Below are 56,610 nucleotides of genomic sequence, written 5' to 3'. Positions count from 1 at the left end.
CCACGGCCGGCCTCACGATCAGGCGCACTATAAGGCTGCGCATGAAAGCCCGATCTGGATGCTAATTCCGATCGGAATTCTTGCCGCGGGCTCGATCCTCGCAGGCTTTCCCTTCAAGGAACTATTCACCGGGCACGGGGTCGAAGAGTTCTTCCGGGAATCCGTGAAGATGCATCCGCACATCCTTGAGGAAATGCACCATATTCCAAAGGCAATCGCCTACCTGCCGACGGCGATGATGATTTTGGGGTTTGCGGTGGCGTGGCTGTTCTATATCCGTCGCCCCGACGTGCCGGTCCAACTGGCCCGTGAACACCCGATGCTCTACCAGTTTCTGCTCAATAAGTGGTACTTCGACGAGCTCTATGAGGTGATCTTCGTGCGTCCGGCGAAGTGGCTTGGTCGCTTTCTGTGGAAGAAGGGCGACGGCTTCGTCATTGACGGATTTGGCCCCGATGGTGTCTCGGCGGGGGTGCTTGATGTCACCCGCAATGTCGTCAGGCTACAGACCGGCTACCTTTATCACTATGCGTTCGCAATGCTGATGGGCGTCGCCGGCCTGATCACCTGGTTCATGTTCTCGGGAGGCCGGTAGGAATGACGACCTGGCCCATTCTGTCTGTCACGACCTTTCTGCCGGCGGTCGGCGCGGTTCTGATTTACGTGATGGCTCGTGGCAGCGACGAAGCCGCCAACCGCACCGCGCGCTGGATTGCGCTGTGGACGACGATCGTCACCCTCGCGGTGTCGCTGATCCTGGTTGCGCGCTTCGATCCAACCGATACGGGATTCCAGTTCGTCGAGCAGGCGACCTGGCTTGCCACCGGCATTCGCTACCACATGGGCGTCGATGGCATCTCGCTGCCGTTCGTCATTCTCACCACGGCGTTGATGCCGCTATGCATCATCGCAAGCTGGAAATCGATTACCCGTCGCGTGCCTGCCTACATGATGGCGTTTCTGCTTCTGGAAACGCTGATGACCGGCACGTTCTCGGCGCTCGACCTGCTGCTGTTCTACGTATTCTTTGAAGGCGGCCTCATCCCGATGTTCCTGATCATCGGGATCTGGGGCGGTCCGCGTCGGGTCTATGCCACCTTCAAGTTCTTCCTCTATACGCTGCTCGGCTCGGTTCTGATGCTACTGGCCATCATGGCGCTCTACTGGAATGCCGGAACGACTGACATTCCGACGCTGATGCGCACATCCGTTCCGTACAATCTGCAGATGTGGGCGTGGCTTGCCTTCTTTGCATCTTTCGCGGTCAAGATGCCGATGTGGCCCGTGCACACCTGGCTTCCGGATGCACATGTCGAAGCACCCACGGCGGGATCGGTGATCCTTGCAGCTATTTTGCTGAAGATGGGGGGCTACGGCTTCCTGCGCTTTTCGCTGCCGATGTTTCCGCTTGCGTCGCATGACTTCGCGCCGCTGGTCTTCGTTCTCTCCGCTGTCGCGATCGTCTACACCTCGTTGGTGGCCCTGATGCAGGAGGACATGAAGAAGCTGATTGCTTATTCGTCGGTAGCTCACATGGGATTCGTGACCATGGGAATTTTTGCCGGCACCATGCAAGGGGTTCACGGCGGCGTATTCCAGATGGTGTCGCACGGGATCGTGTCGGGCGCGCTGTTTCTCTGTGTCGGTGTGGTTTATGACCGAATGCACACGCGCGAGATCGCGTCCTATGGCGGGCTCGTCAACCGGATGCCACTTTATGCGATGGTGTTTCTCGTCTTCACGATGGCCAATGTCGGACTGCCCGGAACGTCCGGATTTGTCGGGGAATTCCTTGCGCTGATCGGCACCTTCAAGGTCAACATTCCCACAGCGGTCGCGGCAACGCTCGGCGTGATCCTGTCAGCAGCCTACGCTTTGTGGCTCTATCGCAAGATCGTGTTCGGGGCGCTGGTCAAACCGTCGCTTGCGACCATTAAGGATCTTACTTTCCGCGAGGGCCTGACGCTGGCGCCGCTTGTGGTGCTAACGATCCTGTTCGGCGTTTATCCGAAGCCGGTGCTCGATTTCTCGGCGGCTTCCGTACAAAATCTTGTCAACAATTACGCAAGCGCGACCGCCGCCATCAAGGCTGCGGCGCTGCCATGATCGCGGCAGGTCAGGGATGCCAGCTATGATGTTTGAGGCCGCTGGATATCAACTGCTTCCCGTATTGCCGGAAATTGTTCTGGCGGTCGGCGCGATGGTGTTGCTGTTGATAGGGGCATGGTGCGGCCAGCGTGCAGCCGGCCTCGTGACCGGTCTTGCGATCTGTTTTCTGATCGGGACCGGCGTGATTGAGTATCTGTTGCCGCACGGCAGGCTGATGACGTTCGGCGGCAGCTTCATCGTCGATGAGTTCGCTCGGTTTCTGAAGATACTTGCCTTGCTCGGCTCTGCGGCGACGCTCGTTCTGTCCCGGGAGTTTCTCGAGGACCAGTCCCGTCGGATGTTCGAGTTCGCAATTCTGGTGATGCTTTCGACGGTCGGCATGATGGTGCTGATTTCGGCGGCCGACCTGATCATGCTGTATCTCGGGCTCGAATTGATGAGCCTTGCGCTCTACGTGGTAGCGGCGAGCAACCGTGACAACGTCAAGTCAACCGAAGCGGGTTTGAAATACTTCGTCCTTGGCGCTCTGGCGTCCGGGATGTTGCTGTATGGCGCTTCGCTAATCTATGGATTCACGGGAACGGTCAGCTTTGCCGGCATTGCAGCCGCTGCGAAGACCGGTAGCATCGGCGTTGTGTTCGGCCTTGTCTTTCTGCTGGCTGGCCTTTGCTTCAAGGTGTCGGTGGTGCCATTCCATATGTGGACGCCCGATGTCTATGAAGGAGCGCCGACGCCGGTCACGGCATTCTTCGCCTCGGCGCCGAAGATCGCGGCGATGGCTGTGTTTACCCGCGTGGTGCTGACGGCATTCTCTGGGGTCGTCGCCGAGTGGCAGCAGATCGTGGTTTTCGTGGCGATCGCGTCCATGGCGCTGGGGTCGTTCGGCGCGATCGGACAACGCAACATCAAACGCCTGATGGCTTATTCGTCGATCGGCCACATGGGTTTTGCACTGGTCGGTCTTGCTGCCGGCACGGTCGAAGGCGCGCAGGGCGTCGTGCTGTATCTGGTCATCTATACCGTGATGACGTTCGGGGCCTTTACTGTCATTCTCGCCATGAGTCGTAACGGTCAGGCCCTGGAGCAGATCAGCGATTTCGCGGGGCTATCGCGAACCAATCCGCTGCTGGCTTTTTTCTTTGCAATGCTGCTGTTTTCGCTCGCCGGAATCCCGCCGTTGGCCGGTTTCTTTGCCAAATTCTATGTTTTCAGCGCGGCCATCAAGGCGGGACTGTTTGCCCTATCCGTGATCGGCGTCATCACCAGCGTCGTCGGTGCGTTCTACTATCTCAACGTGATCAAGATGATGTATTTCGACGAGCAGGCCGAGGCGACAGACGCGGTGCACATCGAATTGCGTTCGGTGGTGGCGGCGACGGCGCTTTTTAACATGCTGTTCTTCGTGTATCCGGGACCCTTGGTCAGCGCAGCCACGGCGGCTGCGAAATCATTGTTCTAATGGCATTCTCGCTCGGTCCACGAGCTGCATCGGCTGGTTACCGACTCGCGGTTTTTGACCGCATCGGCTCGACTAACACCGAAGCGCTGGTGCGTGCGCGAACGGGCGAGACCGGCCCGATCTGGCTGGTAACGGCGGAACAAACCGCGGGACGGGGTCGTCGGCAGCGTAGCTGGATCTCCCCTCGGGGCAATCTGGCCAGCAGCGTACTCGAGGTTATCGATACCTCGCCCGCCGTAGCAGCGACCTTGAGCTTTGCGGCAGGGTTGGCGCTCGAAGCTGCGCTTCAAGCAGTCAGCCTTGAAGCGCGCATGAGATCTCCAGTTTCGGAGAAGGTGACGTTTCATTTGAAATGGCCGAATGACGTGTTGGCAGGTGGGAGGAAACTCGCGGGGATCCTGCTGGAGGCCGAGGTGGTTGCACGTGACCGTCTGGCCGTTGTTGTCGGCATAGGCACTAATGTGGTTGCTGCGCCTGAGGGAATGCCGTATCCGGCCGTTGCGCTGAGGGACCTCGGCATCGACATCGGCGCGGAGGATTTATTTCGCGCGCTGACCGAGGCCTGGGCTGAATTTCGCGCGATCTGGGACATGGGTCGTGGCTTTGGCGAGATCAGGCGGCTGTGGCTCGATCGGGCGGCCGGCGTCGGCCAACAGGTCTCGGTCCAGTCTGGCCAGTCAATGGTATCCGGCCTGTTTGATACCATCGACAAAAACGGGTGTTTGATCGTTGCGACCTCCGACGGTACGCGAGTGGCCGTCTCCGCCGGCGATGTGTATTTCGGCACGGCAGCCTCGGTCGGAGCAACATGATAGCGCGGCCTGATGAGTTGATGTTCGCCCCGCTCGGCGGCGTGGGTGAGATCGGCATGAACCTGTCGATCTACGGGCTCGGCAATCGTCATCAGCGCAGCTGGCTGGCGGTCGATCTCGGTGTATCCTTCGGCGACGAGGAACATTTGCCGGGCATAGATCTCATCATGCCGGACATCCGGTTTCTCGAACAGGAACGAAAGAACCTTGTCGGCCTGGTGCTGACGCACGCCCATGAGGATCACTTCGGCGCAATCATCGATCTGTGGCCGCGTCTGAGATGCCCGATCTACGCGACCAAATTCAGCGCGGCTTTATTCGAGGCCAAATGCGCCGCTGAACGCAATTCGCCCGACATCCCTGTGACTATCGTACCTTCGGGAGGGCGTATCGGGATCGGTCCCTTTGGCGTGGAATTCATTCCGGTGGCGCACTCGATTCCGGAATCCCATGCCCTTGCGATCCATACGGAAGCTGGAATTGTTGTGCATACCGGCGATTGGAAGATCGATCCGACGCCCATCATCGGCCCGCCGACCGACGAACGGCGCTTTCGCGAACTTGGCGACGAAGGCGTGCTGGCGCTGATCGGCGATTCGACCAACGCGGTGCGGGATGGGCGTTCGCCGTCTGAAATCGAAGTCGCCAAAACCATCGCGGAATTGGTGAAGGCCGCCAAGGGCCGAGTTGCGGTGACAACGTTTGCGTCCAACGTCGGACGGCTGCGCGCGGTGGCCGATGCCGCGCGTGAGGCAGGACGCGAGGTCGTAGTGGTCGGCCGTGCAATGGCGCGCGTGGTGCAAGTCGCGCGCGAGACCGGGCATATGGACGGGGTGCAGGATTTCCGTAGCGCCGAAGTCTATGGCCACCTTCCTGCGGACAAAGTATTGGCGTTGTGCACGGGCAGTCAGGGCGAACCCAGGGCGGCACTTGCCCGCATCGCCCGGGACGATCATCCGGAGGTCACGCTGAACGGTGGCGACACCGTGATCTTTTCCTCACGCACCATTCCCGGCAATGAGAAAGCCGTCGGCGCTATCATCAACGGTCTTGTGGCGCAGGGCATCAAGGTCATTACTGATCGCACCCGACTTGTTCATGTCTCTGGCCATCCACGCTGCGACGAGCTGCGGGACATGATTTCCTGGGTTCGCCCACGTCTGCTGATCCCGGTGCACGGCGAGGCTTTGCATCTCTCCGAACATGCGCAGTTGGCGCGTGCTTCAGGCGTGCCGAAAGTTCTGATCTGCAAGAATGGCGATCTGGTCCGGCTTGGGCCAGGAGACCCAGGCATCATCGATGAATTGCCGTCAGGGCGGCTTTACAAGGATGGCTCCATCCTGGAGGATTCAAAGTCGCGCGCGGTCGTCGAGCGGCGGCGCATGGCATTTGCCGGCTGCGTGTTCGTGGCAATTGCTGTCACGGACAAAGGTGAACTGGTTGAGGATCCCGAAGTTGATCTCGTTGGCATACCGGAGAAGAATATGGCCGGCGAGATACTCGACGACATCGTTTTCGACACGGTGGTCTCGACGGTGAAAGAGTTGCCGCGGACACGGCGGCGCGATCCGGATGCGATGGCCGAGTCGGTGCGCCGCGCGGTACGGGCAGCAGTCGCGGAAGAGTGGGGCAAGAAGCCACTCTGCTATATTCACGTTCTGGTGATCTAGAGCCTTTCCGCTTCTGATGGAATCAGAAGCGAGGCTCCATGATTTTGATCTGACGCGTTTTCTTCACGCGAACCGGTATCCACTTTGCTCGAAAACGCTATAGTATAGTGGATTAACGTCTCCCCTTGACGGTGTTTCCCGGACATGGAGGTGGATGTGATGCAGGTGCGACGAAACTAAATCCAACCATTGCATTGCGGGATGACATGCTGGGTAGGCTCAATCATGTGGCTATTGCCGTCAGAGATGCCGAAAAGGCGGCAAAGATTTACGGCGTCGCCTTCGGCGCGGAAATTTCTGCCGCGCTGCCGTTGCCCGAGCATGGGGTGATCACAGTGTTCGCGGTGCTGCCAAATACGAAGATCGAGTTCATTCAGCCGCTCGGCGAGACGTCTCCGATTGCGAAGTTTGTGGAGCGTAATGCGGATGGCGGTATTCACCATGTCTGCTATGAGGTTCCTGACATCGTCGCGACTCGTGATATTCTCATAGCAGAGGGCGCGCGCGTTCTCGGCGACGGCGAGCCCAAGATTGGTGCGCATGGCAAGCCGGTGCTTTTCTTCCATCCGAAAGACTTTTCCGGCGCGCTTGTCGAGATCGAGCAATCCTGATGGTTTCCGCAATTTTCTCCGGTGTTGCGATCTATTTTGTCTTCTGGTGGATAACGCTGTTTCTGATGCTGCCGTTCGGTGTGCGAAGCCAGCATGAAGACGGCGAGCATGCTCCGGGCACCGATCCCGGAGCCCCTGTGCGGGCGTTGATGCTGCGCAAAGTGATTTGGACCACGATTATTTCACTGACGCTCTATGGTATCGCGGCCTGGTCGTATTATTCAGGCCTGCTGAATGTGGCGCGGTTGTCGCGACTGATGGGTTTTTCGGATTAGCTTTCGCGAAGCACTGTGCGCGCTGTCCCGGCGCCGCGTCGGATACTGGTGCATTCAAGAGAAAGGCCGGGCCAGCGTTAGAATACAAAACCGCTGATCGTTGTGGTCTTGTATTCGCTCGTACACCCCTCCGCCGACCTGTAGGATATCGGCTCGACACTCGACTCCGGCCGTGATAGCTCTCAACGCGAACGGCTGAGGGGATCATGCGACGGCGGCTGGGAAGGCTTCTTCCGATCGTCATGTTTGCGATGCTGGTGCAGATTTTCGCACCAATCGCCGCCTGCCGAGCGTTGAGCAACACGACGGGTGATCCGACTGCGGGCGCCATCTGTTCCCACGCCACTGACGGCAGCATTTCGCAAGACGGTCAGGCGGACCATCAAAAGGCAAGCGGCGCGTGCTGTACATTATGCTGTGTCGGCAGTAGCGCGACCCCGACTGCTGACCCGCAAGCCTCCATTGTCGAGGTCGAACGGAATGCCAATGCGGTCCGCTGGCGCGATCTGACCTTCGTCCTGCCGCCATCGGCGGTCGGCTCCAACGCGCAAGCGCGTGGCCCTCCCGTTATTTCCTGATCGGTGAGTTTTGAACGATTGCTGCGATCTTGCAGCGATCCGAATCCGTTCGAACGCTCCGGGCGAATGTCCGGTATCAGGTAAATTATCATGTTCAATTGCCTTGCCTCCGTCGGAGGCAGCGGGCTTCGCCGTGTGCTCGCGACGTCCGTTGCGATCATGTTGCCTTCCGCGGCTTTCGCGCAATCCGGAGTAACGCTGCCGGCGGTAACAGTCATGGCGGCCCAGCCCGACAAACCTCAGTTAAAGCCCGCCATGCGAAGCACGCCGCGGTCAAATCAGGCCGTTCGTCATGCACAGGCTCCTTCGCAGGCCGCTGCTCCGGCCGCCGTCCCCGGATCGTTGACGGTCCTTACCGCGCAGCAGGCGCTGCGGGAAATCCAACAGACGCCCGGCGGCGTCGCGCTAGTGATAGCCGATGCCTACAAGAACTCGACTGTCGCCAACACCATCAAGGACGTGCTGGAATACGTGCCCGGCGTGTTCGTCCAGCCGAAATGGGGCGACGACACCCGGCTGTCGATCCGAGGTTCGGGCTTGTCGCGTAACTTCCATCTACGTGGCGTGCAGCTCTATATGGACGGAATCCCGATCAACACGTCCGACGGCTATGGCGATTTCCAGGAAATCGATCCGACTGCCTATAAGTATGTCGAAGTCTTCAAGGGGGGCAATGCGCTGCGCTTCGGCGCTAACTCCCTCGGCGGCGCCATCAATTTTGTGACGCCGTCCGGCCGCGATCCCTTCATCAACGGCGTCAGCGTCGATGCCGGCGCTTTCGGCTTCCGGCGGTTGCAGGCCAAGGCCGGAGGCAACAACGGTCCGTGGGATGGCTTTATCACCGCCGCAACGCAGAGCAGCGATGGCTTTCGCGATCACAGCTTCGGCCAGGCGACGCGCCTCAGCGGCAACGTCGGTTATCAATTCTCGCCGGATTTCGAGACGCGGTTTTATCTCAACGCCAACAGTGTGCGGCAACGCACCCCCGGCAGCGTCAGCAAGTTTTCGGCGCTGACGTCACCTGAGACCGCCGCTGTCAACAACCTTACAGGCGACTGGCAGCGAAATATCGATTCCGTGCGTATAGGTAACAAGACCACCATGCGGTTCGATAATACGACGGTGGAGTTCGGTGCGTTCGGGATCGATCGCCATCTGATGCACCCGATCTTCCAATGGCTTGATTATCACTATCAGGACTATGGCGCGTTCGTGCGAGCGGTCGATGACCGCATGATCAATGGCTTCCGCAACCGGCTGGTGGCGGGCGTCAACGTGATCAATGGCAGGATCGACAATCAACAGTTCGCCAATCTCGCCGGCCAGAAGGGTGAGCTGCTGTGGTCGTCGATCGATCGCTCGAAGAACACTTCGGTCTATGCCGAGGATTCGTTCTATTTCCTGCCGAACGTCGCCGCGGTCGCGGGCACGCAGTTTCTTTACGCGACGCGCGACAGGCAAGACCGCCTCCTGAGCGACGGCGATCAATCGGGCCGGACGGAGTTCAGCCTGTGGAGCCCGAAAGGCGGGTTATTGTGGCAGATCGATCCGACCTGGCAGGCTTTTGCCAACATTTCGCGCAGCGCGGAGGTGCCGAGCTACGGCGAGAGTGCGATCGGTCCTGGGATTCCGACCATTCCTTTTACCAGCATTCGGCCGCAGCGCGCGACGACGTACGAGATCGGCACGCGCGCGGGGCGGCCTGACGCCACTTGGGAGCTGACGTACTACCGGGCGCAGATCGACAACGAACTGCTTTGTCTATTCAGCGCGTTCGGTAACTGCAACGTCACCAACGCTGATCGCACGATGCATCAGGGCATCGAGGCCGGCGCAGGCGCTGCGATCTTCCGCAATCTTTTCGTGCGCGGCGATCAGCCGGACCGGCTCTGGCTCAACATTGCCTATACCTTCAGCGATTTCCGTTTCAGCAATGATCCGGTGTTCGGCAATAATCTGCTGCCTGGAGCGCCGCGCCACTTCGTCCGAGGCGAGCTGCTCTACAAGCATCCGAACGGGTACTACATTGGTCCGAATATCGAATGGGTGCCGCAAGGCTATTATGTGGACAGCGCGAACACGCTGAGCACGGACGGCTATGCGATCTATGGACTGAAAACCGGCTTTGACGATGGCGGCAGGTATTCTGGCTACGTCGAGGCACGCAACATCGGCAACAAGGCCTACATCGCTTCCAGTTCGATCATCGATCGGGCCAACGCGAACTCACCATTGTTTGAACCTGGATTTGGGCGCGCGGTCTATGCTGGGTTCAAAGTGCGATGGTGAGTGCCTATACGCGCGCATATCGGCATCTTTTCGACCAGTGCTTATGATCGAACGGTCCTCTTGTGACAGAACCAAAAGGAGAATGTCATGAAATCATGTTTGGCGCTTCGCGGCATCATCGGCGCCGTGGCGGTCGCTGCGCTTGGCCTGGTGACGCCGGTCCACGCTGAATCCGCCAGCGTCGGCGATCTGGTGATTTCTCAGCCCTGGACTCGTGCCACGGCGGGCGGCGCCAAGGTCGGTACCGGATATCTCACCATCGAGAACAAAGGTGCGGTTGCCGATAAACTTGTCGGCGGTTCGACCGATGCAGCCGGCAAGCTCGAAGTTCATCAAATGAGCATGAGCAACGGCGTAATGAAAATGCATCAGGTCGAGGGTGGACTCCCCGTCGAGCCGGGCAAGACGGTCAAGCTGGAGCCGGGCGGCTATCACCTGATGTTGGTCGATCTCAAGCATCCCTTCAAAAAGGGTGAAAAGGTGCCGGTGACGCTCGAATTCGAAAAGGCCGGCAACGTCGCGGTCACGCTCGATGTGGAAGGCATCGGTGCGCGAGCGCCGGGCGTGCCGGCCGGTGGAGCGATGATGAAAAAGATGCCGGATCATTCACAGGATGGAGGCGAGAAGTGACGCGCGCGTTAGGATCGTGGATAGGTTCGGCCGTTGCGGTGGCTGCCGCAATCATCTCGTGTAACGCAGCGCTGGCGCATGTCACGGTCCAGCCGGCGGATGCACCCGCGGACAGCTATGCACATCTCACCTTTACCGTGCCGCACGGCTGCAACGGCAGCGCGACCACGGCGCTGCGGATCAAGCTGCCGGAAGGCATTCTGTCGGCGAAGCCGCAGATGAAGACGGGCTGGAATGTCGAAATCAAGAGCAAAAAGCTCGAAACGCCGGCGCAAGGACCACACGGAAATACCATCACAGATGTCGTGGATGAGGTCGCCTGGCGTGGGGGTCCGTTGCCGGACAGCCTCTATGATACGTTCGGTCTGGTCGTCCGACTCCCGGACCAGGCGGGGCAGAACCTTTATTTTTCCGCCGTGCAGGAGTGCGAACAGGGGGTCGAGCGCTGGATCGAAATCCCACAGGCCGGACAGGTCCTCGACGGACTGCACAAGCCTGCGCCGGTGGTTCGACTGAAAGCCAAACGCTGAGAATCGTCGTCGGTGAGACATTTCACGCAGGTGGTGTGGTGCTGGCTGTTGATGACAGTGCTGTTGTCGTCGGCGGCCTGGGCCCACGCCAGCCTGATAGCCAGTGATCCCGCTGACGGCGCTCTGTTGGCACGTTCGCCGGCGACCCTGACGCTGACGTTCAACGAGCCCGTCGAGCCGCTGACGATCCGGATCGTCGATGAGAGCGGAGCGGCTGAGAGCGTCACGCGGATTCGCCGCGACGGCGCGCAGCTTATCCTCACGCCGGCGAAGCTGGACAACGGCGCGCACGTCATCAGTTGGCGTGTGGTTTCGGCCGATGGTCATCCGGTGGGCGGCTCCACGACATTTTGGATTGGCCAGCGTGGCGCGAATGCACCGCAAGCGATGCGCTCGGACGACGCGCTGCTTCGTGGCGCGATCTGGCTGACGCGGGTAACCGTCTATCTCGGCTTGTTCGTCGGCGTTGGCGGCGCGTTCTTCGTCGCATGGATGCAAGCATCGTCCGCACCTGCCGTGCGCGTCATCGGTAACGTCATCGATCTGGTCGCATTGGGCAGTTTGGCAATTGGTGTAGGGCTGCGAGGGCTCGATGCCCTGGCGTTGCCGTTATCGTCGTTACCGGACCCGGAGGTGTGGATCGTAGGCGCTCACGGCTCGTTTGGGTTGTCGGCCGTGATCGCGGCCGCGGCCTTGCTGCTGGCCTCGCTATCGCATCGGGTCGGCGGGACCCGCGCCAGGGTGATGTCGCTCGGCGCTCTATTGGGTGTCGGATTGGCGCTGGCGACGACCGGTCATGCTGCCACGGCTTCGCCGCGATGGCTCACCGCGCCTGCGGTGTTTGTGCACGGCATTGCTCTGGCATTCTGGGTCGGGTCGCTGGCTCCGCTCGCGCTGGCGATGCGCGGGCCTCGCCAGGCCGCGATCGAGGCCCTGAAGCGGTTTTCGTGGGTCATCCCCTTCGCTGTCGCAGCGCTGCTGGCGAGCGGGCTGCTGCTCGCCGTCGTGCAACTCAAGCGGCCGGACGCGTTGTGGACGACGAGCTATGGCCGCGTTCTCGCGATCAAGCTCATGCTGATAGTACTGCTGCTGGCGATAGCGCTCTGGAATCGGCTGTTTCTTACTCCGCAGGTCGGGGAGGGCCGGGATAAGTCTCGCCGTCTCATGCGACGGACGATCATTGCCGAACTGGTCCTGGTGGTCGGCATCCTCGGCGTCGTCGGACTTTGGCGTTTTACACCTCCGCCTCGCGCCCTTCTCGCCGCCCAACCCCTGTTTACGCACGTTCATACCGAACGCTTGATGGCGGACATTACCGTGTCACGTGGCCGGTCCGGTCCTGTCAGTATTGCCATCCAGTTGCGGACACCGGACGAGCAGGTGCTTGCCGCCAAGGCCGTTTCCGTGACGCTGTCCAGTCAGGAGAACGGTGTCGAGGCCTCGATTGCTGAAGCGAGGTCCTCCGGCGAAGGACAATGGCAGGTTTCGATGGCGATCCCGGTCGCCGGGCGATGGACTCTCGCACTCGATGTGCTGATCTCGGATTTCGATCAATTTCATGCCGAGGCAGAGATTCAGATCCATTAGAGTCCGTTTTAACTGCGTTGAATCAAACTCTGCTTTATTCTTTCGACTGACTCCGAAAACGTGAAATTCCGTCGCTTTTGCGCGGCTTGTCGTCTTGCAGACCTTGTATTTTGCTGGCCGATCCGGTTTCACTGCCAGCGTCCGTGTCTCCAAGCGATTCCAGGCCTGCCCATGCGATTGTCGCGGTTTTTTTTGCCGATTCTGAAGGAGACCCCGAAGGAAGCCGAGATCGTCTCGCACCGGCTGATGCTGCGGGCAGGCATGATACGCCAGGAGGCGGCCGGCATCTATGCTTGGCTGCCGCTGGGTCTTCGGGTGCTCAAGAAGATCGAGGCGATCGTGCGCGAGGAGCAGAACCGCGCCGGCGCGATCGAGCTATTGATGCCGACGCTGCAACTCGCGGATCTCTGGCGCGAGAGCGGGCGTTACGATGCCTATGGACCGGAGATGCTGCGGATTCAGGATCGCCACAAGCGCGAGCTGCTGTTCGGTCCGACCAACGAGGAAATGATCACCGAGATCTTCCGCGGCTATATCCGTTCCTATAAAAGCCTGCCGCTCAATCTCTACCATATCCAGTGGAAGTTCCGTGACGAGCAGCGTCCCCGTTTTGGCGTCATGCGCGGCCGCGAATTCCTTATGAAGGATGCCTATTCCTTCGATATCGATGAAGCTGGCGCGCGGCGATCCTACAACAGGATGTTCGTCGCTTACTTGCGCACATTCGCGCGTATGGGATTGAAGGCGATTCCGATGCGGGCGGAGACCGGCCCGATCGGCGGCGATCTCAGTCATGAATTCATCGTTCTCGCCGAGACCGGAGAATCCGGCGTCTATATCGACAAGGATGTTCTCGATCTTCCGGTACCTGACATGGATGTGGATTACGATGGCGATCTGACGCCGATCGTCAAGCAATGGACCACAGCCTATGCCGCGACAGAGGACGTGCATGATGGGTCGCGCTATGAGCACGAGGTTCCGGAAGAGAGACGCGTTCATACCCGCGGCATTGAGGTCGGTCAGATCTTCTATTTCGGCACCAAGTATTCCGACTCGATGAAGGCACTGGTGGCTGGCCCCGACGGCATTGAGCAGCCGATCCATGGCGGCTCCTACGGAGTGGGGGTCTCCCGTCTCGTCGGAGCGATCATCGAGGCCTGTCATGATGAGACGGGCATCAAATGGCCGGACGCCGTGGCGCCGTTCGCGGTGGCGATCCTGAATCTGAAACAAGGCGCCAGTGATACTGACGCGGCATGTGAACGGCTCTATCGCGAACTCTCCGCCAGGGGAGTTGACGTGCTTTACGATGACACCGACCAGCGGGCAGGCGCGAAGTTCGCAACCGCCGACCTGATCGGCATTCCCTGGCAGGTGATGGTGGGCCCGAAGGGGCTCGCCGAAGGCAAGGTCGAGATCAAGCGACGGAGCGACGGGGCGCGAGAGCATGTCGCGTTGGAGGATGCGATTGCGCGGTTGATGACGTAGCGATTATCCACCGCGCGCGGCATTCAATGCCATTCCGGCCACAATTGGCCGCGAATCATGGGATTATCGAAAGATGGATGAGACCATGAACGAGCCGCTTCGAACCAAGCCGTTTGCCGCCTTTGAGTGGATGCTGTCCGGGCGCTATCTGCGAGCGCGGCGGAAGGAAGGGTTCATCTCCGTCATAGCCGGCTTCTCGTTCCTCGGCATCATGCTCGGCGTAGCCACGCTGATTATCGTGATGGCTGTCATGAATGGCTTTCGCACGGAACTGCTTAGCAAGATCCTTGGCCTGAACGGGCACCTCTTGGTTCAGCCGCTGGAGTCGCCGCTCACCGACTGGAAGGACGTTGCGGACCGTATCAGTCAGGTGCAGGGGATACGGCTTGCCGCGCCTGTCGTCGACGGTCAGGCGCTCGCGTCTTCGCCGTATAATGCCGCCGGTGTGCTCGTCCGGGGCATCCGGGCTAATGATCTCAACAATCTCACCTCCATCGCCCAGAATATCAAACAGGGGACGCTCGACGGGTTCGACGACGGACAAGGCGTGGCCATCGGCCGGCGTCTTGCCGATCAACTCTCGCTGCACGCAGGCGACAGCGTGACGCTGGTCGCACCGCGCGGGGCCGTAACTCCGATGGGCACGACACCGCGCATTAAGCCGTACAAGATCGCGGCGGTGTTCGAAATCGGGATGTCGGAATACGATTCCACCTTCATATTCATGCCGCTGGCTGAGGCGCAGGCCTATTTCAATCGCGCCAACGATGTCACCGCGATCGAGGTCTATACGGACAATCCGGACAAGATCGTTGAATACCGCGCGTCGGTGACGGAAGCTGCGGGCCGCCCGGTGTTTCTGGTCGACTGGCGGCAGCGGAATTCGACGTTTTTCAATGCGCTCCAGGTCGAACGCAATGTGATGTTTCTGATCCTGACGCTGATTGTCCTGGTCGCGGCGCTGAATATCGTTTCAGGGCTGATTATGCTGGTCAAAGACAAGGGGAGCGATATCGCCATTTTGCGCACCATGGGCGCTTCTCAGGGAGCGATCATGCGTATCTTCCTGATCACGGGGGCGGCAATCGGCGTGGTCGGCACGCTTACCGGCTTTGTGGTGGGGCTCGTGATCTGTCTCAATATCGAGTCGATCCGCGAATTTCTCTCATGGCTTACCAGCACGGAGCTGTTCTCACCTGAGCTTTACTTCCTGTCCAAACTGCCGGCCGAAATCGATGTTCGGGAGACCAGCGCCGTTGTGATCATGGCGCTGACGCTGTCGTTTCTCGCGACTCTTTATCCGTCATGGCGCGCGGCGCGGCTCGATCCCGTCGATGCCCTGCGGTACGAGTGAGCCCGACATGGAGCAAGAGACGAAGGAAGTACCGGTTGTTTATCTTCACGATATCAGGCGTCAATATACGCAGGGTGAAACGAGGCTGACCATTCTGGACAGCACGAAGCTTGCCTTGTGGGCGGGCCAGTCCGTTGCGCTGGTGGCCCCGTCGGGATCGGGCAAGTCAACCCTGCTGCATATTGCCGGACTGCTCGAAAGCCCTGATGCAGGGGAGGTCTATATCGGAGGAACCGCGACGTCCAGTCTCTCGGACGTTGAGCGTACGCAGATAAGGCGCACCGATATCGGGTTCGTCTATCAGTCGCACCGTCTTCTTCCGGAGTTCACCGCGCTTGAAAACGTTATGCTGCCGCAGATGATCCGCGGTCTCAAGCGCGCAGAGACGGTCAAGCGCGCACACGAAATTCTCGCTTATCTCGGGCTCGAGGACCGCGTCACCCATCGTCCGGCGGAGTTATCCGGCGGAGAACAGCAGCGGGTTGCAATCGCGCGTGCCGTTGCCAACGCGCCGCGGGTGCTGTTTGCCGATGAACCGACCGGCAACCTCGATCCCCAAACAGCAGATCATGTGTTCAATGCGCTGATGCAGCTTGTGAAAGCGACTCAGGTGGCAATGCTGATCGCGACGCACAACTTGGAACTCGCAGATCGGATGGACCGGCGAGTATCGCTTGAGAACGGTCACGTGGTCGAACTCGACTGAAGGGATTTGACCAGACGGCGCCAACTTTCGTCTTGATTATTGGTAGTGGTGTCGTCGTCGTGGCCGCCTCCGATCGTCTGGCGTGCCGGCGAAATAGGGGTTCTCCATGCATTGGGCGTACAAGCCCCTTGTTGACGCCCTACATTGCTCCATGGTTTCAAAGCGGCAGTCACTCATCGTGACCGGTGAGTAAAGCATCTGGCAGACCGGATAACGGGGGTCCCAGTTCTGGGCGTTAGCTGTGGCGCACGAGAAAATCAGAGCTAGAGCGATGAAAGTTCCGCGCATCAAATGATTCCTGAATGAATGAACTGATAAGCACTTTCGCTTTTTGGCCGCGTATCAAGTTATCAAGTCGCAAAGCTTGCAGGTGGGCGTGTGACTGCCCCGCATATTGATATATATCCTCGCCTGAAGTAGTTCCATCTCGCTAAACGCAAAACTTCAAAAGTTCGGTGTCAGGCTAACCAACCCTCGAACTTTCGAGGTCCTTTGACAAGCATTGAGGTGGCCCGCGGCATGACCGGCTCACACTATCTCGACCTCGCCCGTGAGAAGCTGATTGTCGCTCTCGATTACTGGAATATCGAGGATGCAAGGAAGCTCGTTCGGGACTTGGGCGACGAAGTCTCTTTTTACAAGGTCGGTTTAGGGCTGCAACTCGTCGGCGGAAACGAATTTGCCAGGGAACTCATTGCGGAGGGCAAGCGGGTTTTCCTGGATTACAAATATTACGACATCGCAGAGACCGTTCAACGCGCGGTCGCCCAGGCAGCCGAGTTGAAGATCACCTTCCTGACCGTGCATGGCGTTGCGAGCATCATGAAAGCTGCCGTCGCCGGTCGCGGCAACTCCGACATGAAGGTTCTCGGCGTCACTGTGCTCACAAGCATGGATGCCGAGGATATCAAGGAAATGGGATTCGAGTGCAGCGTCGAAGACTTGGTCGTTGCACGCGCGAAGAGGGCGCTTGAGGTTGGAGTCGATGGCGTCATCGCGTCGGCCTTGGAAGTCGCCGAGCTTCGCAAGCAGACCAGCAACAAGCTGATGATCGTGTCGCCTGGTATCCGCCCGAGCGGCGGCGCCAAGCATGATCAGAAGCGGGTGGCCACACCGTTTGAAGCCATGCGTGCGGGGGCGGATTACCTGGTGTTGGGCAGGCCGATCTACGCCGCGGATAATCCAAAAGCCGCCGCGCAAGCGATCATTCAGGAAATGGCGGATGCGTTGCGCCCGGATTAAGGCTTATCTCTCGAAAGCTGAAGCGTTTTTGAGCGAAGTGGAATCCGGTTCGCGTGAAGAAAACGCGTCAAATGAAAGACTCTTAGGAATCCCGACTCAGGCTTTTCCCGTTCGACGGTAACCACGTGAGATACGGCAGGTCATTTCTTCTCAACTAAGCCGCGCCTGAACCTTTGGTAGTTTGTCTCTTCGCGGCAAACGAAACGACTTGCGAAGTGGACCAAGGAGCGCTATCGGCCCCTTATGGCTCAGAAACTCAAACCTGGCGTGCGAAGCCGCGACGGCGGTGAATATACCTGTTCTGGTTGCGGCGCCGTCTACGCAGTGACGGTCTATACCAGTCCGTTTAAGGACACGGGGCATGCAGATTGTGACGTCTGTAGCCTACCTATCAAAAGCTGGAACCACGCAACGGCGTGGTGGTCCTACAAATTGACCAAGCGGCCACGCAAGTGATGGTGGTCGGCGAAACCCGCGCCATTAACCAAGGGATTTGTTCCAAGGTCGTCCTTACTTGACTTTTAGAACATAAAGGGAACAATGTTCCTCCTATGTTCTAGTCAGAGGAGGGCCGAACCATGTTGAGAATGTTTGTGGAGGAGGCGTCGGCGCTGGCGTCGATCGTGCTGTTCGTTGGAATGGTTGCCGTCTGGGCGCAGCTTATTCCTCAACTTTCGTGAGCGAGGTCCGGCGGACTGGGGAAAGCGAGAACAGCCGCGCGGGTGTGGGGGTTTCGGATGGACTCACCAGGTGCAAGCCCTCACCATTCATTCGCTGCGGGTCGGCCCGTGCCGATTCGGCCCGATGATTGCTCAAGAAGCCATGATCCAGAAAACAGTCGCGGCTAACGCAGGTTTCGTTCACCTGCATGTCCATTCGGCCTATTCGTTGTTGAAAGGCTCGATCAAGATCCAGAAACTGGCGGAGCTCGCCAGGGCGGATCACCAACCGGCATTGGCGCTCACTGATACCGACAATATGTTCGGTGCGCTGGAATTCTCCGACAAGGTCGCGGGCCAGGGCATTCAGCCGATCATCGGCTGTGAACTGGCAGTGGATTTCGGAGATCAGGACGCCAATGCGCGGAATGCGCTTCCACCCGCCCGAATCGTCCTGCTGGCGACTCGCGAGGTCGGTTATCGTAACTTGATGAGACTGAACTCCCGGGCGTTCCTCGAAACGCCGGTGCATTACAGCCCGCACATCAGTTGGGAGTGGCTTCGGGGTGAGAACGAAGGTTTGATCGCCTTGACCGGCGGGCCGGAGGGCCCTGTGGCGTTGGCGTTCACCGCCGATCATTCAGCGCTTGCGATTGCTCGCTGCGATCAACTCGCCAAGATTTTCGGCGACCGGCTCTACGTGGAGTTGCAGCGTCATGGCCTGGACAAGGAACGGCGAGTCGAAGGTGCGTTGATCGACCTCGCTTATGCGAAGGGTCTTCCGCTGGTTGCAACCAACGAGCCGTATTTTGCCAGCTCCGATGATTATGAGGCCCATGACGCCTTGCTGTGTATCGCCGGCGGTCGCCTGGTTGCGGAGACCGAACGCGAGCAATTGACTTCCGATCATCGCTTCAAAACCCGCGCGGAAATGGCTGTCCTGTTTGCCGACATCCCCGAAGCGTTGTCGTCCACGGTTGAAATCGCAGAACGTTGCGCGTTCCGGCCCATGACACGCAAGCCGATCCTTCCGAACTTTACAGTGGCCTCCGACGCCGCCGCGGCGGACGGCAAAAACGATGAAGCTGCTGAATTGCGGCGGCAGGCGGAAGAGGGGCTTGCGAAGCGGCTAGCGGTGCACGGCGTCTCGACTGGAATGATGGAGACCGACTACCGCGCGCGCCTTGGTTTTGAACTCGACGTCATCACTCGCATGAATTATGCGGGCTACTTCCTGATCGTTGCGGACTTCATCAAATACGCCAAGTCCGAGGGAATTCCAGTCGGGCCCGGACGTGGTTCCGGCGCCGGCTCATTGGTAGCCTATGCGCTCACGATCACCGATCTCGATCCGATCCGGTTCGGCCTGCTCTTCGAGCGTTTCCTCAATCCCGAACGCGTATCGATGCCGGACTTCGACATCGATTTCTGCCAGGAACGGCGCGGTGAGGTCATCGACTACGTGCAGAAGCGTTATGGTCGCGATCAGGTCGCGCAAATCATCACCTTTGGCACGCTACAGGCGCGGGGCGTGCTGCGCGACGTCGGCCGCGTCCTGCAGATGCCTTACGGTCAGGTGGATAAGCTCACCAAGCTGGTGCCGCAAAATCCCGCAGCGCCGGTCTCGTTGAAGCAGGCGATCGAAGGGGAGCCGAAGCTTCAAGCGTTTCGCGATGAGGATCCTGTAGTGGCACGCGCGTTCGATATCGCCCAGCGCCTCGAGGGGCTGACACGTCACGCCTCGACCCATGCGGCGGGCATCGTGATCGGCGATCGCCCCTTGAGCGAACTCGTGCCGCTGTATCGCGATCCAAAGTCTGACATGCCGGTGACTCAGTTCAATATGAAGTGGGTGGAGCCGGCAGGCCTCGTGAAGTTCGACTTTCTCGGCCTGAAGACGCTGACCGTTCTTGACGTTGCGGTGAAGTTGCTAAAGCAGCGCAATATCCACGTCGATCTCGCCACACTGCCGCTCGATGATGCACCCAGCTACCAGATGCTGGCGCAAGGCGACGTGGTCGGCGTGTTTCAGGTTGAAAGCCAGGGTATGCGGCGAGCGCTGGTGGACATGCGCCCGGACCGTTTCGAGGACATCATCGCGCTGGTCGCGCTGTATCGGCCGGGGCCGATGGCGAATATTCCGACCTATTGCGCGCGCAAGCACGGCGAGGAGGAGGCGGAGTTTCTTCATCCAATGCTCGAGCCGATCCTGAAGGAAACCTTCGGCGTCATCATCTATCAGGAACAGGTGATGCAGATCGCCCAAGTTATGGCCGGCTACTCGCTCGGAGACGCCGACCTGCTGCGGCGGGCGATGGGCAAGAAAATCCGCGCGGAAATGGAAAAGCAACGCGCGATCTTCGTTGCCGGCTCCGTAAAAAGCGGCGTTCCCAAAGGCCAAGCGGAAACGATCTTTGAGCTGCTGGCGAAATTCGCTGATTACGGATTTAACAAAAGCCATGCGGCGGCCTATGCGCTCGTCTCCTATCAGACGGCGTATATGAAAGCGCATTTCCCCGTCGAGTTTCTGGCGGCGTCAATGACGCTCGACATGAGCAACACCGACAAGCTTTCGGAATTTCGCGCGGAAGCCCACCGCCTGGGCATCAAGGTCGAAGCGCCGTCGGTCAACCGCTCTGGCGCGACCTTCGAGGTGAGCGAAGGCGTTATTTGTTATGCGCTGGCCGCGCTGAAAGGGGTGGGCGCACACGCGGTCGAACTGATCGTCGAAGCTCGCAAGAACGGCTTTTTTACCTCGCTGGCCGACTTCGCCGCCAGGGTGCCGCCACGTGCCATCAACAAGCGCGTGATCGAAAGCCTCGCAGCCGCCGGAGCGTTCGATGCGCTCGAGCCCAATCGCGCCCGCGTGTTCGCCGGCGCCGAGGCGATCCTTGCCGCGTGCCAGCGCAGTCACGAGGCAACGATACTCGGTCAGAATGACATGTTCGGCGGCATGGCGGACGCGCCCGACATCATGCTGCCTCGGGCGGAGGCTTGGCTGCCTGCTGATCGGCTGAGGCGCGAATATGAGGCGGTTGGGTTTTTTCTCTCGGGGCATCCGCTCGACGACTATGCGACAGCGCTAAAGCGGCTGCGCGTCCAGTCCTGGATCGAATTTTCCCGCGCGGTGAAGGCTGGTGCGACCGCCGGCAAAGTAGCCGCGACGGTGCTTTCGCGGATGGAGCGGCGAACCAAGACCGGTAATAAGATGGGCATCATCGGCCTGTCCGATCCGACCGGCCATTTCGAGGCGGTGCTGTTTTCAGAAGGTCTGGCGCTATTTCGGGACGTACTTGAGCCGGGAGCAGCAGTGCTGTTGCAACTCGACGCGGAGTTGCAGGGAGAGGATGTGCGGGCGCGGGTGTCCCGTGCCGAGCCGCTCGACGATGCCGCGGCCAAGACACAGAAGGGTCTGCGGATTTTCCTGCGCGATTCCAAGCCGCTCGAGTCGATCGAAAAACGTCTTCTGGCAAACGAAAGCGGTAACCCGGCCGGGGGCGCCGGAGTTTCAGCGTCAAGGCAAGCCGGCGACGGTGACGTCTCGCTGGTGATGTTGCTGGACCTTGAAACGGAGGTGGAGATAAAGCTTCCGGGCCGCTTTCGGGTTTCGCCTCAGATCGCCGGCGCGATCAAGGCGGTGTCGGGGGTCGTGGACGTTCAGGCCGTCTGACCGGCCCGGGCAGCGCAGGCGGCGGGGTCGGATTGCCTTGCGTATAGCGGGTACCCTCGCTATACAGGCCGCATCTCACACGGAAACATGGCCTAAAAAGCCGTCCGGTGGCTGCCGGACCGCATTCCTTTTGGTTTGACGGTTCGGTCTGCTCACACGTTTCCGGAGGAACCAACCGGAGAATTTTACCATGGCGCTACCTGAATTCACCATGCGTCAGCTGCTTGAGGCTGGCGTTCATTTCGGCCACCAATCGCACCGCTGGAATCCGAAAATGGCGGAGTACATTTTCGGTGCGCGTAACAACATCCATATCATCGACCTCGCGCAGACCGTGCCGTTGCTGCACCGTGCGTTGCAGGCCGTCAGTGATACCGTCGCCAAGGGCGGCCGCATCCTGTTCGTCGGCACCAAGCGGCAGGCGCAGGACGGCGTCGCCGAGTCGGCGAAGCGCTCGGCACAGTATTTCGTCAATTCGCGATGGCTGGGCGGCACGCTGACCAACTGGAAAACGATTTCCGGTTCGATCAAGCGGTTGCGCCATCTCGACGAGGTGCTCAATTCCGGCGATGCCAATGCCTACACCAAGAAGGAACGGCTGACGCTGCAGCGCGAGCGCGACAAGCTCGATCGTTCGCTCGGCGGTATCAAGGACATGGGCGGTCTCCCCGATTTGATCTTCGTGATCGATACCAACAAGGAAGACATCGCGATCCAGGAAGCCCAGCGGCTGAACATTCCGGTCGCGGCGATCGTGGACACCAACTGCGATCCGAAAGGCATCACATATATCGTGCCCGGTAACGACGATGCGGGCCGCGCCATCAGCCTGTATTGCGACCTCATTGCCCGAGCGGCAATCGACGGCATTTCGCGGGCTCAGGGTGATTCCGGCATCGATGTCGGCGCCTCGGTTGCGCCGGTGCAGGAACAGCTTCCGGATGCCGCGCAGCCTGCCGGCTTCCAGGGGCTCGCCGGGCCGCGAGGCGTCGCCGACGATCTCAAGAAGCTCACGGGCGTGTCAGGGGCGATAGAGAAAAAGTTCAACGATCTCGGCATCTTTCACTATTGGCAGCTTGCAGAGCTCGATCACGATACCGCGCACAGGATTGGCGAAGAAGTTGGCCTTCCAAGCCGGGCCGACGGCTGGGTTGCCCAGGCTAAGGCAATGACCGCCGAGGCCGAATAACGTGACGCGCGGGCGGTGTTGCGGCCGGCCGCTTCAGACCTGATTTTCTGACTTGATCCCTGAATAGAGGTGGCGGGGGCAGTAAGCCGTACCGCAATCTCCCGACAGGCAAAGGACATTACAGCAATGGCGACAATCACCGCGGCGATGGTCAAGGAGCTGCGCGAAACCACTGGCGTCGGCATGATGGATTGCAAGCAGGCGTTGACCGAAAACAACGGTGACATGCAGGCTGCGATTGACTGGCTGCGCAAGAAGGGACTTTCCAAGGCTGCCAAGAAGGCGGGGCGTGTGGCAGCCGAGGGCCTGATCGGCGTCGTCACCAGCGGCAACAAGGGTGTCGTCGTTGAAGTCAATTCGGAAACCGACTTCGTTGCGCGCAATGAGCAGTTTCAAGGATTGGTCAAGATGGTGGCGCAGGTCGCCCTCAGCGTCGGCGCCAATGTCGAGGTGATCAAGGCCGCCAAGGTTGGTAGCGCCACCGTGGAGACGGCGATCTCGGATGCCATCGCTACCATCGGCGAGAATATGACGTTGCGTCGCGCGGATTCGCTGGAGGTCGCCAAGGGGGTCGTCGCGAGCTATGTCCACAATGCCGTGATCGACGGTGCAGGCAAATTGGGGGTGATCGTCGCGCTTGAGTCTGCCGGTAATGCCGACGAGCTCGCAGCGCTTGGCCGCCAGATTGCGATGCATGTCGCGTCCACGAATCCGCTGGCCATCGATCCCGCGGGAGTCGACCCGGATGTCGTCACACGTGAGAAGGACGTCCTCGCTGACAAGTTTCGGCAACAAGGCAAGCCGGAAGCGATGATCGAGAAGATCACCGAGTCCGGCCTGAAGACCTTTTTCAAGGAACAGACGCTGCTGGAACAGCCGTTTATCTTCGACGACAAGAAGAGTGTTGGCCAGGCGCTCAAGGAAGCCGAGGGCAGGGTTGGGGCGCCTGTGAAGATTACAGGCTTTGTGCGCTATGCTCTCGGCGAAGGAATCGAGAAGGCCGATTCCGATTTTGCGGCCGAGGTTGCTGCGGCGGCCGGACAGGGCTGACGCCGGATCTGAGGCGGGACAGTCTGACTCGCGACGGAGCTAACGCATCATGGATCAGCCGGCCTACCGTCGTGTTGTCGTGAAGCTGTCGGGGGAATATCTGGCGGGTTCGCAATCTTTCGGCATCGATCAGCCCACCATCGATCGTATTGCCGGCGATCTGACCGCGGCCCGCGCGCTGGGAGCTGAAATCGCGGTCGTTGTCGGCGGAGGAAATATATTCCGGGGCGTCGAGGTATCGTCCCGCGGCGTCTCGCGTCCGACCGGCGATACGATGGGAATGCTTGCAACCGTCATGAACTGCCTTGCGCTCGAGGCCGCCCTCGAACGCCGCGGGCAATCGGCGCGCGCCCTCTCTTCGTTTGTAATGCCCGAAGTCTGTGAGCTCTTCACCCGCCGTGCGGCGCACAAATATCTTGCAGAGAACCGAATTGTTCTGCTCGCGGGCGGAACCGGAAATCCTTATTTCACGACCGATACGACGGCGGTGCTTCGTGCCGCCGAGATCGGCGCGCAAGCCGTGCTCAAGGCGACCAACGTGGATGGCGTATATAGTGCCGATCCGAAGAAGGACCCGTCGGCGAAACGGTTCGAACGGTTAAGTCACTCGCAGGCGCTCGAAGGCGGCTATAAGGTCATGGATGCGACAGCTTTCGCGCTTGCTCGCGAGACGTCGCTGCCTATCATTGTGTTCTCGATCGCCGAACCGGATTCTATCGGCGCCATCCTGAGGGGGACCGGCCGCGGGACGATCGTCGCAAGTTGATCCGTGGCGTCGGATCGGATGTAGTTCAGGCAAGTTCCAGATGGAGGGCACATGGCGTCGGAAAACTTCGATATCGGCGACCTGAAGCGGCGAATGCAGGGAGCGATACAGTCCCTCAAGCATGAACTGGGGGGCTTGCGGACCGGTCGGGCGTCGCCGTCAATGCTCGACCCGGTGCAAGTCGATGCCTATGGCAGCCACATGCCGTTAAATCAGGTTGCAACGATCAGTGTCCCCGAGCCGCGCCTGCTGTCGGTACAGGTATGGGACAGATCGATGGTGAAGGCTGTCGAGAAGGCGATTGTCGATTCTAACCTCGGACTGAGCCCGGCCACCGAGGGACAGGTATTGCGACTGCGTATCCCCGAACTTAACGAAGAGCGGCGCAAGGAATTGGTAAAGGTCGCGCACAAATATGCGGAGGCGGCCAAGGTGGCGGCTCGTCATGTGCGTCGCGACGGCTTGGATACGCTCAAGAAGCTCGAAAAGAATCACGAGATTTCCGAGGACGACGAGAAACGCCTGGCGAACGATGTTCAGAAGGCTACGGACGGCGTAATCTCCGAAATCGATCAGTTGCTGGCGGGCAAGGAAAAGGAAATCCTTACCGTTTAGCAGGATTGGACTGGCCTGATGTCGAATGCTGTTGCGCCTGCAATCGAGGGATCGGACCAATCCGATACACCGTTGCACGTTGCGATCATCATGGATGGCAACGGCCGATGGGCGGCCGCTCGAGGACTGCCGCGCGCGGAGGGTCATCGCCGCGGCGTCGAGGCGTTGAGGCGCGTGGTCCGTGCTGCAAGCGAATTGAACATCCTTTATCTGACCATTTTTTCATTCAGTTCCGAGAACTGGTCGCGGCCTCCGAGCGAGATCGGCGATCTCTTCGGCTTGCTGCGAAGGTTCGTCCGTAATGATCTGGCAACGCTGCACCGCGACGGAGTGCGGGTGCGAGTTATCGGCGAGCGTGCCGGGTTGGAGCCGGATATCTGCGCGCTGCTGACAGAGGCCGAGGATCTGACGAAGAACAACAACCGGCTTAATCTTGTCGTTGCATTCAACTATGGCTCGCGACAGGAAATCGCAAAGGCTGCCCAGCGCCTTGCTCGTGAAGTCGCTGACGGCAAGCGCGACCCGGCCACGGTCGATGCCGATACGCTGGGTCGATATCTCGACGCGCCGGACATTCCCGATCCTGACTTGATCATTCGCACAAGCGGTGAGCAGCGGCTGTCGAATTTCCTGATGTGGCAAGCGGCTTACAGTGAGTTTGTATTCGTCCCGATTCACTGGCCGGATTTCGACAGAACGGCGCTCGAAGGCGCGATCGCCGAATATGCCAGACGCGAACGACGCTTCGGCGGGCTGGCTGCGAAAGCCGGATCGTGATCATAGCTTTTCGAACGAAGTGGTTATCGGTCGCGTGAAGAAGCGCGCCAATCAAAATCATAGAGTCCGCATCATCCATCAGAAGCGGAAAGATTCTAGACTATAAGATGTTAGTTTGCCTTTGATTCCGAAGTTCGTATCAAAGGTTGCTAGCTAAGGACATTCGAACTTGGACTCGGGACATTAGTGTGAATCAGGATCAACTCGCGCCGGTTGCCGCAAGCGGATCGCGAAATCTCCGGACGCGTATCATTGCGGCATTGGTGCTTGCGCCAGCTGCGATTGCGATCGCATGGGCTGGCGGACCGCTATGGATAGGTCTTGTGACCCTCGCGGCCATCGGCATGTACGTCGAATGGCTGACGATCGTCGGCACCGCGCAGGAAAGGTGGACGGTTGCCGCAGGGATCGCAGCCCTCGTTGTCTCCAGCCTGTGCCTGGCGCTCGGATACGACGCGGTTTCGCTGGTTGTTCTCCTGATCGGCGCCGCGGTGGTCGCAGCGATGTCGCAACAGTTGCGGCTCTGGTCAGTCGGTGGATTCTGTTACGCGGCGGCTGCCGCATTTGCGGCGGTTCAGGTTCGCCTCGACGGCGAATACGGATTTGTCGCGTTGATGTTTGTGCTCCTGGTGGTGTGGGTGACGGACATCGGGGGATACTTCGCCGGCCGCGGAATCGGCGGACCCAAATTGTGGCCTCGCGTTAGTCCGAAGAAGACGTGGGCGGGTGCGGCAGGCGGTTTCGTCGCGAGCCTTGCAGTTGCCGCCGGATTTTCGGCTTTTGGTTTTGGAAATCTGACGTCTTTGCTTTTCCTAGGGGCGGTTCTGTCAATCGTGTCGCAATCGGGCGATTTGTTTGAATCTGCGGTCAAAAGGCGATTCGGGGTCAAGGATTCCAGTCAGATCATTCCCGGTCACGGCGGCTTGCTCGATCGTCTCGACGGCTTTGTCGCGGCGATCGTGTTCGCCATGTTTTTCGGATTTCTGCTTGGCGATGCCAATGGCATCGGTCACGCTCTTATGGGTTGGTGAGGTATGAGTGCTGTTCCGTTGAAAAACGACAAGCCGGTTGAGGCTGGCGTCAGGACCGTGACGGTTCTGGGAGCGACCGGATCGATCGGCGACAGCACCATGGATTTGTTGCGCGGCGCGCCCGGCCGCTATCGGGTCGAGGCCCTAACCGCGAACTCCAATGTTGAAGGCCTTGCCAAGCTGGCGCGCGAATTTGACGCGCGGTTTGTGGCGATCGCGGATATCGCTCGCTTTGGCGAATTAAAGGATGCGCTTGCTGGTAGCGGCATCGAGTGTGGTGTCGGCGAAAGCGCGATCATCGAGGCCGCTTCGCGTCCAGCCGACTGGCTGATGGCCGCGGTGAGCGGCGCGGCTGGACTGAAGCCCGCGCTTGCAGCCGTTGATCGAGGGACGACGATTGCGCTTGCGAACAAGGAATGCCTGGTCTGCGCCGGCGATTTCTTCATGCAGCGCGCCGCGAAGGCGGGAGCTTGCATCCTGCCAGCGGACTCCGAACACAATGCCTTGTTTCAGGCTCTGAGTTCGGGAAATCGCGATGAACTCACGCGCGTCATCATCACCGCGTCAGGAGGACCGTTTCGCACCTGGGCGGCGGCTGACATCGAGAAAGCGACGTTGGCGCAGGCGTTGAAGCACCCGAACTGGAGCATGGGACAGAAGATCACCATCGATTCAGCGTCGATGATGAACAAGGGGCTCGAAGTCATTGAGGCCGCCTGCCTGTTTGCGCTGACGCCGGACGAGATCGACGTCCTGGTTCACCCGCAATCGATCGTCCACGGCATGGTCGAGTTCTCAGACCGATCCGTCGTCGCTCAACTTGGCACCCCCGACATGCGGACGCCGATCGCACATTGTCTCGGTTGGCCGGAACGCATTGCGGGACCGGCGGCGAAGCTCGATCTCGCTAAAATTGGACAACTGACTTTCGAGGCGCCGGATTTCGCCCGATTCCCGGCGTTGCGGCTCGCTTATGATGCGCTGCGGACCGGAAATGGCGCAACCACGGTCTACAACGCTGCAAACGAGATCGCCGTCGCGGCGTTTATCGCTGAGAAGATCAGGTTTGGCGCCATCGCACGCCTGGTCGAAGCCACCATGAATGGCTGGGTCCGGGCAGGAAATCTCGCGCCCTTGGCGTCGGCTGATGACGCCCTCGCCGTTGACCATAACGCGCGAAATATGGCTGCTTCACTATTGCCTCAAATTGCCGCAAAGGCATCTTAGGCGTGGACGGGAACAGGGCCACCGGCACTGGACGAGGGAAACGGAATGGCCGATTTTTTTCTTAATAGTTTCAATATGCTAAGCTCAGGTTTGATTGGCTACATCGTTCCGTTCCTGTTTGTCCTCACCATCGTTGTTTTTTTTCACGAACTTGGCCACTTTCTCGTTGCGCGCTGGGCGGGCGTGAAGGTGCTGACATTTTCCGTGGGCTTCGGCCCCGAGCTGGCGGGCTTCAACGACAGGCACGGAACGCGCTGGAAGCTCTCCGCGATTCCCCTGGGCGGATACGTCAGGTTCTTTGGCGATGATTCCGAAGCCAGCAATCCCTCGAACGCGACCCTTGCCTCCATGACGGCGGAGGAGCGCGAGAGTAGCTTTCATCACAAGAACGTTGGTCCGCGCGCCGCGATCGTTGCTGCCGGCCCCATCGCCAACTTCATCCTCGCGATTGTTATTTTCGCTAGTCTGTTGATGTTTCTGGGTAAGCCCAGCACGACAGCTCGCGTAGACGGGATACAGGCCGGCAGCGCCGCTGAAGCCGCCGGTTTCAAGGCCGGCGATATCGTGACCGCGATCAATGGCGGCAAGATCGACAGCTTTTCTGACATGCAGCGGATCGTCGGTACCAGTGCCGGCGAGACGCTGACATTCGCAGTGAAGCGAGGCGATTCTATCGTTGATCTCAAAGGAGTGCCGGAGCTCAAGGAGATCAAGGACCGGTTCGGAAACATTTACCGGATCGGCGTTCTCGGAATCACGCGCGCGACGTCGCCAGGAGACGTCACCAGGGAATATGTGAACCCGGCGGTGGCACTATGGTTGGGAGTTAAGGAAACCTGGTTCGTGGTCGACCGCACGATGGCTTATATCGGCGGGATTTTCACCGGGCGCGAGGCCGCCGACCAGGTTGGAGGACCGCTGCGGATTGCTCAGATTTCCGGGCAGGTAGCCACGATCGGCTTCGCTGAGTTGATCCATCTTGCCGCCGTTCTTTCCGTATCGATTGGACTGCTAAACCTGTTTCCGGTTCCGTTGCTGGATGGCGGGCACCTTTTGTTTTACGCGGCGGAAGCCGTGCGGGGTCGGCCGATATCCGAGCGTGCGCAGGAAGTGGGTTTTCGAATCGGGCTGGGTCTGGTGTTGATGTTAATGGTTTTCGCCACCTACAACGATATTCTGCACCTGGCTGGATCGTGAGTCGTTCGCTCCAGGGCGGGATGAGGAAAAATTCTTCGCGGTTTTCCGCCCGCACGTCGCTCTGAAATTTCTTGGAATCGATCACGTTCGATTCTGGCTGAGGCTTAGTCCAGGATCGTCGTGATTCGGGCGTGACTTATGGGCAACGTCTTGGAATTAAATTAGAATTGCACTGCGAATGGCCGTTTGCCACTGAAGGAAAATTGGCTACAAACAGCGCGAATGGGAATCTGCCGCCTGAGGGGGAACTGGGCGGCGTCAGAATTGATAAGGGCGCGTTGCGCATGAATGTTGGAATGCGAGTGTTAAGGGGGACATTGCTCGCCGCCCTGATTTCCATTGGCGTGCCGGTCGCCGCTGTGATGACCGTCCCACTCGTGTCGTCTCCCGCTGCCGCCCAGACGCTGTCGTCGATCTCCGTCGAGGGGAACCGCCGCGTCGAGTTGGATACGATCCGTTCCTATTTCAAGCCAGATGCCAGTGGGCGCCTTGACCAGGCCAGCATTGATGACGCCTTGAAAGCGCTGATCGAAACCGGCCTGTTTCAGGATGTCAGGATCAACCGGGTGGGGAACGGGCTGGTGGTCTCGGTCGTCGAGAATCCGGTCATCAACCGGGTTGCCTTCGAGGGCAACAAGAAGGTGAAGGACGATCAACTGAAGTCGGAAATCCAGTCCAAGCCGCGCGGTACATTTTCCCGGCCGATGGTTCAGTCTGACGTCCGGCGAATCGTCGAAATCTATCGCCATTCCGGCCGCTACGATGTGCACGTCACACCCGAGTTCATCGAACAGCCCAACAACCGCGTCGATCTCATCTTCACGATCGCTGAAGGAGACAAGACCGGCATCGCCTCGATTGAGTTTATCGGCAACCAAGCCTTTTCGTCCTACCGGCTGAAGGACGTCATCAAGACGCACGAATCGAACTTCCTTAGCTTCCTCGGCGGAGGGGACACCTATGATCCCGACCGCGTCGAGGCCGACCGCGACTTGCTGCGCCGCTATTATCTGAAGCATGGCTATGCCGATGTTCAGATCATCGCCGCCCTGACCGAATACGATCCCGGTCGCCACGGGTTCCTCGTGACCTTCAAGATTGACGAAGGCCAGCAGTACCGCGTCGGATCGGTGGCGTTTGAGTCGTCGATTCCGACATTCGACGGAAATTCGATGCGCAGTTTTTCTCGTGTCAACGTCGGATCGCTCTACAACGCCGAAGCACTGGAGAAGTCCGTCGAAGAGATGCAAGTCGAAGCGTCGCGGCGCGGGTATGCTTTCGCCGTCGTGCGTCCGCGAGGCGATCGTAACTTCGATGCCCATACCGTCTCAATCGTATTCGCGATCGACGAGGGTCCGCGAACCTATATCGAGCGCATCAACGTCAGGGGCAACACACGGACGCGAGACTATGTGATCCGGCGTGAGTTCGATATTTCGGAGGGCGATGCCTACAATAGGTCGCTGGTAGATCGTGCGGAGCGCCGCCTGAAAAATCTCGACTTCTTCAAGACGGTCAAGATCACGACTGAACCCGGTTCTTCAAGCGACCGCGTGATTCTCGACGTCGAGGTCGAAGACAAATCGACCGGCGATTTCTCGGTGTCCGGCGGCTTTTCGACGACCCAAGGCGCGCTTGCGGAAGTCAGCGTCTCCGAGCGCAATCTGCTCGGCCGCGGTCTATATGCGAAGGCCTCGGTCCAATACGGGCAGTGGGCGAGGGGATACTCGCTGTCGTTTGTCGAGCCGTTCCTGCTGGATTATCGCGTCGCGCTTGGGCTCGACCTTTACCAGCGCGAACAACTCGCCAACCAATGGATTTCCTATAACATGAAGACGCTCGGATTCAGCCCGCGGCTAGGCTTCGGCCTGCGGGAGGATCTGACGTTGCAACTGCGTTATTCGATCTTCCAGCAGGAAATCGGCCTGCCGAGCGCTCTGCGGAACTGTAACAACAACTTCGGCGACCCGAACTACAATCCCTCGCCAGCGTTCATGAATGCCAATGGAGTGTGGGATGGTTCGAGCCTCGGCTGCTACTCCGATGGCGAGGCCTCTCTGCCGATCCGCCGGGAGCTGGAGCGCGGCCGGACGCTGACCTCGATGCTCGGCTACACGCTGACCTACAACACCCTCGATAACAACAAGAACCCGACCGCTGGTCTGCTGATCGATTTCAGGCAGGATTTTGCCGGCGTCGGCGGCGACGTCAAATACCTGAAGACGGCGCTCGACGCGAAGTACTATCAACCACTGGTCTCCGACATTGTCGGGCTGATCCATCTGCAAGGCGGTATTCTGAACAATGTCGGCGCCTATGCCGGACAGAACGGAATCCGCATGCTGGATAACTTCCAGATGGGACCAAATCTGGTGCGAGGCTTCGCGCCGTACGGCATCGGTCCGCGCGATATCAATTTCCTGAGCACGAGGGATGCTTTGGGCGGCACCAAGTACTGGGGCGCGTCGGTCGAGTTGCAGATGCCGTTCTGGTTCATGCCGAAGGAAGTGGGCTTGAAGGGCGCCGTTTACGCGGATGCCGGCTCCCTCTGGGGTTACCAGGGACCGACGTCGTACGCACTGACCAATGAAATCAATGCGCCCGGTTGTGTGCGAAGCACGTCGAGCACCAGTCCGGGTACCTGCGCGGGTCTTCAATTTGACGACACCAATGTGATCCGAAGCTCGGTCGGCGTCGGCTTGATCTGGCAGTCTCCGTTTGGCCCGCTTCGCTTCGACTACGCCGTGCCGATCACGAAGGGCCAGTACGACCGCGTGCAGGAGTTCAGGTTTGGCGGCGGAACCACGTTCTGAGCGTGACCACTGCGCGAACCGCGACGGATGGAATGACGCAACCGGCATTCTTTAAGCGGCCGCCGCCGCTGACTTTGGCGGAGATAGCCTCATCGACGGGAGCGCAGTTGGTCGATGCGTCCCGGAGCGACCTTCGGATTGTCGGCTTGGCCTCACTCGATCAGGCCGGCCCTATGCATCTCGCGTTTTTTGACAACCACAAATATACCGCGCAACTTGCGGCGACGAAGGCGGGTGCCTGTCTGGTAGGTCCGCGTTTCGAAGCTGATGTTCCGGCTCATGTGGCGGTTCTGCGTTCGAAAGCTCCGTTTCGTGCGTTCGTAAGCATCGCTCGTGATTTTCATGACGATGTGTTGCGACCGCAGTCCTGGTTTGATAACGCGGCTATCGCTGAATCCGCCGTCATACATCCGTCTGCGCATCTCGAAGACGAAGTCGTGATCGATCCGTTGGCGGTGATCGGTCCGGAAGTGCAGATCGGGACTGGTTCGGTTATCGGTTCTGGTGCTGTGATTGGCCCAGGCGTCCGGATCGGCAGAAACTGCAACGTCGGTGCAGGAACGACGATTCAGGCTGCCTTTATCGGCAACAATGTTCTCATCCACCCGGGCTGCCATATCGGGCAGGACGGTTACGGTTTCATTTTCTTTGGCTCGGAAGGTCATGTGAAGGTCCCGCAGACCGGACGCGTGCTGATCCAGAACGATGTCGAAATCGGCGCGGGTACGACCATTGACCGCGGCAGCCTGCGCGACACGGTTATCGGAGAGGGGACAAAAATCGATAACCAGGTTCAGGTCGGGCACAACGTGACGATCGGCCGGCGTTGCCTGCTGGCGGCGCAGATCGGCCTGGCGGGCAGCCTGACGATCGGCGACAATGTGGCGTTGGGCGCCAAGGTCGGGATCAACAACCACCTTCACATCGGTGATGGCGCGCAGGTCACTGCCATGAGCGGGGTCAAGGACGATATCCCCCCGAACGGTCGCTGGGGCGGTTATTTCGCGAAGCCGACCAAGCAATGGTACCGCGAACTCTTTGCAGTGGAGCGCCTGGCGCGCAATGGTGCTCCTAATGCCGGATCGGCCAAAGCCGCTCCGAAGGATTGAATTACCGAATGAAGGATCGAGGTGCTGAGTAATGGAGTCGCCGGTCAGGTTCGAGCATGTGGACATTGCCACCATTCTCAAGACCCTTCCTCATCGTTATCCGTTTTTGCTGATCGACCGGGTTCTCAATATTCGGGCCGACCATAGCGGGGTCGGCGTGAAGAACGTCACGGTCAACGAGCCTGCGTTCCAGGGGCATTTTCCGGAACGACCGGTTTATCCGGGAGTGCTTATGATCGAGGGGATGGCGCAGACGGCGGGCGTCATCGGCATTATGTCGGTGGAGGGCACGGAAAAGCCGCGCGCGGTTTATTTTCTGACGATCGATAAATGCAAGTTTCGCAAACCAGTCATGCCCGGCGATATTGTCGAGTATCACATGCGCAGCATCGGGCGCCGTAAGACGATGTGGTGGTTTCACGGCGATGCCAAGGTGAACGGCGTGGTCGTCGCCGAGGCGGACGTCGGCGCGATGCTGACCGACTGATGGGCAGGATCGATCCTACCGCCCGGATTGAAGCTGGCGCCGTGATTGGAGAATCGACCGAGATTGGGCCGTTCTGCACGGTTGGTCCCCACGTCGTCCTCGGTCCGAACTGTCGCCTGATCTCGCATGTGTCCATCACGGGACACACAACTATCGGGGCCAATTGCACGATCTATCCGTTCGCGGCGCTTGGTGGCGCGCCACAGGATATGGGTTATGGGAACGAGCCGACGCGCCTTGAGATTGGCGATGGCTGCACGATCCGTGAAAGTGTGACGATGAACGTCGGCACACCCAAGGATGTCGGCGTTACACGCATCGGCGCGCGTGGGTTCTTCATGAGTTACAGCCATGTCGGCCACGACTGCCAGGTCGGCGATGACGTGATTTTTGCCAATTCGGCAACGCTGGGCGGACACTGCAAAGTCGGGGATTTCGTCTATATCGGCGGTCTTTCTGCCGTGCATCAATTCGCACGTATCGGCAGGCAGGCTATGATCGGCGGCCTCACGGGCATCCGTGGCGATGTTATTCCCTACGGCTTCGTCAATGGCCAGCATGGGCATCTTGAGGGCCTTAACGTTGTCGGCATGAGACGCCGCAAGTTCACCCGCGAGCGTCTCGTCAAGGTCAGGTCGTTCTATCAGGAACTGTTTTACGGGCCGGGTCTCTTTGCAGATCGTCTCCAGCGTGTCCAATCACATGCGTCAGACGATCCTGCTATTGCGGAGATACTGACGTTTATTGGCGAGGATAAACATCGTCCTCTCTGTCTGCCGGAGGGCGGCGCGAACAGATCTGCATAGCGGAGTCGGCGTGTTAGTCATGACTGATCGTGTTTCGGGTATTTCCTCGCCGATCGGCTTGATCGCCGGCGGCGGAGTATTGCCGTTCGCGGTTGCCGATTCGCTGACCGCGCGAGGTCTCAAACCCGTCTTCTTCGCGTTGAAGGGCGTATGCGACCCGGAAAAGGTGTCGCATTTCACACATCACTGGATCGCGGTCGGCCAGATCGGAAAGGTTGTGCGGCTGTTGCGCGCGGAAAACTGCCGAGATCTGATTTTCATCGGGACGCTGGTTCGCCCGGCGCTGTCGGAGATTCGCCTGGACTGGGGAACCGTCCGGGTGATGGGACATGTTTTGGCGGCGTTTCGGGGTGGCGATGACCATTTGCTGTCAGGGATCGGTCGCATTCTGGAACGCGACGGTTTTCGAATGGTGGGGATCAAGGACATCGCGCCGGATCTGCTGATGCCTGCCGGATGCCTGACCCGGAAAACGCCGGATCAATCCGCGGCCAGTGACATAGCCAAGGGGCTGGACATGCTGCGCGCCCTCAGTCCCTTCGACGTCGGGCAGGCTGTCGTTGTAATCGACGGTCATGTGGTCGGCGTGGAGGGAATCGAAGGAACGGACGCGCTTTTGGCTCGTATCGCCCAACTGCGTGCCAACGGACGAATCCGTGCCAGGGCCCAGCGCGGCGTGCTCGTAAAGGCACCAAAGCACGGACAGGACTTGCGCTACGATCTGCCGACGCTAGGTCCGCAAACCATCAAAAATGCGGCCGCCGCCGGGCTAGCCGGACTGGCCGTTGTCGCCGGGAATACGCTCGTCGCAGAACCACAGGCGCTGGTCGGCGAGGCGGACGCATCAAACCTGTTCGTTGTCGGGCTGTCTGCATAATGCCGGACAAGGCGTCAGCAGATCACTCCCGAAAAATATTTCTCATTGCAACGGAAGAGTCCGGCGACCGCCTCGGCTCCAGCCTGATGAAAGCTTTGCGGCGGCGGCTCGGCGACACTGTGCGGTTCGAAGGCGTCGGCGGTCAGTCAATGGCGCGCGAAGGTCTCGTGTCGTTGTTCCCGATCGAAGATCTGTCGATCATGGGATTCGCGGCCGTGGTGAAGCAGCTTCCCATGATCCTGCGGCGGATACGCGAGACAGCGGATGCCGTTATCGCGGCTGCGCCGGACATGCTCGTCATTATCGACAGTCCCGACTTCACCCACCGCGTGGCGCGACGCGTGCGCGCCCGGCGGCGCGGCTTGCCGATCGTGGATTACGTCTCCCCCTCGGTGTGGGCCTGGCGGCCCGGCAGGGCGCGGGCCATGCGTAGCTATGTCGATCACGTATTGGCGCTGCTACCATTCGAACCGGAAGCGTATCGCAGGCTTGAAGGTCCGCCCTGCACCTATGTCGGCCATCCGCTACTCGAGCAGGTTGGAGTGCTGCGGCCGGACGCCGAGGAACGTCGGCGGCGCGATGCGGTAGCTCCGACGCTTCTGGTATTGCCCGGGAGCCGGCGTAGTGAAATCCGCCATCACCTCTCCGTCTTCGGCGAGACCATCGAGGTGTTGCGACAGAGCGCCCCCGAGATCGATGTAATTTTGCCCACAATGCCGCATCTCGTCGACGAGATCACAATAGCCGTCGCGAACTGGCCGCGTCGGCCAAGGATCCTGGTCGGCGACGATGACAAGCGCGCCGCGTTTCGCGCGGCGCGCGCGGCACTCGCCAAGTCAGGCACCGTGACGCTCGAGCTTGCCTTGGCCGGCGTTCCGATGGTTGCTGCTTACAAAGGGGGCAGGGTGGAAGCGTGGATCGCGCAGCGCGTCGTTCGTGTATCATCGGTCATTCTGGCCAATCTCGTGATCGGTGAGAATGTCATCCCGGAATTCCTCCAGGAAAATTGTACAGCCCGGAATCTTGCGCCGGCGCTGCGGGAGGTTCTGACAGATTCACCGATGCGGCAGCTTCAGCTCGAGGCTTTTGCCAAGCTCGATACGATCATGTCCACAGGGCAGCGTTCGCCGAGTGAGCGCGCGGCCGATATCGTGCTCGAGGTCATACGGGAGTCGCGCGGGCGGAAACGGTAGAAGACTCCAGCTTTTGGATTTGACGCGTTTTCTTCACGCGAACCGGATTCCACTTCGCTCGAAAACTACTTGCGGTTGGCCATGTCGATGTAATCGCGCCGGGTCGCGCCGGTATACAGCTGCCGTGGGCGACCGATCTTCTGCTGCGGATCCTCGATCATCTCGCTCCACTGGCTGATCCAGCCGACGGTGCGCGCGACCGCGAACAGCACCGTGAACATCGAGGTCGGAAAGCCCATCGCTTTCAGAGTAAGGCCCGAATAGAAGTCGACGTTGGGATACAGTTTGCGATCGATAAAATATTCATCGTTCAAAGCGATCTTTTCGAGCTCCAGCGCTACCTTGAGCATGGGATCATTGCCATGACCCGTTTCGTTGAGCACCGCGTGACACATTTTTTGCATGATCTTCGCGCGGGGATCGTAGTTCTTGTAGACCCGATGTCCGAATCCCATCAGCCGGACGTCGCTGTTCTTGTCCTTCACCCTGTCGATGAATTCCGGAATCCTGTCCACGGTTCCGATTTCAGAAAGCATGGTTAGCGCCGCCTCGTTGGCGCCGCCGTGTGCGGGTCCCCACAGGCAGGCGATGCCGGCGGCAATGCACGCGAATGGATTCGAACCTGAGGAGCCTGCGATGCGCACGGTCGATGTCGATGCGTTCTGCTCGTGGTCAGCATGCAGAATGAAGATCTTGTCGAGCGCGTTCGCCAGAACAGGGTTGATGTTGTAGTCCTCGCACGGCACGGCGAAGCACATATAGAGGAAGTTCTCGGCAAAGCTCAGGGAGTTCTTCGGATAGATGAACGGCTGGCCGATCGTATATTTGTAGGCCATCGCAGCCAGTGTCGGCATTTTCGCGATCATACGCATGGACGCGACCATGCGCTGCTTGGGATCGTTGATGTCAGTGGAGTCGTGATAAAAGGCGGCAAGCGCGCCGACCGCAGCCACCATGACCGCCATGGGATGAGCATCGCGGCGGAAGCTTTGGAAGAACCGCGTCATCTGCTCATGGACCATGGTGTGGTGGATGACACGCTTGTCGAAATCGCTCTTCTGCGACGTCGTGGGCAGCTCACCGTAGAGCAGCAGATAGCAGGTCTCGAGGAAATCGCCTTTTTCCGCGAGTTGCTCGATCGGATAACCGCGATATTCGAGTACGCCTTCGTCACCATCGATATAGGTGATCTTGGATTGGCAGCTGCCGGTGGACGTGAATCCCGGGTCGTAAGTAAACAAGCCGGCCTGCGCGTAAAGCTTGGCGATGTCGATGACATCCGGTCCGACCGTGCCACTCAGGACGGGGAACTCGTAACTCTTATTCTCGACCGTCAACGTTGCGGTTTTTGTGCTCGTTGCGTTCATCGTGAAGCCCCCCCGATGAGATCGTTGCGGATCGCCTGGTCTCTCGATGAGGAGACTAGTCGGCCGTTACAAAGCGCCGCGCAAAGGGGTATCGTATTGCTATGTGCACCGCAAGATCGCCAAAAATCGGATGGTGGGCGTTACGGTGAACTTTGATCGCCAAGCCGAGCCAAACACGTCTCTTTTCCGAGCGTAGCGAGGACGTCGAATATGCCGGGCGATGTCGTTCGACCGGTCAACGCGATTCGAAGCGGCTGCGCGATAGCGCCGAGTTTGAGATTGTTTTGTTCAGCAAAAGTCCGCATCGCGGCTTCGGTCGTTTCCGCGCTCCACGAAGTAACCGATTCAAGGACCGCGCGAAGCCTTCCGATCAGTGTGCGTATCTCCGGCGTCAGCAACGCGGCGGCTTTGGATTCCATCGTCAAAGGTCGATCTGCGAAGATAAATCGAGCGCCCTCGATCAATTCGATCAGGGTTTTGGCCCGCTCTTTGAGTCCCGGCATCGCGCGCAGGAGTTGCGCTCGTGTAACCTCGTTGAGTTTCGGCTTGATGTCCGTTCCGCGCGGAACGTAATCGAGCGCATTCTCGAACAAGGTCACCAGAGCACGATCGTCACAACTGCGAATATAATGGCCGTTGAGGTTTTCGAGTTTGGCAAAGTCGAAGCGTGCAGCGGAGCGTCCAATGGCAGACAGATCGAACGCGTCGATCATTTCCTGTGTGGAGAAGATCTCCTGATCGCCATGGCTCCAGCCGAGCCGAACCAGATAGTTGCGAAGTGCCACCGGTAAATATCCCATCGCGCGATAGGCATCGACTCCCAAGGCGCCGTGACGCTTGGAAAGCTTCGAGCCGTCGGGGCCATGGATAAGCGGAATGTGGGCCATCGTCGGGAGAGACCATCCAAGGGTATCGTATATCTGCTTCTGGCGGGCTGCATTGATGAGGTGGTCGTCGCCGCGAATGATGTGTGTCACGCCCATGTCGCGGTCGTCGACAACGACGGCGAGCATGTAGGTCGGCGTGCCATCGCCGCGCAGCAGCACGAGGTCATCGAGGTTCTCGTTCTGCCAAACAATGCGTCCCTGAACTTGATCCTCGATCACGGTTTCACCGGTCAGAGGCGCCTTGAGGCGAATGGTTGGCTTGACGCCTGGCGGTGCTTCGGACTCGTCGCGATCGCGCCAACGGCCGTCGTAAAGCTTGGCACGACCTTCGGCCCGCGCCTTCTCGCGCATCTCGGACAGCTCTTCCGGCGTTGCATAACATCGGTAAGCCTTGCCTTCGGCGAGCAACTGCTCAGCGATCTCGCGATGGCGCGCAACGCGGGAAAACTGGTACACGACTTCGTCGTCCCACTCGATACCCAGCCACTTCAGCCCGTCAAGGATCGCATCGATGGCCGCCGGCGTGGAACGCGCGCGATCGGTGTCCTCGATCCGGAGCAGCATCATGCCGCCGTGCTTGCGCGCATAGAGCCAATTGAACAGCGCAGTTCGCGCCCCCCCGATGTGAAGAAAGCCGGTCGGTGACGGGGCGAAACGGGTGACGACGGGTGCGGTCATTTTTGGTGGATCTGACACTTCGGAAGAGGGTATCGGGATTCGCATGAACGGCTAACTGGCCTGCTTCGCGGCGTCAATGTAGTGAAGGGATATTTTGTCCGTTTCTATCTCTACGCGGAACGCCGGGACGGCGCCGTTTCCCAGTTTGCCGGTATCTCAGCCCTTGGCGGCTGCGCGTGGATTTGGCACATAGGCCCGGAGTGAAAGGCACACAATGACCGACGAATCGACTGCGGAAGCGGGCCGGGATTTCATACGCGATATCGTGGCCGCTGACCTTGCGTCCGGAAAGCACAAGAGCATCGTCACCCGGTTTCCGCCGGAGCCGAATGGCTATTTGCATCTCGGGCACGCCAAATCGATCTGCCTGAATTTCGGCATTGCCGATGATTTCGGCGGACGTTGCCATCTCCGCTTCGACGACACCAATCCGACCAAGGAGGAGCAGGAATACATCGACGCGATCCAGCGCGACGTCCGCTGGTTGGGCTTCAATTGGGGAACACACCTCTATTATACCTCGGACTATTTCGAACAGCTCTACGCCTGGGCGCAGCACCTCATTCGCGCAGGAAAGGCCTATGTCGACGATCAGACACAGGAGGAGATCCGCCAGGCTCGCGGTACGCTGACCGAACCTGGCAGACACAGCCCGTTCCGCGACCGGCCGACTGATGAGAATCTTGACCTGTTCGCGCGGATGCGGGCCGGAGAATTTCCCAATGGCGCGCGGGTACTGCGTGCGAAAATCGACATGGCGTCCGGCAACATCAACCTGCGCGATCCCGTGCTCTACCGGATTCTACACGCCCATCATCCGCGCACGGGAAACACGTGGAACATCTACCCGAGCTACGATTTCGCCCATGGACAGTCCGACTCGATCGAACACATCACGCATTCCGTCTGCACGCTGGAGTTCGAAGATCATCGGCCACTCTATGACTGGTTTCTCGACAATCTTCCGGTGCCGTCGCGACCGCATCAGTACGAATTTGCACGGCTCAACGTCACGTATACGCTTTTGTCGAAGCGGGTGCTGACCGAACTGGTTCGCGGTGGTCACGTTGCGGGCTGGGACGATCCTCGCATGCCCACGCTTGCGGGCCTCCAGCGGCGCGGTGTGCCGGCTGAGGCGCTGCGAGAGTTCATCAAGAGGATTGGCGTTGCGAAAGCGAACAGTACCGTCGATGTCGGAATGTTCGATTTCGCCGTTCGAGAGGCTCTCAACAGGAACGCGCCGCGTCGCATGGCCGTGTTGCGTCCACTCAAGGTCGTGATCGAGAATTATCCGGAAGGCCAGAGTGAGGAGCTTGAGGCAGTGAACCATCCCGATGATCCCTCGCAGGGCACCCGATGGATGCGGTTCGGGCGCGAGATTTATATCGAGCAGGAAGATTTCATGGAAAATCCGCCGAAGAAGTTCTTCCGCTTGTCGCCGGGCAAGGAAGTGCGGCTGCGATATGCGTATTTCATCACATGCCGCGATGTGGTGAAGAACTCCGCGGGTGAAGTGCTCGAACTCCGCTGCACCTACGATCCGGCGACCAAAGGTGGCAATGCGCCTGACGGCCGAAAGGTGAAGGCCACAATGCATTGGGTGAACGCGGCGGACGCCGTGCCGGCCGAGATCAGACTTTACGGTCATCTGTTCGATACCGAGCAGCCCGACGCGGCGAACTTCGTATCCCAACTCAATCCGCAATCGCTTCAAACTCTGTCCGGCTGCATGGTTGAGCCCGCTCTCGCCCGAGAGGATGACGGAGGTTCAGTGCAGTTCGAACGGCAGGGCTATTTCTGCCGGGATAAGGATTCGTCTCCCGGCAGCCTTGTGTTCAACCGGACGGTCGGCCTGCGCGACACCTGGGCCAAGGTTGCGGCGACCGGCTCCTGATTTCGCCGGTATTCCGTATCCGTTCCACTGTTCGCCGTGCAGCCTCTTCCGCTAGCATCGCCGCGAGGGCGTGAAGGGGCAGCCGGATGGCGGAGCGGGGCAGGGCTCGCGATCGGAGGGGAGGGTACGCAGGAACGTGGCCGACGCGGCAAGCCGTCGCTGCTCCTTCACAAACGCCTTCGGGCACCTTACCGGCAATGGTGGCGCGGCTGCGAGCCTGGGCTGGCGCGGAAGCGGCAGCCGGCCAACTCTTGCCGTGGGTACCGGTGGCATTTGGCACAGGTATTGCGATCTATTTTTCGGCCGATCACGAGCCCGTTCTCTGGGTTGTCTCCGCGACCGCCGTAGCTCTGTTTGTGGTGGCGCTGCTCTTGCGCCGGCATCGGATGTTTGCCGCCGCTGTCATGGTCGCGGCGGTCGCCGCAGGATTTGCCGTCGCCACGATCAAGACGGCCCAGGTTTCCCACGTTGTCCTGACGCGGCCGATGTACACGCCCTTGCTCCAGGGCTTCGTCGAAACCAGCGAGGTGCGCGAGCGGACCGATAGATTTGTTCTGCGCGTCGTTCGGATGGATAATCGGCGGTCGCACATCAAGCTCGATCGCGTGCGGCTGTCGGTCAGGAAGGGTGCCGCGCCCGCCGTTGGGAGCTTCGTGGAGTTGAAAGCGCGATTGCAGCCGCCGCTTACGCCTGTACGGCCAGGAAGCTACGACTTCGCCCGCGATATGTATTTTCATGGCATTGGCGCGTCCGGCTTCGTCATGGGCACCATCAAGACCGTGAGCCCTCCGCATGGTGGTGGGCTCGCGTTGCGCTATGCCGCGCTGATGCAGGAGTTGCGCGATACCATCGACGCCCGCATCCGTCTTGTTCTCAGCGACGACTCGCGGGCCATTGCCACCGCGCTTCTGACCGGACGGCGCGACGCCATCACGACGCCGGTTAATGAGGCGATGTTCATTTCGGGATTGGGCCATGTGCTTTCGATTTCCGGCTAGCATATAGCCTAACGCGTCACGAATATTCAGGGCGCGTCATAATCCGCAGATATCAATGGCTTAGCGGGTATCAGCACGTGACTGTTCGTGTCGCGAAGGGCCACAATTGGTCATTCTAGGCGTCCCAGATGCTTCCCATATGCTTCCCCGCGGCCGATAAGGACTGCTTCCCATGATCGCTATTGCGAAAGGTCAAAGGTGGACTGACGCCTCCGTCCGGAAACTGACGGCGCCAGTCGGAGCGGCCGACTACATTCGCTGGGATCCCGAGCTTCCCTCATTCGGAGTGCGCCTACGGCGCGGGAAGGCCACCTACGTCGCGCAATACCGGATTGGCCGGAAGCAGCGCCGGGAGAGCCTCGGTGATGTCAGGAAGGTCAATCTGGCGGATGCCAGGCAGGCGGCGCGGACGCGATTTGCCCAGGTTGTGCTAAATATCGATCCAGGCGCGGCGCGGACCCGCCTGAAGGCTGAGCAGACCGCGGCTAGGGACACTTTCCTGCAGGCCGCCACGGACTACTTGGCAGCCCGAAAACCGAAAATGAGGCCGAACACCTACGTCGGGGCGGATCGGTACCTGATCAAGCATTGCGTCCCGCTGCATAAAAAGGGCGTGTCAGCGGTCACCTTTGAGGACATCGCCGACCTGATCCGGGACTTGGTGAAAGAACGTGGGGAGACGTCGGCCGCGCGAGCCCGCAGTACGCTGGGGGCGTTCTTCAAGTGGGCCATGCAGCAAGGTCGAGCGAAAGGCAATCCCACGATCGGCACCGCAAACCCGCTCGAAGGCAGGGAGCCGCGGGACAGGGTTTTGAACGACGACGAAATCAGGCTGATCTGGCATCATGCCGGAGAGGATGACTTCGGTCGGATTGTTCGGCTGCTCTTTTTGACCGGTTGCCGGCGCGACGAAATCGGGTGTCTCCGGTGGCCGGAAATCGATCTGGTTGCCGGCAAGATCACGCTGCCGAAGGAGCGGGTAAAAAATAAACGCGCTCACGTGCTGCGGTTGCCGACCACGGCGCTCGATATACTGACGGCAGTGCCGCGGAGGTTTGCTCGGGAGATGGTCTTCGGTGGCGGAGAGAACGGCTTCTGCGCGTGGAGCTACAGCACCATCCGCCTCAATAGTGCCATCACAACGACGATCGGGAAGCCTCTGCCGCCGTGGCGCTTGCATGACATTCGCAGGACTGTGCGAACGCGCCTCGGCAAGCTTGGCGTGCTCCCGCACATTGCTGAGCTGGTGCTAAACCACGTTGGTCACAAATCAGGGATCGGCGGCATTTACGATCGTCATTCCTATGAGGTCGAGATAGGTGAGGCGTTGCGGATTTGGGAGGCACATCTCATTGAGATTGTGGGCTCGGTCGATAACGTGGTTTCTTTGCGGCGTAGTGAGGTCTGACTATGCTTGCACCACCCATCGGTTTTATTCCCCTCAGAGTTGCCCTCGACATTATCCGGGCTAAGCTTCCGCCAAAGGTCGATGCCGAGCGCGAGATCGCGGAAGCTTGTCACGGCGGAAAGCTGAAAGCGGCCTATCGCACATGGGACGGCGGCGCCGATGATCTCGATCCAAAAATTTGGTGGCGTCAGCGTTGGCGAGAGTTTTTCGAGCACGGGACCGTAGATCTCGAGTTGCCACTGATTGACGATAATGGGAGGCCCATGCCCGATGGGCGCACCGGCAAGTGGTTCACCGCGAAAGGGTGCACAAGGGAAATTTTTATCACCAGCGATAGTCTCGCTGCGTTCCTAGCTGAAATTCCACCGCTACCGCCAATCGACAGCCCGAAAGCAAAACGAGGTCCCAAGGCCGGCACGCTAAATCGTGTGGTGGCCGAGATGCAGCAAGATTTGATGGTCGGGAAAATTACGGTTGATGGCCTAAGGGCCGAGCCGGAGAAGGCGCTCGCAGCTCGCTATGGTGGCGTGTCTCGCGACACAGCGCGAAAGGCGCGGATCTGCGCGACCTCTGGAGCCGTGTCGAAACCTGCCCGCAAATAGTCGGCTAACGACAAATAGCGACACTCGGAAATCGCTGAATACTCCCTCAGCATCTTAGATGCTCAAGGAGAGTGTTTCGTGACTGACGACCTCGCGTTATCTGACCTCCGGATTTTGTCTTTTGATGAATGGTGCCGCCTCAACGGCTTTAGTCGTAGCACCGGCCAACGCTTGATGCGGGACGGCAAGGGACCAAAGTTCGTACGAATCTCAACCCGCCGCATCGGAGTTGCCCTCGGCGAAAATCGCCGCTGGCTCGCGGCGCGGTCTGAAGAGACGGCGGCTTGATCATGGGAGCCCGCAAACCCGAACTCGCTGAGCCGGTCGTGGTCAATCGGTTCTTTTCGAATCGCCGCAAAGACGTGATCACCACAACGCTTCAGTCCTATAAGGGATGCAACTTAATTGACCTTCGCAAGTTCGTCGCGAATCGCGAAGGGATCTCAGTCCCGACATCGAAAGGAATCACCGTCAAAGTTGCGCGCCTGCATGATCTTAAGAAAGCGATCGATGCAGCGGTGATTAAAGCAACCGAGCTCGGTCTCCTCGATGACAGCGAGGCCGAATAATGGATGCGGCAGCCGAATTTGGTCAGGCAGCCGCTGTCCTGCGTTGGTTCACTGACATGCAGTGGCTCGACAAACGCATCGCTATCGACTGCCTGCAAGCGCTTGCGGAGTCCGCTGGTGTTGTCGACGAACTCGGTCATGACGAGGTGCAGCGTCGAGTTGCTGATGCTTTCGCGCCGACGGAGATGATGGAATTCGACTGCGACGCGCTACTCGTCATGCAGTGGAAGTTGGCCGACCCGCGAGACCGCTGGCGGCGCCCCGGCGAGTTGCCGGAGAACCGCAAGACTTTGCCGGCGAAGTATCGGACGCCGCAATCGACCGTCGACGCGTTCAAATTCATTGTCCGCACCGGGAGCGCGGATGATCTCGCAGCATGGCTGCGCAGGCATCCAGATGATGCACCGGCGCTTGTCGGATTACTCGAGGCTGCCTGATGTTGGACTCCGTAAATCGCGCAATGGCGCTCCAGGTTTTTGAGGAGCTTGGATACAGGCGGGACGGCGCGCCTCGCGACGAAGAGCTGCCGGTGGATCCCTACGAGGATATCGGTCCTCAGGATGACATCCCGCCGGTCGATAACTTCGAGGCATACGGAGAGGCACCGCCCGAAATTGCTAATGATCAACCGGCGGGGGCTACGGCCCGCTATGCCACAATCACGTCGGCAGCATGGAAGGGCACCGAGTCCGAGGAGCAGCGTTGGCTGGCTGGTGGCCGGGTTCCGAGCGGTGACCTGACCATCCTGTCAGGGAATGGTGGTAGCGGCAAAACCGAGATCATCAGCCAACTGCTGGTTTACGTCGCCGCGGAGCTTCAGGACTGGCTTGGCTGCTTGATTGAGAACGGCGGCGCGCTTGTTCTCTCATGCGAGGAGCCCGAGCATAACATCCGCGATCGTGTCGAGCGGATATGCCGGCACCGCGGCATTGATCCTTACAATCTGCCCAACCTGCACATGTTGTTTCCAGACCTTGAGAGCACTTGGCTGGTGCACGCCAACAAAGACGGCCGGTTGTCGCGGGCGCCACTGCTGGACTGGCTGGAGGCTTGGATCAGAAATAGTAAGCCGCGCCTGGTTGTAATCGACAACATTGCCGCGGTGTTCGATGGCGAGGCCATCGCGCGCCGCCAAGTTCGGGCCTTTCTCGCCATGCTGCGAAAGATTGCCCGCGAGCATGACGTCGCTATCGTGTTGCTTGATCACCCATCGGTGCGCGGCATGGCCGACGGCAGCGGGACCGCGAACTCGGTGGACTGGCGCAACAGCGTACGGTCGATGCTCCACCTCAGCGACCCGGACAAAGACGATCCGGATCAGCGCACGCTCACCGTCACCAAGAGCAACTATGGCCGCACCGGCGAGAAGGTGACGCTCCGTTGGAACGGGCTGACATTCACGACCACCTTGGCCGGCTCAGCGTCACCGTATCGGGCTGCGGTCGATCGTGACGTGGATGAACGGTTCCTGCGGCTTCTCGACAGATTTACTGCCGAAGGCCGTTTCGTTCGCTGCACCACCGGATCGGGATACGCGCCAGCCGCATTCGAGCGTCATGCGGAGGCGAACGGTGTGAAGTCGAGGGCATTTGCGGCTGCAATGGAGAGGCTGTTCGCAGCCGGCTCCATCGTTGTCGTGGACGGTAAGCGGTCGAAGCACATCGCGAGGGCTGATCGATGAGCATGCAGACGCCCCTACAAACGCACCCGCAAGACGACAGACGCCCCTACAAACGCCCTAACAATCGCCCATGCGGACGGTTGCAAGCGCCCCTACAAACGGGTGCACACGTCTCCCCCACACCCCCTAGCGCGTCTGCAACGCTTGACGCGGCCTTGGTGGCCGCTGGCGTTTCGCCCGCTTGGAAGGGAAGCGCAGAAGGACATCAGTGTCAGCGTGTGTGCGATAACTGCCGCGCGACCAATATCCTCGTGAGCATTATCCCGCCGGCCATGGGCGCGAGTAACGTGTTATTCGCGTTAGCTTCTGGCCCCCACGCGGCGCACCTATTGCTTCCCGGCGAACGCAGCCCGAGGTCATCGGACTGGAAAGACTGCGCTTTCGACGCGTCGCCTCATTTCCCATCGTCATCGGCACGGTGTGGCGGGTGTCGTTCGGCGGGCAAGAGCGCTCGCGATATGGCTGGATTTCTCCATTGGCTTGGGTTTTCCAGCAAAAACACCCGGGTAGGGGGTGGTGGCAGGAAAAAACCAGGCCTGTCCTCATATTCGATGTCTCCTTCCTGTTTCGCGCCGGCTTCAAAAAAATAGCGGCGGCCGTTTTTGAACATCCGAGGCTGATCGATGGCTGAAGTTCTGATCCGTAGCACCGAGGATTTGGTTGCGGCGTGGCGCGCGCGCATTCGCGAGCTTGGCATTACGCATCAGACGGTGGATGCAATCGCCGGCTGGGCTGACGGGTACTGTTCGAAATTGATGTGCGGCATGAAGAAGCCAGGCGGACTGTCGATTTCGTTGATGAATGCTGCGCTTGGTCTCGGGTTCGTTGCCGTTGTCGACGAGATACAGGCGGATCGCGTTCGCGGTCAGTGGGAAAAACGAAAGCGCCCGCTATTCGATCCGACGCACTCAGGGACGTTGCTCATGGATTGTGTTCGTGGCGAACATCCAAGCAGCGAAAGGATGGGCCATGAGCGAAATTTGTGTGATGTCGGTTCACCTACCGAAGGAACTCCGCCAAAAGCTGGAAGCTAAAGCGAAGGCGACGGATCGGTCGCTGGCCGCGGTTGTGCGAGTGCTGCTCAACCAGGCGCTGAAACAGCAGCACGATGAGGTAGCTGCATGAGCGAACCAATTCCGCAGCGCGCGCCGCCTATCGCCGAGAAGCTTGAGGCCGCAAGGTCCGTGCTTGCGGCGCTCGAAGGTGAGCTTGCCCAGCATGTCCTCGACGCCGCGGAGGGGTCTCCCGGATCGGCGAAACGCCTCGCTGAATTGCGGTCGCAACTCGCAACGAGCGAAAGTGCTGTCGCAGAGCTTGAGAAGGCTCTTGAGCTTGCCCGCCGGATTGATCGTCAGGCAGTCGCCGGCGCAGCGACCGAGATGCGCGCCGCACAGTTGATAGCCTTCAAGGCTGCTATGGCGACCCGCGACCACGCCATGTCTCGGACGTTGGAAGCGGCCGCGGCGATGGCAATTGCCTACGGCGAGTATTCGGAAGCGACTTTGACGGCATCGGCCGCGATTCCGACAGGCACGGTCATGCCTGCAATGAACATGGGACCGAACGGCCTATTCGGCGCTGCCTTCGGGCAGTGCGAGCGGCTGCTCTTGACGGAGCTTTTCCGATTGGCGCCACGACGCGCTGACGGTAGCGGCACGCTTTTGTTGCCTTTCGCAAAGCCATCGGCTGAAGCCTTCCGCAATCACCCGGAAAAAATACCGGCTGCGGTTGAGGAATTCATGCGGGCAAGCGATGCAATCGTTCGCGACATCGAGCGCCAGGTCGAGAAATTTGACCAAGCCGCTATGCGCGCAGCGCTGACTGAGCAGCCACAAGAGGCCCTCGCATGACCAGCGAGAATCTTACCGGTCTGACGATGACCGAATGCGCCAGCGCCTGCAACGCCGACCGTTGCGCCCTAACCGGACTCGCGAGGTGTTGTCATCCTTGCACGAGCGGATTGCCGATCGAGCGGCTGAGCGATCCGATCGTTATGGCCGGTTTTACTGACGCGTGCGCGGCCATCGGCGTTGCGAACACCTATCTCGGGAGGACACGATCGTGAGCGAACAGCAAGAGCAAGCTTCGATATCCGCTGACGAAGCGACTGCACGTCTCGCGACGCTGACCTCGGATGACGCATGGCGTGACCGCTTCCTGGAGTCTGGCGCTGCCGAGGTGAAGGAATTTCACGAGCTAAACCAAATCATCGTCAAGGGCGATCCCGTTGAAGCCGCAATGGCCGGCATCCTCGACAGCCCCGACGTTCCTTCGTCGCAGAGCAAGCTGCTGGCCGGCACGGTCGACATGCTGCGAGCGGCTGGGATCGCGGATCCCATTGTACGTGACTTCATCGAGGGTCAAGGCGTTACTGCTGCCGAGATGAAGCTCGTCGAAGGCTGGAAACAGCGGCAGATGGCAGACAGCTCCTTTGTCGAGCGGTACCTCTCCGGCGATGCCGAGGCACGGCGGCTCATGACCATCGCCAACAGCGTGATCGCCACCGGTATCAAGAAGGAAAAGCAATCATGATCTACGAAGTCCGATGCGTGAATCCTCGAACCAACGAAGAGCGTTCGATCACTGTCAAGGCCGATCCTCCTGCGGCTGGCGTTTGCATCCAGACATACGCACAGAAGCTTGCGAAGCCGATTCTGCCGGCCGGCTACCTACCGATCGGCAACGGCGTCCGTCCCTTGCCGCAATAGGACGTTCCGAACATGATCAATCTCGGCCTCAACCACGTCAGCAGCCTGGACAATCCAGCACCCACCGCACCGCGCAGCGGCTTCGAGCACCTCATGGAGCTCGTTGCTTTCTTTAACAACACTGATGCCGTCAAATCGCGCATCACCGAAATTTTCGACGCCGCCTCTGAAGCCCAGGAAGTGATCGCCTCGGCCGATAGTATCAAGGATGAAATCGCCCAACAGCGTCTCGCTCTGCAAGACGAGAGAACTGCTTTCGAAACGAGCATGGAAGCAGAGAAGAAGGCCTTCGAGCGGGCGTGCAAGTCGCGCCAGCACGATCTCAACCTCCGCGAGCGCGAAATCGAAAAGCTCCACAAGGCGGCGGAGGACGATCGCGTCAAGGCTGCGGAAATCACGGCGGACCTGGAACGACGTGTTGATGCCTTGAAAGCTGCCGCCGCTTCTTCAGCACTCTAGTTCGCACTTGTGTTTGAAGTTTCTTGAGCTCCAGCGCGCATGGCAAGCGCCGCATCCGGTGTAGGACCGAACCGGTGGAGATTCGGTCCCATTTTTTGCTGGTTGGAAACGTAAATGAGAGATTCGGAGACAACCATTGTTGGCCTCAAGCGAGAGCTCAAGGCGACCCGCGCGAGGGCCCGCGAGTTAAGGGGACAGAATGAGGGCTGGCGCCGCGTCGCACAGACGTTGCGAAAGCTGGCAGGCTTGGACGAAGCTAGGTTCAAAAATCTGCTCTCGTCGGAATCTCTGCCTAGTGAATGAGTAGGCTGCGTTCGCCCAGAACGTTTCGGTTGAGCTTCCGTTACCAGCTTCGCCTCTGAGACATTGGCGAAAAACCGTCTTTCCAGCGACTGCACTGATTGCAGCCGAGCCCGTCAGGGCAATCGGAAAGACGCCAATGTTTCGCCGCCACTCAATTGTCGCGACTCTCATCCTCGCTCTGCAGCCGGCACTCGCCGCTGCTCAGCAGCAGACCTTGCCGCCGAACTCTGTCGTGGGGAGACTCGGGATAAGCGCCGGCCCGGCGCAGGCGATCCCGATCCCGCAGCTTCTCAAGAACGTGATCGGGCCGAATAGCATTCCGAACTCGGCGCTGGCTCAGATGCCGGCTGCCACGTTCAAGTGCAATCCGTCGGTTTCGACCGCGGATGCTCAGGACTGCACGATCCAGGGGCTGCCGTTCACGGCGAGCCCGGACACGAATAACGACCGCGTGCTGCTGTACAATGCGGGCACCGGCACGTTCTACACCACGTCCCCTGGCAACCTCGCGGCGGGCGGCACGGCAGGCGTTACCTCGCTCGGGTCGCTTACCGGTGTCATTGGCCTAGCCAACGGCCTGAAGGTCACTGGATCGGATATCGATCTCAATCTCGGCAACGGCCTTTCCACGTCCGGCGGGACTCTCGCTGCCTCCCTCGGCGCCGGTCTCACGTTCTCAGGTAGCAACATCGCTTGGACCTCATCGACCGCGCCTTACACGAGCGCGCGAACCGGCGGTGTCTCGCAAACTGTTCAGAGCCGCTTCGATAGCGGCATCCTCTATTCGGCTGACTTCGGAACGGCGTGCGACGGCTCGACCAACGATGGCGTGGCGATGGACAAGTTCCTCGCCGCTGTCGCCGTATCTCCGTCCAAGACGGGCATCGTGACGGGGACGTCGACGACTTCCGTATGCAACATGAACACGAGCCAGTTTCAGGTTCGCCCCGGCACCACGATCATGTGTAGCCGTGGCGTCACGCTCAAGTTCAACCGCGCTGGCTCGCTTGTCGTTCCTTACGGTCATGCCTCTGGCCGAACCTATCAGGGTGTATTCAAGGGCTGCACGGTCGACGGGTCGTCGGTGGTTGGGTCAATAGGCGTTTATCTTTTTGATACCTCCGATTGGGTCGTCGAAGACACGGTTATCGCGAACGTCGACACCGGACTTTATATCGGGGGCAATATCGCCGCATACTATAATCGAGTTACGAATGTTGTCGCGCGCGACATTAGGCTAGACGGGTACTATCTGGACCCGGTCGCCAACTCCAATACTTTAGTAGGCGACCGGGTCACGAGCCTTGGGCAATACGGTTTCTACTGCCGCGGCAACCAGAACACGTTCGTCGGAGTGCAAATCGAGACCGGGTTCTCCGAAGCCTTTACCACTGATGGAAATTGTATCGGCTCGACGATATCCGGGATTCGCATGGAAAACGGTGGGACCGGAATCCATCTCGTTTCCGGCGCAAATTACAACACCGTCGTCGGGGCCTATTGTCAGGCGTTGAGCGGCACGAGCTACATCAACAGCGGCACCGGCAACAGCAAGACCGGGGGCAACTGCTGAGTTGGGCAGGATGGCCGTTGCGCGGTGCGCAACGGCCGGCCCCGATATCGACCCGCGAGGTCGCCAATGTGCCGTCAACAGGGCTGAGCTCAAGCGAGCGCGCGAAACAATTATCTCGTGACGATCACTTCGGAGGCTGACGCTCCGGCGAGTTGATCCAGTTGTAAAGTTCTGTGGCTTGGTCGGCCTGGGCGATTTTCTTGAGCAGTGCATCTTGCTCTGGCCCCGGCGCCATCGTCGCTGCTTGCTCCCGCACCTCACCGGCCCAGGCGGTAAGGCGATCCACGAGAGTAAGTTGCTTCAAACCATGACGCTTGGCCATCGCCGCACCTCCACCGTTTGAACCGACGGAAATTCTAGTGCCGAACTTTTCCCGCGCGAGCTATTTCTTGGTTGAGCTGCCAATTCGGGGGTGTGGTGGATCGTCTCGCTGAGCGAGTTCGGGGTCCACCCGTCTATTCGCCAAGCGTAGCAGCGTTCCCTTGGGAAACCCGCCGGCGGGGGTGGTAAATCTCACCGGCGGGAGTCGATGGATCGAACGGAGGACGCCGTCCGTCCAAGGGTCAATGTTAGGAATGAGGGGACGTTCCTATCCGGGAATGCCAATCGCTTCATATCCTGCGTCCGTCAGGACGAGCTTATCGTCATCCACGGTGACCAACCCGAGCTCTGCAAGGGACCTCAAATCATCGCTCGAGGGCGCGATCAGCTTTAAGCGACCCGCTCGAATGTCTCGCAGCACCCAGCGAAGCCTAATCGCGATGTCAACCGGGAGATCGTAAAGAGATCTCGGCTCCGCCGGTGGGCTTTTGCCCTCATCGTCACTCATCGGATCCCCTTGCGCGTCCTCGGCAGCGCCTTATCCACCAGCGTCAAAATCATCTCGATGTGCTTTTGCGCTAAGTCCATGTCGGTGCTGTCCTGCGCGGCGCGAGCCAATGTCTTGATGTGCTGCAAGGCTTTGACGGAATCGATGGGAGGTTCATTATCGACCGGGGAGGGTAGTTCCCGCCTGCGCGCCTTTATTAGGCTCTTAATGTGGATCAAGGCTCTACGTTCGTTCATCTCGTCCCCTGTGCTGCCCCATCAACGCTTCGGAGCCCTACATCCCGCGGCTTCGGCTTCTTTCTCTGAGCAGAACCAGTGCCGGTCTGGCTTATCCATCGTCATCTTCGCGTACCAGCGATCACCGGTAAGGTGATAAATGCATTCGCCGTCGTGCACGCCGGCCTTGATGGTGCATGCCGGATCGGGAGCGTCCTGTGACGACATCCCTTCCAGCCAGAGCTTTTGAGCAGTCGCTGGCACTGAGATGGAGCCGAGAATGACGGTCTGTTCGCTCCGGGATCGCCAGTCCCATGGGGCGATAAACGCGCCCGACCAAAGTCCGGCGTGTATGTCACGGGACCATGATTCATCGGCGACATAGCGGTTGGAATAGCTAACGAATGCGAGTGCCCATCCGTTCTGGACGATCCATTGATTGATGTCCTGGCTACCGATGGAGCAAAAAGCGAGCGACCGATCATAGCGATCACGACCCTCGACTTCACAGGACCAAGGCCGATTCTTGGAGAAGGCCGAGAGAGCATCGCGCGCAGCGATGCCACATGCCCATTTCTCACCTTGGGCATCCAGACACAGCTGGTCCGATTCCGGGGCATCGATACCCTGAAGCCGGATCTTTTTCCCTCCAATATCAACGGTATCACCGTCGACAATGCGCGGCTCGCCGACGATGGTCTCAGCGTGAGCTGATATGCCAGATAGACAGAGAAATCCCGCCAAACTAGTGGCAGCGACCGTGTGTGACAGGGTGAACATAGGTACCGCCTGGGTGGGTGTTTAGGAGATCTAGGTCCGGGCTCAACTGTCCGCTTTTTTCTTTTTCGGTGGCGAGTGCGGCTCGGCAGCCTCACGAGCGAGGCGCTCTTCTCGTAGACGCTCCCGGTTTTTCGCGAATGCCTCCGCGGCATTCTCGTGCTCGGCCATTGCCACTCTTGCGTCGGCCTTCCGTAGCACTTTGCGGGCTGCACGCTCCTCTTTCGAAGGGAGCTTGCGTCGTTCAAACTCCTCGGGCTTCTTCATTTCATTTGCCCTTTTTTAGACCAAGCTCGACAAAGCGGCGGCGGGCTTTGGAGCATCCGCTTGAACTGAATTGGCTGATAAAAATCGGTGATTGGTAAGTCCCCACTCTGTAGTGGAAGGCCGAGGAGGTTCTGGCATAACGGCCCCTGTACTACCGGCGGCCTATCTTGCATTTCCTCACAGCTTAAGGCTGTACTCGCATTTCAATGTTTTGGGGATGACTAAAGTGGCAATTGGTACTGTGAAGTGGTTCAACGATCAAAAGGGCTATGGCTTTATTCAGCCCGAGGACGGCGGCAAGGACGTGTTCGTCCATATCTCGGCCGTGGAGAAGGCTGGCTTCAACGGCCTGGCAGAGGGCGCCAAGGTGTCTTACGAGATCATTTCGGACCGGGGCAAGGAGAGCGCAGGCAACCTGCGGATAGGTTAGTGAGCTGAGCCGGATGTACGCTCGCTCGCGATGTGGATGGCCCGGGCATTGCTTCGGGCCATTTGCTTTTTCGCCGGGAGCGCCAACTTGCAAACTCAGCCCCGCTTCTGCGGGGTTTTCTATTCCGGGTCCCGCGGATGCAGCGCCTTCTCCACGATCGTCAGGATCATCTCTAAGTCGTGCCGCATGACGACAGGGTCTGCGCTCTCTAGAGCAGCGCAAACCAGTGCTTGGATTTCGGCCAATGCCTTCCAAGGGTCTATAGTCGGCTGGTTGTCATTCATCAAATCCACCTGTGCCGTAGCGGTCAGTTCGCTCTGGCACTACCAAAAGCTTAAAAAATGCGAACGAGACCAGGCCGATGACGAACCCGAGAACTTGACGCTCACCAAAGTACTCGCCAATCAGCGCACCAACGAAACCGCAAATAACTATACCGAAGAGCCAAATGAAGAACGTTTTCATAAATTCACTTCGCTCCCCAATCACACGACCTCCAACGTCAACGCTTCGGCGGCCTGCATCCCGCGGCCCCGCTTTGCCCAGCCCAATCAGACTCGGTCGTGTTCTTTTACGAAAACGACCTGAGCGTTTCGTGCTTGCCAAGAGGTAGGCGCGATATTTAACCCATTATCTCGGCGCCTGAAGGCCTGGGGATGACAGCCACTTGTCCATGTGGGACGCTGTTTCAGCCTGTCGGGCCTCTCGGATTAGCCGCTCTCGCTCAACGCCGGGCTGAGTACCGCGCGCCTCTTTTCGTAGACGCTGAGCTTCGTCGTTGAGACGTTGATAGAGCGATTTTGGATTCGGACGAAAGCGAGATCGAGTCTGCATGGCGTGGCTCCTTTGTTGGCAGAAGGCGGAATCGCAACGCTTTCAGTCACCGATAAATGCAGAGGTCCGGGCAGCGAAGCGATGGCGAGCGCTGATAACGGTTCAAGCACCGTCATATGCGGCGTTGTGACGAGAACTCGAATCAGGGGAGGAGTTGACGCGTTAGCTGCACGGATTGGATGCTTCGGTCGTCCACCGAGCGTTGCACTTGGTGCAGTGCCATTCGTTAGCGACGATATGAGGCGAATACCGCGAGTTCACGGGTGCTGTTACAGCATTCCCACAAGCGCAGGTATCAGTCCCTTCGGGGCGTGATCTTCGGAGGGGTATTTCACGAGCGACGCGATTTGCCCATCTGCGTTCCGAACTTCTCTGAAGATGAATCGGATAGACCATGGCGTACATAGCTTGCTCCCTTCGTGGGCGGGAGCACAGGAGCGTCTCTCTGTCGCCAGTGCCGGTTGGTTAGCGTGCTGGCAATAATAACTATATGGGCAGTCCCACCGGTCATAACTAGAGCCGCACAACAATACTTAGAAAGAAAAGAAGTGGTTGAGTTTGACGGGCAGAGATTCCGTCGCGGAAGGCTGCACCAATATTCTTAGGGGCGATGTAAATAATCCTGATTTGGAAGAGCAACCTTATGCCAGTTGGGGTTTGGCTGTTGGGGGTGTTGCCCATGACACCCCGCCTGTGGCGGTCTCGGCACTTGCAGGCTGCCGGGGCCGTCGCTTGGTCAGGTAGCGCATCTCCTTCTAAACCGGCTTATGTGGTTCGGACTCTCCGGACGCCTTACTCATTTCGTTTTACCCTTCAGCCCGATCTCCACAAGGCGGCGGATGGCTTCGGAGCGACCGGCACTCATCGTCAGAATTGGCGGGCAGGGGCTAGACGCGCGGCGTTGGCTTGCGCATCCGCTTGAGCCCGTCAAAGCTTCCTTCTATTCCGTTCGGGGCTAGTGCGGTAACGGCCTTTGTCACACCGTTTTGACCATCCAGGAACAGCTTGACGGCTGGGACGTAGCGGCCACCCCACACAGGCGACATTCTCGGCATCCCTTGCCGCTCGTGCAAGACGGCCAGCCCTTTGAACTCGCCCTTTCGTGCCCAACCAAGCACGGCTTCGCCGATCTCCTCGTCGGTCGCGTAGAGGGGCAGATCGTTCAACGTGAGGTTCTTTCTGCGGGCCATGATGCTCTCCGGGACCGCTGCAAATCGCGTCGCTAGGGTCGGGACCCATAAAAGTGATTCCTTCGGCGCTGAGTTTGTGATTCACGGTCTCGGACAGGAGGCCTTTGATGAGTCGCGATTGCTTTTGGCTAA

At 59.4% G+C, this 56,610-nt stretch carries 58 protein-coding genes and 1 pseudogene (1 of these 59 only partly in view); 47 read left to right on the top strand and 12 right to left on the bottom strand.

From position 1 onward, the window contains the following. From nuoL to B2M20_RS08695, 15 genes are all read left to right on the top strand, one after another. A protein-coding gene (nuoL, locus tag B2M20_RS08765; RefSeq protein WP_079446674.1) for an NADH-quinone oxidoreductase subunit L crosses the window boundary here: on the top strand, positions 1-595 show its 3' end. Its footprint begins 1,472 nt before the window's first position; only the last 595 of its 2,067 coding nucleotides appear in the window; its start codon lies off the left edge, out of view; it ends in the stop codon at positions 593-595. A 2-nt stretch (positions 596-597) separates the two neighbouring features. Further along, positions 598-2,106, top strand: a complete 1,509-nt coding sequence (locus tag B2M20_RS08760) for an NADH-quinone oxidoreductase subunit M (RefSeq protein WP_079446673.1) — start codon at positions 598-600, stop codon at positions 2,104-2,106. A gap of 25 nt (positions 2,107-2,131) precedes the next feature. Beyond that, positions 2,132-3,568: an NADH-quinone oxidoreductase subunit NuoN gene (nuoN, locus tag B2M20_RS08755; protein ID WP_079446672.1), complete on the top strand. Its 1,437-nt coding sequence runs from the start codon at positions 2,132-2,134 to the stop codon at positions 3,566-3,568. Then, a complete protein-coding gene (locus B2M20_RS08750) occupies positions 3,568-4,380 on the top strand; it encodes a biotin--[acetyl-CoA-carboxylase] ligase (RefSeq protein ID WP_079446671.1) in 813 nt (270 codons plus the stop codon). The genes nuoN and B2M20_RS08750 overlap by 1 nt, the downstream gene beginning before the upstream one ends. Further along, a complete protein-coding gene (locus B2M20_RS08745; protein ID WP_079446751.1) occupies positions 4,380-6,050 on the top strand; it encodes a ribonuclease J in 1,671 nt (556 codons plus the stop codon). Before B2M20_RS08750 ends, B2M20_RS08745 begins: the two co-directional genes overlap by 1 nt. Before the next feature lie 206 nt (positions 6,051-6,256). Then, positions 6,257-6,661 carry a methylmalonyl-CoA epimerase gene (gene mce, locus B2M20_RS08740; protein ID WP_079446670.1) on the top strand — a complete coding sequence of 135 codons (405 nt, stop codon included), beginning with the start codon at positions 6,257-6,259 and terminating at the stop codon, positions 6,659-6,661. Next, positions 6,661-6,936 (top strand): DUF1467 family protein, encoded by a 276-nt coding sequence (locus tag B2M20_RS08735; protein WP_079446669.1) that lies wholly within the window; start codon positions 6,661-6,663, stop codon positions 6,934-6,936. Before mce ends, B2M20_RS08735 begins: the two co-directional genes overlap by 1 nt. A 206-nt stretch (positions 6,937-7,142) precedes the next feature. Next, complete coding sequence (locus B2M20_RS08730) at positions 7,143-7,514, top strand: DUF2946 domain-containing protein (RefSeq protein WP_079446668.1); 372 nt, start codon at positions 7,143-7,145, stop codon at positions 7,512-7,514. A gap of 90 nt (positions 7,515-7,604) precedes the next feature. Beyond that, positions 7,605-9,803 (top strand): TonB-dependent receptor family protein, encoded by a 2,199-nt coding sequence (locus B2M20_RS08725; RefSeq protein ID WP_079446667.1) that lies wholly within the window; start codon positions 7,605-7,607, stop codon positions 9,801-9,803. An 87-nt stretch (positions 9,804-9,890) separates the two neighbouring features. Next, complete coding sequence (locus tag B2M20_RS08720) at positions 9,891-10,433, top strand: copper chaperone PCu(A)C (protein ID WP_079446666.1); 543 nt, start codon at positions 9,891-9,893, stop codon at positions 10,431-10,433. Further along, complete coding sequence (locus B2M20_RS08715; RefSeq protein WP_079446665.1) at positions 10,430-10,963, top strand: YcnI family protein; 534 nt, start codon at positions 10,430-10,432, stop codon at positions 10,961-10,963. Before B2M20_RS08720 ends, B2M20_RS08715 begins: the two co-directional genes overlap by 4 nt. A gap of 12 nt (positions 10,964-10,975) precedes the next feature. Next, the gene (locus B2M20_RS08710; RefSeq protein WP_244553469.1) at positions 10,976-12,550 is read left to right on the top strand and encodes a copper resistance CopC/CopD family protein; all 1,575 of its coding nucleotides are present in this window, start codon (positions 10,976-10,978) and stop codon (positions 12,548-12,550) included. A gap of 171 nt (positions 12,551-12,721) precedes the next feature. After that, a complete protein-coding gene (gene proS, locus B2M20_RS08705) occupies positions 12,722-14,041 on the top strand; it encodes a proline--tRNA ligase (RefSeq protein ID WP_079446663.1) in 1,320 nt (439 codons plus the stop codon). Positions 14,042-14,114: 73 nt separating this feature from the next. After that, a complete protein-coding gene (locus B2M20_RS08700) occupies positions 14,115-15,395 on the top strand; it encodes a lipoprotein-releasing ABC transporter permease subunit (RefSeq protein WP_079446662.1) in 1,281 nt (426 codons plus the stop codon). Positions 15,396-15,402: 7 nt separating this feature from the next. Then, positions 15,403-16,101: an ABC transporter ATP-binding protein gene (locus tag B2M20_RS08695; protein WP_079446661.1), complete on the top strand. Its 699-nt coding sequence runs from the start codon at positions 15,403-15,405 to the stop codon at positions 16,099-16,101. A gap of 36 nt (positions 16,102-16,137) precedes the next feature. Here the strand turns inward: B2M20_RS08695 and B2M20_RS08690 are convergent, their stop codons facing one another. Next, positions 16,138-16,389: a DUF3551 domain-containing protein gene (locus B2M20_RS08690; protein WP_079446660.1), complete on the bottom strand. Its 252-nt coding sequence runs from the start codon at positions 16,387-16,389 to the stop codon at positions 16,138-16,140. 231 nt (positions 16,390-16,620) lie between these two features. Between B2M20_RS08690 and pyrF the strand changes: the two genes are divergently transcribed. The 16 genes from pyrF to lpxB all read left to right on the top strand — a co-directional run bounded on the left by pyrF (position 16,621) and on the right by lpxB (position 36,809). Further along, positions 16,621-17,343, top strand: a complete 723-nt coding sequence (gene pyrF, locus B2M20_RS08685; protein ID WP_079446659.1) for an orotidine-5'-phosphate decarboxylase — start codon at positions 16,621-16,623, stop codon at positions 17,341-17,343. 822 nt (positions 17,344-18,165) lie between these two features. Beyond that, positions 18,166-21,672 carry a DNA polymerase III subunit alpha gene (gene dnaE, locus B2M20_RS08675; RefSeq protein ID WP_079446750.1) on the top strand — a complete coding sequence of 1,169 codons (3,507 nt, stop codon included), beginning with the start codon at positions 18,166-18,168 and terminating at the stop codon, positions 21,670-21,672. A gap of 190 nt (positions 21,673-21,862) precedes the next feature. Then, entirely contained in the window at positions 21,863-22,861 is a 999-nt protein-coding gene (locus B2M20_RS08670; protein ID WP_079446657.1) for a 30S ribosomal protein S2, read from the top strand. Positions 22,862-22,987: 126 nt separating this feature from the next. Then, complete coding sequence (tsf, locus tag B2M20_RS08665) at positions 22,988-23,911, top strand: translation elongation factor Ts (protein ID WP_079446656.1); 924 nt, start codon at positions 22,988-22,990, stop codon at positions 23,909-23,911. Positions 23,912-23,960: 49 nt separating this feature from the next. Continuing rightward, positions 23,961-24,677, top strand: coding sequence for a UMP kinase (pyrH, locus tag B2M20_RS08660; RefSeq protein WP_079446655.1), 717 nt, complete (start codon positions 23,961-23,963; stop codon positions 24,675-24,677). 51 nt (positions 24,678-24,728) lie between these two features. Continuing rightward, a complete protein-coding gene (frr, locus tag B2M20_RS08655; RefSeq protein ID WP_079446654.1) occupies positions 24,729-25,292 on the top strand; it encodes a ribosome recycling factor in 564 nt (187 codons plus the stop codon). 18 nt (positions 25,293-25,310) lie between these two features. After that, positions 25,311-26,069, top strand: a complete 759-nt coding sequence (locus B2M20_RS08650) for an isoprenyl transferase (protein WP_079446653.1) — start codon at positions 25,311-25,313, stop codon at positions 26,067-26,069. A 188-nt stretch (positions 26,070-26,257) separates the two neighbouring features. Next, entirely contained in the window at positions 26,258-27,100 is an 843-nt protein-coding gene (locus tag B2M20_RS08645; RefSeq protein WP_079446652.1) for a phosphatidate cytidylyltransferase, read from the top strand. A gap of 3 nt (positions 27,101-27,103) precedes the next feature. Continuing rightward, complete coding sequence (gene dxr / locus B2M20_RS08640) at positions 27,104-28,327, top strand: 1-deoxy-D-xylulose-5-phosphate reductoisomerase (protein WP_079446651.1); 1,224 nt, start codon at positions 27,104-27,106, stop codon at positions 28,325-28,327. Positions 28,328-28,372: 45 nt separating this feature from the next. Then, the gene (gene rseP, locus B2M20_RS08635; RefSeq protein WP_079446650.1) at positions 28,373-29,524 is read left to right on the top strand and encodes an RIP metalloprotease RseP; all 1,152 of its coding nucleotides are present in this window, start codon (positions 28,373-28,375) and stop codon (positions 29,522-29,524) included. A gap of 284 nt (positions 29,525-29,808) precedes the next feature. Further along, positions 29,809-32,337: an outer membrane protein assembly factor BamA gene (gene bamA / locus B2M20_RS08630; RefSeq protein WP_079446749.1), complete on the top strand. Its 2,529-nt coding sequence runs from the start codon at positions 29,809-29,811 to the stop codon at positions 32,335-32,337. 32 nt (positions 32,338-32,369) lie between these two features. Beyond that, on the top strand, positions 32,370-33,446 hold the full coding sequence (lpxD, locus tag B2M20_RS08625; RefSeq protein ID WP_079446748.1) for a UDP-3-O-(3-hydroxymyristoyl)glucosamine N-acyltransferase: 1,077 nt from the start codon (positions 32,370-32,372) through the stop codon (positions 33,444-33,446). Positions 33,447-33,477: 31 nt separating this feature from the next. Then, positions 33,478-33,933: a 3-hydroxyacyl-ACP dehydratase FabZ gene (fabZ, locus tag B2M20_RS08620; protein ID WP_079446649.1), complete on the top strand. Its 456-nt coding sequence runs from the start codon at positions 33,478-33,480 to the stop codon at positions 33,931-33,933. Continuing rightward, entirely contained in the window at positions 33,933-34,739 is an 807-nt protein-coding gene (gene lpxA / locus B2M20_RS08615) for an acyl-ACP--UDP-N-acetylglucosamine O-acyltransferase (RefSeq protein ID WP_079446648.1), read from the top strand. The genes fabZ and lpxA overlap by 1 nt, the downstream gene beginning before the upstream one ends. A gap of 19 nt (positions 34,740-34,758) precedes the next feature. Continuing rightward, entirely contained in the window at positions 34,759-35,616 is an 858-nt protein-coding gene (locus tag B2M20_RS08610; protein ID WP_079446647.1) for an LpxI family protein, read from the top strand. Beyond that, positions 35,616-36,809 carry a lipid-A-disaccharide synthase gene (gene lpxB / locus B2M20_RS08605; RefSeq protein ID WP_079446646.1) on the top strand — a complete coding sequence of 398 codons (1,194 nt, stop codon included), beginning with the start codon at positions 35,616-35,618 and terminating at the stop codon, positions 36,807-36,809. Before B2M20_RS08610 ends, lpxB begins: the two co-directional genes overlap by 1 nt. Before the next feature lie 65 nt (positions 36,810-36,874). On the opposite strand, the gene gltA is transcribed toward lpxB, so the two are convergent. Together gltA and gltX are read right to left on the bottom strand one after the other, a co-directional pair. After that, complete coding sequence (gene gltA, locus B2M20_RS08600) at positions 36,875-38,176, bottom strand: citrate synthase (RefSeq protein WP_079446645.1); 1,302 nt, start codon at positions 38,174-38,176, stop codon at positions 36,875-36,877. Positions 38,177-38,316: 140 nt separating this feature from the next. Next, positions 38,317-39,741 (bottom strand): glutamate--tRNA ligase, encoded by a 1,425-nt coding sequence (gene gltX, locus B2M20_RS08595; protein WP_079446644.1) that lies wholly within the window; start codon positions 39,739-39,741, stop codon positions 38,317-38,319. A 214-nt stretch (positions 39,742-39,955) separates the two neighbouring features. Here gltX and B2M20_RS08590 point away from each other — a divergent pair, with 214 nt between their 5' ends. The 15 genes and pseudogenes from B2M20_RS08590 to B2M20_RS08515 all read left to right on the top strand — a co-directional run bounded on the left by B2M20_RS08590 (position 39,956) and on the right by B2M20_RS08515 (position 51,936). Beyond that, on the top strand, positions 39,956-41,635 hold the full coding sequence (locus tag B2M20_RS08590) for a glutamine--tRNA ligase/YqeY domain fusion protein (protein ID WP_079446643.1): 1,680 nt from the start codon (positions 39,956-39,958) through the stop codon (positions 41,633-41,635). Between the two features lie 86 nt (positions 41,636-41,721). Beyond that, positions 41,722-42,630, top strand: a pseudogene (locus tag B2M20_RS08585) (ComEC/Rec2 family competence protein); the annotation flags it as partial. 175 nt (positions 42,631-42,805) lie between these two features. Beyond that, a complete protein-coding gene (locus tag B2M20_RS08580; RefSeq protein WP_079446641.1) occupies positions 42,806-44,041 on the top strand; it encodes a tyrosine-type recombinase/integrase in 1,236 nt (411 codons plus the stop codon). A gap of 2 nt (positions 44,042-44,043) precedes the next feature. Continuing rightward, positions 44,044-44,643, top strand: a complete 600-nt coding sequence (locus tag B2M20_RS08575) for a hypothetical protein (protein WP_079446640.1) — start codon at positions 44,044-44,046, stop codon at positions 44,641-44,643. A 78-nt stretch (positions 44,644-44,721) separates the two neighbouring features. Beyond that, positions 44,722-44,931, top strand: a complete 210-nt coding sequence (locus B2M20_RS08570; protein WP_079446639.1) for a helix-turn-helix transcriptional regulator — start codon at positions 44,722-44,724, stop codon at positions 44,929-44,931. A 38-nt stretch (positions 44,932-44,969) separates the two neighbouring features. Next, a complete protein-coding gene (locus tag B2M20_RS08565) occupies positions 44,970-45,212 on the top strand; it encodes a PC4/YdbC family ssDNA-binding protein (protein ID WP_158081518.1) in 243 nt (80 codons plus the stop codon). Next, positions 45,212-45,649 (top strand): hypothetical protein, encoded by a 438-nt coding sequence (locus B2M20_RS08560; RefSeq protein WP_079446637.1) that lies wholly within the window; start codon positions 45,212-45,214, stop codon positions 45,647-45,649. The genes B2M20_RS08565 and B2M20_RS08560 overlap by 1 nt, the downstream gene beginning before the upstream one ends. Next, a complete protein-coding gene (locus B2M20_RS08555) occupies positions 45,649-46,893 on the top strand; it encodes an AAA family ATPase (RefSeq protein ID WP_079446636.1) in 1,245 nt (414 codons plus the stop codon). The genes B2M20_RS08560 and B2M20_RS08555 overlap by 1 nt, the downstream gene beginning before the upstream one ends. Before the next feature lie 969 nt (positions 46,894-47,862). Further along, the gene (locus tag B2M20_RS19505; protein WP_158081517.1) at positions 47,863-48,018 is read left to right on the top strand and encodes a ribbon-helix-helix protein, CopG family; all 156 of its coding nucleotides are present in this window, start codon (positions 47,863-47,865) and stop codon (positions 48,016-48,018) included. Then, a complete protein-coding gene (locus B2M20_RS08545; protein ID WP_079446634.1) occupies positions 48,015-48,743 on the top strand; it encodes a TraB/GumN family protein in 729 nt (242 codons plus the stop codon). The genes B2M20_RS19505 and B2M20_RS08545 overlap by 4 nt, the downstream gene beginning before the upstream one ends. Continuing rightward, positions 48,740-48,958, top strand: a complete 219-nt coding sequence (locus tag B2M20_RS08540) for a hypothetical protein (RefSeq protein ID WP_079446633.1) — start codon at positions 48,740-48,742, stop codon at positions 48,956-48,958. Before B2M20_RS08545 ends, B2M20_RS08540 begins: the two co-directional genes overlap by 4 nt. After that, positions 48,955-49,425, top strand: coding sequence for a hypothetical protein (locus tag B2M20_RS08535; protein ID WP_079446632.1), 471 nt, complete (start codon positions 48,955-48,957; stop codon positions 49,423-49,425). The genes B2M20_RS08540 and B2M20_RS08535 overlap by 4 nt, the downstream gene beginning before the upstream one ends. After that, entirely contained in the window at positions 49,422-49,601 is a 180-nt protein-coding gene (locus B2M20_RS08530) for a hypothetical protein (protein ID WP_079446631.1), read from the top strand. The genes B2M20_RS08535 and B2M20_RS08530 overlap by 4 nt, the downstream gene beginning before the upstream one ends. 12 nt (positions 49,602-49,613) lie before the next feature. Then, positions 49,614-50,060 carry a hypothetical protein gene (locus B2M20_RS08525; RefSeq protein WP_079446630.1) on the top strand — a complete coding sequence of 149 codons (447 nt, stop codon included), beginning with the start codon at positions 49,614-49,616 and terminating at the stop codon, positions 50,058-50,060. Between the two features lie 439 nt (positions 50,061-50,499). Then, positions 50,500-51,936 carry a right-handed parallel beta-helix repeat-containing protein gene (locus B2M20_RS08515; RefSeq protein ID WP_079446628.1) on the top strand — a complete coding sequence of 479 codons (1,437 nt, stop codon included), beginning with the start codon at positions 50,500-50,502 and terminating at the stop codon, positions 51,934-51,936. Between the two features lie 124 nt (positions 51,937-52,060). Here B2M20_RS08515 and B2M20_RS08510 read toward each other — a convergent pair whose 3' ends face one another. From B2M20_RS08510 to B2M20_RS08490, 5 genes are all read right to left on the bottom strand, one after another. Continuing rightward, entirely contained in the window at positions 52,061-52,258 is a 198-nt protein-coding gene (locus B2M20_RS08510; RefSeq protein WP_079446627.1) for a hypothetical protein, read from the bottom strand. Positions 52,259-52,525: 267 nt separating this feature from the next. Further along, positions 52,526-52,765 carry a hypothetical protein gene (locus tag B2M20_RS19990; RefSeq protein ID WP_079446626.1) on the bottom strand — a complete coding sequence of 80 codons (240 nt, stop codon included), beginning with the start codon at positions 52,763-52,765 and terminating at the stop codon, positions 52,526-52,528. Further along, entirely contained in the window at positions 52,762-53,001 is a 240-nt protein-coding gene (locus tag B2M20_RS08500; RefSeq protein ID WP_079446625.1) for a hypothetical protein, read from the bottom strand. Before B2M20_RS08500 ends, B2M20_RS19990 begins: the two co-directional genes overlap by 4 nt. Before the next feature lie 21 nt (positions 53,002-53,022). Further along, positions 53,023-53,760, bottom strand: a complete 738-nt coding sequence (locus B2M20_RS08495; RefSeq protein WP_079446624.1) for a thermonuclease family protein — start codon at positions 53,758-53,760, stop codon at positions 53,023-53,025. Between the two features lie 42 nt (positions 53,761-53,802). Beyond that, complete coding sequence (locus B2M20_RS08490) at positions 53,803-54,024, bottom strand: hypothetical protein (RefSeq protein WP_079446623.1); 222 nt, start codon at positions 54,022-54,024, stop codon at positions 53,803-53,805. Between the two features lie 217 nt (positions 54,025-54,241). On the opposite strand from B2M20_RS08490, the gene B2M20_RS08485 reads away from it, so the two are divergent. Continuing rightward, the gene (locus tag B2M20_RS08485; protein ID WP_079446622.1) at positions 54,242-54,454 is read left to right on the top strand and encodes a cold-shock protein; all 213 of its coding nucleotides are present in this window, start codon (positions 54,242-54,244) and stop codon (positions 54,452-54,454) included. A gap of 119 nt (positions 54,455-54,573) precedes the next feature. Here B2M20_RS08485 and B2M20_RS19500 read toward each other — a convergent pair whose 3' ends face one another. From B2M20_RS19500 to B2M20_RS08465, 4 genes are all read right to left on the bottom strand, one after another. Next, complete coding sequence (locus B2M20_RS19500) at positions 54,574-54,738, bottom strand: hypothetical protein (RefSeq protein ID WP_158081516.1); 165 nt, start codon at positions 54,736-54,738, stop codon at positions 54,574-54,576. Continuing rightward, positions 54,731-54,919, bottom strand: a complete 189-nt coding sequence (locus B2M20_RS08480) for a hypothetical protein (RefSeq protein WP_079446621.1) — start codon at positions 54,917-54,919, stop codon at positions 54,731-54,733. The genes B2M20_RS19500 and B2M20_RS08480 overlap by 8 nt, the downstream gene beginning before the upstream one ends. A 165-nt stretch (positions 54,920-55,084) precedes the next feature. Then, entirely contained in the window at positions 55,085-55,288 is a 204-nt protein-coding gene (locus B2M20_RS19985) for a hypothetical protein (protein WP_079446620.1), read from the bottom strand. Between the two features lie 887 nt (positions 55,289-56,175). Beyond that, positions 56,176-56,478 carry a hypothetical protein gene (locus B2M20_RS08465; protein WP_087881142.1) on the bottom strand — a complete coding sequence of 101 codons (303 nt, stop codon included), beginning with the start codon at positions 56,476-56,478 and terminating at the stop codon, positions 56,176-56,178. Positions 56,479-56,610 lie beyond the last annotated feature (132 nt).

The organism is Nitrobacter vulgaris (genome assembly GCF_002028545.1).
In the GTDB taxonomy this organism is placed as follows: Bacteria; Pseudomonadota; Alphaproteobacteria; order Rhizobiales; family Xanthobacteraceae; genus Nitrobacter; species Nitrobacter vulgaris.
This window is presented reverse-complemented; position numbering and strand designations above follow the sequence as displayed.

Excerpts from the sequence above, each read along its gene's own strand:
- B2M20_RS08760 (WP_079446673.1), top strand. The coding sequence starts at position 598 with ATGACGACCTGGCCCATTCTGTCTGTCACGACCTTTCTGCCGGCGGTC.
- nuoN (WP_079446672.1), top strand. The coding sequence starts at position 2,132 with ATGATGTTTGAGGCCGCTGGATATCAACTGCTTCCCGTATTGCCGGAA.
- B2M20_RS08750 (WP_079446671.1), top strand. The coding sequence starts at position 3,568 with ATGGCATTCTCGCTCGGTCCACGAGCTGCATCGGCTGGTTACCGACTC.
- mce (WP_079446670.1), top strand. The coding sequence starts at position 6,257 with ATGCTGGGTAGGCTCAATCATGTGGCTATTGCCGTCAGAGATGCCGAA.
- B2M20_RS08735 (WP_079446669.1), top strand. The coding sequence starts at position 6,661 with ATGGTTTCCGCAATTTTCTCCGGTGTTGCGATCTATTTTGTCTTCTGG.
- B2M20_RS08730 (WP_079446668.1), top strand. The coding sequence starts at position 7,143 with ATGCGACGGCGGCTGGGAAGGCTTCTTCCGATCGTCATGTTTGCGATG.
- B2M20_RS08725 (WP_079446667.1), top strand. The coding sequence starts at position 7,605 with ATGTTCAATTGCCTTGCCTCCGTCGGAGGCAGCGGGCTTCGCCGTGTG.
- B2M20_RS08720 (WP_079446666.1), top strand. The coding sequence starts at position 9,891 with ATGAAATCATGTTTGGCGCTTCGCGGCATCATCGGCGCCGTGGCGGTC.
- proS (WP_079446663.1), top strand. The coding sequence starts at position 12,722 with ATGCGATTGTCGCGGTTTTTTTTGCCGATTCTGAAGGAGACCCCGAAG.
- B2M20_RS08700 (WP_079446662.1), top strand. The coding sequence starts at position 14,115 with ATGGATGAGACCATGAACGAGCCGCTTCGAACCAAGCCGTTTGCCGCC.
- B2M20_RS08695 (WP_079446661.1), top strand. The coding sequence starts at position 15,403 with ATGGAGCAAGAGACGAAGGAAGTACCGGTTGTTTATCTTCACGATATC.
- B2M20_RS08690 (WP_079446660.1), bottom strand. The coding sequence starts at position 16,389 with ATGCGCGGAACTTTCATCGCTCTAGCTCTGATTTTCTCGTGCGCCACA.
- pyrF (WP_079446659.1), top strand. The coding sequence starts at position 16,621 with ATGACCGGCTCACACTATCTCGACCTCGCCCGTGAGAAGCTGATTGTC.
- dnaE (WP_079446750.1), top strand. The coding sequence starts at position 18,166 with ATGATCCAGAAAACAGTCGCGGCTAACGCAGGTTTCGTTCACCTGCAT.
- B2M20_RS08670 (WP_079446657.1), top strand. The coding sequence starts at position 21,863 with ATGGCGCTACCTGAATTCACCATGCGTCAGCTGCTTGAGGCTGGCGTT.
- tsf (WP_079446656.1), top strand. The coding sequence starts at position 22,988 with ATGGCGACAATCACCGCGGCGATGGTCAAGGAGCTGCGCGAAACCACT.
- pyrH (WP_079446655.1), top strand. The coding sequence starts at position 23,961 with ATGGATCAGCCGGCCTACCGTCGTGTTGTCGTGAAGCTGTCGGGGGAA.
- frr (WP_079446654.1), top strand. The coding sequence starts at position 24,729 with ATGGCGTCGGAAAACTTCGATATCGGCGACCTGAAGCGGCGAATGCAG.
- B2M20_RS08650 (WP_079446653.1), top strand. The coding sequence starts at position 25,311 with ATGTCGAATGCTGTTGCGCCTGCAATCGAGGGATCGGACCAATCCGAT.
- dxr (WP_079446651.1), top strand. The coding sequence starts at position 27,104 with ATGAGTGCTGTTCCGTTGAAAAACGACAAGCCGGTTGAGGCTGGCGTC.
- rseP (WP_079446650.1), top strand. The coding sequence starts at position 28,373 with ATGGCCGATTTTTTTCTTAATAGTTTCAATATGCTAAGCTCAGGTTTG.
- bamA (WP_079446749.1), top strand. The coding sequence starts at position 29,809 with ATGAATGTTGGAATGCGAGTGTTAAGGGGGACATTGCTCGCCGCCCTG.
- lpxD (WP_079446748.1), top strand. The coding sequence starts at position 32,370 with ATGACGCAACCGGCATTCTTTAAGCGGCCGCCGCCGCTGACTTTGGCG.
- fabZ (WP_079446649.1), top strand. The coding sequence starts at position 33,478 with ATGGAGTCGCCGGTCAGGTTCGAGCATGTGGACATTGCCACCATTCTC.
- lpxA (WP_079446648.1), top strand. The coding sequence starts at position 33,933 with ATGGGCAGGATCGATCCTACCGCCCGGATTGAAGCTGGCGCCGTGATT.
- B2M20_RS08610 (WP_079446647.1), top strand. The coding sequence starts at position 34,759 with ATGACTGATCGTGTTTCGGGTATTTCCTCGCCGATCGGCTTGATCGCC.
- lpxB (WP_079446646.1), top strand. The coding sequence starts at position 35,616 with ATGCCGGACAAGGCGTCAGCAGATCACTCCCGAAAAATATTTCTCATT.
- gltA (WP_079446645.1), bottom strand. The coding sequence starts at position 38,176 with ATGAACGCAACGAGCACAAAAACCGCAACGTTGACGGTCGAGAATAAG.
- gltX (WP_079446644.1), bottom strand. The coding sequence starts at position 39,741 with ATGACCGCACCCGTCGTCACCCGTTTCGCCCCGTCACCGACCGGCTTT.
- B2M20_RS08590 (WP_079446643.1), top strand. The coding sequence starts at position 39,956 with ATGACCGACGAATCGACTGCGGAAGCGGGCCGGGATTTCATACGCGAT.
- B2M20_RS08580 (WP_079446641.1), top strand. The coding sequence starts at position 42,806 with ATGATCGCTATTGCGAAAGGTCAAAGGTGGACTGACGCCTCCGTCCGG.
- B2M20_RS08575 (WP_079446640.1), top strand. The coding sequence starts at position 44,044 with ATGCTTGCACCACCCATCGGTTTTATTCCCCTCAGAGTTGCCCTCGAC.
- B2M20_RS08560 (WP_079446637.1), top strand. The coding sequence starts at position 45,212 with ATGGATGCGGCAGCCGAATTTGGTCAGGCAGCCGCTGTCCTGCGTTGG.
- B2M20_RS08555 (WP_079446636.1), top strand. The coding sequence starts at position 45,649 with ATGTTGGACTCCGTAAATCGCGCAATGGCGCTCCAGGTTTTTGAGGAG.
- B2M20_RS19505 (WP_158081517.1), top strand. The coding sequence starts at position 47,863 with ATGAGCGAAATTTGTGTGATGTCGGTTCACCTACCGAAGGAACTCCGC.
- B2M20_RS08545 (WP_079446634.1), top strand. The coding sequence starts at position 48,015 with ATGAGCGAACCAATTCCGCAGCGCGCGCCGCCTATCGCCGAGAAGCTT.
- B2M20_RS08540 (WP_079446633.1), top strand. The coding sequence starts at position 48,740 with ATGACCAGCGAGAATCTTACCGGTCTGACGATGACCGAATGCGCCAGC.
- B2M20_RS08530 (WP_079446631.1), top strand. The coding sequence starts at position 49,422 with ATGATCTACGAAGTCCGATGCGTGAATCCTCGAACCAACGAAGAGCGT.
- B2M20_RS08525 (WP_079446630.1), top strand. The coding sequence starts at position 49,614 with ATGATCAATCTCGGCCTCAACCACGTCAGCAGCCTGGACAATCCAGCA.
- B2M20_RS08515 (WP_079446628.1), top strand. The coding sequence starts at position 50,500 with ATGTTTCGCCGCCACTCAATTGTCGCGACTCTCATCCTCGCTCTGCAG.
- B2M20_RS08510 (WP_079446627.1), bottom strand. The coding sequence starts at position 52,258 with ATGGCCAAGCGTCATGGTTTGAAGCAACTTACTCTCGTGGATCGCCTT.
- B2M20_RS19990 (WP_079446626.1), bottom strand. The coding sequence starts at position 52,765 with ATGAGTGACGATGAGGGCAAAAGCCCACCGGCGGAGCCGAGATCTCTT.
- B2M20_RS08500 (WP_079446625.1), bottom strand. The coding sequence starts at position 53,001 with ATGAACGAACGTAGAGCCTTGATCCACATTAAGAGCCTAATAAAGGCG.
- B2M20_RS08495 (WP_079446624.1), bottom strand. The coding sequence starts at position 53,760 with ATGTTCACCCTGTCACACACGGTCGCTGCCACTAGTTTGGCGGGATTT.
- B2M20_RS08490 (WP_079446623.1), bottom strand. The coding sequence starts at position 54,024 with ATGAAGAAGCCCGAGGAGTTTGAACGACGCAAGCTCCCTTCGAAAGAG.
- B2M20_RS08485 (WP_079446622.1), top strand. The coding sequence starts at position 54,242 with ATGACTAAAGTGGCAATTGGTACTGTGAAGTGGTTCAACGATCAAAAG.
- B2M20_RS19500 (WP_158081516.1), bottom strand. The coding sequence starts at position 54,738 with ATGAATGACAACCAGCCGACTATAGACCCTTGGAAGGCATTGGCCGAA.
- B2M20_RS08480 (WP_079446621.1), bottom strand. The coding sequence starts at position 54,919 with ATGAAAACGTTCTTCATTTGGCTCTTCGGTATAGTTATTTGCGGTTTC.
- B2M20_RS19985 (WP_079446620.1), bottom strand. The coding sequence starts at position 55,288 with ATGCAGACTCGATCTCGCTTTCGTCCGAATCCAAAATCGCTCTATCAA.
- B2M20_RS08465 (WP_087881142.1), bottom strand. The coding sequence starts at position 56,478 with ATGGCCCGCAGAAAGAACCTCACGTTGAACGATCTGCCCCTCTACGCG.